This window comes from Bacillus sp. FSL H8-0547, assembly GCA_038002745.1.
GTDB lineage: Bacteria > Bacillota > Bacilli > Bacillales > Bacillaceae > Bacillus_P.
Genome location: JBBODD010000001.1, coordinates 403,700 through 461,370, shown reverse-complemented (window position 1 = coordinate 461,370; position 57,671 = coordinate 403,700). Strand labels below are relative to the sequence as shown.

41 protein-coding genes and 2 pseudogenes (2 of these 43 running past the window's edge) are annotated in these 57,671 nt (G+C 46.2%); 22 read left to right on the top strand and 21 right to left on the bottom strand.

All coding sequences use genetic code 11. The annotated features are described in order from the left end of the window. Both MHB63_02245 and MHB63_02240 read right to left on the bottom strand, forming a co-directional pair. A protein-coding gene (locus MHB63_02245) for a sugar diacid recognition domain-containing protein (protein ID MEK3805408.1) crosses the window boundary here: on the bottom strand, positions 1–652 show its 5' portion. The gene continues 464 nt to the left of window position 1, outside the view; the window shows 652 of its 1,116 coding nt (coding positions 1–652); it begins with the start codon at positions 650–652; its stop codon lies beyond the left edge, outside the window. Positions 653–769: 117 nt separating this feature from the next. Next, entirely contained in the window at positions 770–21,067 is a 20,298-nt protein-coding gene (locus MHB63_02240; GenBank protein ID MEK3805407.1) for a carboxypeptidase regulatory-like domain-containing protein, read from the bottom strand. 347 nt (positions 21,068–21,414) lie between these two features. Here MHB63_02240 and MHB63_02235 point away from each other — a divergent pair, with 347 nt between their 5' ends. After that, complete coding sequence (locus MHB63_02235) at positions 21,415–24,477, top strand: pullulanase (GenBank protein MEK3805406.1); 3,063 nt, start codon at positions 21,415–21,417, stop codon at positions 24,475–24,477. Positions 24,478–24,507: 30 nt separating this feature from the next. Here the strand turns inward: MHB63_02235 and MHB63_02230 are convergent. Then, a pseudogene (locus tag MHB63_02230) lies at positions 24,508–24,651 on the bottom strand (YozQ family protein). A gap of 165 nt (positions 24,652–24,816) precedes the next feature. Here MHB63_02230 and MHB63_02225 point away from each other — a divergent pair. Next, on the top strand, positions 24,817–26,049 hold the full coding sequence (locus MHB63_02225) for an MFS transporter (GenBank protein ID MEK3805405.1): 1,233 nt from the start codon (positions 24,817–24,819) through the stop codon (positions 26,047–26,049). A 252-nt stretch (positions 26,050–26,301) separates the two neighbouring features. Here the strand turns inward: MHB63_02225 and MHB63_02220 are convergent, their stop codons facing one another. Further along, positions 26,302–26,715 (bottom strand): hypothetical protein, encoded by a 414-nt coding sequence (locus MHB63_02220; GenBank protein ID MEK3805404.1) that lies wholly within the window; start codon positions 26,713–26,715, stop codon positions 26,302–26,304. 14 nt (positions 26,716–26,729) lie between these two features. Then, positions 26,730–28,091, bottom strand: a complete 1,362-nt coding sequence (locus MHB63_02215) for an amino acid permease (protein MEK3805403.1) — start codon at positions 28,089–28,091, stop codon at positions 26,730–26,732. 137 nt (positions 28,092–28,228) lie between these two features. Between MHB63_02215 and MHB63_02210 the strand changes: the two genes are divergently transcribed. After that, entirely contained in the window at positions 28,229–28,966 is a 738-nt protein-coding gene (locus MHB63_02210; protein MEK3805402.1) for a ZIP family metal transporter, read from the top strand. A gap of 29 nt (positions 28,967–28,995) precedes the next feature. On the opposite strand, the gene MHB63_02205 is transcribed toward MHB63_02210, so the two are convergent. The 5 genes from MHB63_02205 to MHB63_02185 form a co-directional block, all read right to left on the bottom strand. Then, entirely contained in the window at positions 28,996–29,844 is an 849-nt protein-coding gene (locus tag MHB63_02205; GenBank protein ID MEK3805401.1) for a dimethylarginine dimethylaminohydrolase family protein, read from the bottom strand. A gap of 13 nt (positions 29,845–29,857) precedes the next feature. Continuing rightward, positions 29,858–30,106, bottom strand: coding sequence for a hypothetical protein (locus MHB63_02200; protein ID MEK3805400.1), 249 nt, complete (start codon positions 30,104–30,106; stop codon positions 29,858–29,860). A gap of 65 nt (positions 30,107–30,171) precedes the next feature. After that, positions 30,172–30,801 carry a LysE family transporter gene (locus MHB63_02195; protein MEK3805399.1) on the bottom strand — a complete coding sequence of 210 codons (630 nt, stop codon included), beginning with the start codon at positions 30,799–30,801 and terminating at the stop codon, positions 30,172–30,174. Positions 30,802–30,919: 118 nt separating this feature from the next. Beyond that, entirely contained in the window at positions 30,920–31,066 is a 147-nt protein-coding gene (locus tag MHB63_02190; protein ID MEK3805398.1) for a hypothetical protein, read from the bottom strand. A gap of 83 nt (positions 31,067–31,149) precedes the next feature. Further along, positions 31,150–31,713 carry a DUF2179 domain-containing protein gene (locus MHB63_02185; protein ID MEK3805397.1) on the bottom strand — a complete coding sequence of 188 codons (564 nt, stop codon included), beginning with the start codon at positions 31,711–31,713 and terminating at the stop codon, positions 31,150–31,152. 210 nt (positions 31,714–31,923) lie between these two features. Here MHB63_02185 and MHB63_02180 point away from each other — a divergent pair, with 210 nt between their 5' ends. The 6 genes from MHB63_02180 (at position 31,924) to MHB63_02155 (ending at position 36,786) form a co-directional block, all read left to right on the top strand. Then, the gene (locus MHB63_02180; GenBank protein MEK3805396.1) at positions 31,924–32,607 is read left to right on the top strand and encodes a sigma-70 family RNA polymerase sigma factor; all 684 of its coding nucleotides are present in this window, start codon (positions 31,924–31,926) and stop codon (positions 32,605–32,607) included. 21 nt (positions 32,608–32,628) lie between these two features. Then, positions 32,629–33,210, top strand: a complete 582-nt coding sequence (gene clpP / locus MHB63_02175) for an ATP-dependent Clp endopeptidase proteolytic subunit ClpP (GenBank protein ID MEK3805395.1) — start codon at positions 32,629–32,631, stop codon at positions 33,208–33,210. A gap of 106 nt (positions 33,211–33,316) precedes the next feature. Then, positions 33,317–33,778 carry a GNAT family N-acetyltransferase gene (locus tag MHB63_02170; GenBank protein MEK3805394.1) on the top strand — a complete coding sequence of 154 codons (462 nt, stop codon included), beginning with the start codon at positions 33,317–33,319 and terminating at the stop codon, positions 33,776–33,778. A gap of 1 nt (position 33,779) precedes the next feature. After that, the gene (locus tag MHB63_02165; protein MEK3805393.1) at positions 33,780–34,340 is read left to right on the top strand and encodes an AAA family ATPase; all 561 of its coding nucleotides are present in this window, start codon (positions 33,780–33,782) and stop codon (positions 34,338–34,340) included. Between the two features lie 119 nt (positions 34,341–34,459). After that, positions 34,460–34,969, top strand: a complete 510-nt coding sequence (locus MHB63_02160) for an RNA polymerase sigma factor (GenBank protein ID MEK3805392.1) — start codon at positions 34,460–34,462, stop codon at positions 34,967–34,969. Positions 34,970–35,121: 152 nt separating this feature from the next. Further along, a complete protein-coding gene (locus MHB63_02155; GenBank protein ID MEK3805391.1) occupies positions 35,122–36,786 on the top strand; it encodes a choice-of-anchor I family protein in 1,665 nt (554 codons plus the stop codon). A gap of 62 nt (positions 36,787–36,848) precedes the next feature. On the opposite strand, the gene MHB63_02150 is transcribed toward MHB63_02155, so the two are convergent. After that, positions 36,849–38,384, bottom strand: a complete 1,536-nt coding sequence (locus MHB63_02150) for a BCCT family transporter (protein MEK3805390.1) — start codon at positions 38,382–38,384, stop codon at positions 36,849–36,851. 528 nt (positions 38,385–38,912) lie between these two features. Here MHB63_02150 and MHB63_02145 point away from each other — a divergent pair. The 4 genes from MHB63_02145 to ssuE all read left to right on the top strand — a co-directional run bounded on the left by MHB63_02145 (position 38,913) and on the right by ssuE (position 41,851). Next, positions 38,913–39,191 (top strand): YhdT family protein, encoded by a 279-nt coding sequence (locus tag MHB63_02145; GenBank protein MEK3805389.1) that lies wholly within the window; start codon positions 38,913–38,915, stop codon positions 39,189–39,191. Continuing rightward, a complete protein-coding gene (panF, locus tag MHB63_02140; protein MEK3805388.1) occupies positions 39,188–40,618 on the top strand; it encodes a sodium/pantothenate symporter in 1,431 nt (476 codons plus the stop codon). Before MHB63_02145 ends, panF begins: the two co-directional genes overlap by 4 nt. A 137-nt stretch (positions 40,619–40,755) precedes the next feature. Next, positions 40,756–41,154: a peptidoglycan-binding domain-containing protein gene (locus MHB63_02135; protein ID MEK3805387.1), complete on the top strand. Its 399-nt coding sequence runs from the start codon at positions 40,756–40,758 to the stop codon at positions 41,152–41,154. A gap of 136 nt (positions 41,155–41,290) precedes the next feature. Further along, the gene (ssuE, locus tag MHB63_02130) at positions 41,291–41,851 is read left to right on the top strand and encodes an NADPH-dependent FMN reductase (GenBank protein MEK3805386.1); all 561 of its coding nucleotides are present in this window, start codon (positions 41,291–41,293) and stop codon (positions 41,849–41,851) included. Between the two features lie 32 nt (positions 41,852–41,883). Here the strand turns inward: ssuE and MHB63_02125 are convergent, their stop codons facing one another. Together MHB63_02125 and MHB63_02120 are read right to left on the bottom strand one after the other, a co-directional pair. Continuing rightward, the gene (locus MHB63_02125; protein ID MEK3805385.1) at positions 41,884–42,792 is read right to left on the bottom strand and encodes a hypothetical protein; all 909 of its coding nucleotides are present in this window, start codon (positions 42,790–42,792) and stop codon (positions 41,884–41,886) included. After that, positions 42,793–43,305, bottom strand: coding sequence for an RNA polymerase sigma factor (locus MHB63_02120; GenBank protein ID MEK3805384.1), 513 nt, complete (start codon positions 43,303–43,305; stop codon positions 42,793–42,795). Positions 43,306–43,616: 311 nt separating this feature from the next. Here MHB63_02120 and MHB63_02115 point away from each other — a divergent pair, with 311 nt between their 5' ends. After that, the gene (locus MHB63_02115; protein MEK3805383.1) at positions 43,617–44,453 is read left to right on the top strand and encodes an STAS domain-containing protein; all 837 of its coding nucleotides are present in this window, start codon (positions 43,617–43,619) and stop codon (positions 44,451–44,453) included. A 26-nt stretch (positions 44,454–44,479) separates the two neighbouring features. On the opposite strand, the gene MHB63_02110 is transcribed toward MHB63_02115, so the two are convergent. Then, positions 44,480–44,878 carry a hypothetical protein gene (locus MHB63_02110; GenBank protein ID MEK3805382.1) on the bottom strand — a complete coding sequence of 133 codons (399 nt, stop codon included), beginning with the start codon at positions 44,876–44,878 and terminating at the stop codon, positions 44,480–44,482. Positions 44,879–45,016: 138 nt separating this feature from the next. Here MHB63_02110 and MHB63_02105 point away from each other — a divergent pair, with 138 nt between their 5' ends. Both MHB63_02105 and MHB63_02100 read left to right on the top strand, forming a co-directional pair. Beyond that, the gene (locus tag MHB63_02105) at positions 45,017–46,021 is read left to right on the top strand and encodes an LLM class flavin-dependent oxidoreductase (GenBank protein ID MEK3805381.1); all 1,005 of its coding nucleotides are present in this window, start codon (positions 45,017–45,019) and stop codon (positions 46,019–46,021) included. Beyond that, positions 46,018–46,641, top strand: coding sequence for a peptidylprolyl isomerase (locus MHB63_02100; protein MEK3805380.1), 624 nt, complete (start codon positions 46,018–46,020; stop codon positions 46,639–46,641). Before MHB63_02105 ends, MHB63_02100 begins: the two co-directional genes overlap by 4 nt. 33 nt (positions 46,642–46,674) lie before the next feature. Here the strand turns inward: MHB63_02100 and MHB63_02095 are convergent, their stop codons facing one another. The 3 genes from MHB63_02095 to MHB63_02085 form a co-directional block, all read right to left on the bottom strand. Then, the gene (locus MHB63_02095; GenBank protein ID MEK3805379.1) at positions 46,675–46,965 is read right to left on the bottom strand and encodes an AbrB family transcriptional regulator; all 291 of its coding nucleotides are present in this window, start codon (positions 46,963–46,965) and stop codon (positions 46,675–46,677) included. 253 nt (positions 46,966–47,218) lie between these two features. Beyond that, complete coding sequence (locus MHB63_02090) at positions 47,219–47,665, bottom strand: hypothetical protein (protein MEK3805378.1); 447 nt, start codon at positions 47,663–47,665, stop codon at positions 47,219–47,221. Positions 47,666–47,701: 36 nt separating this feature from the next. Next, positions 47,702–47,908, bottom strand: coding sequence for a hypothetical protein (locus tag MHB63_02085; protein MEK3805377.1), 207 nt, complete (start codon positions 47,906–47,908; stop codon positions 47,702–47,704). A 145-nt stretch (positions 47,909–48,053) separates the two neighbouring features. On the opposite strand from MHB63_02085, the gene MHB63_02080 reads away from it, so the two are divergent. The 3 genes and pseudogenes from MHB63_02080 (at position 48,054) to MHB63_02070 (ending at position 49,205) form a co-directional block, all read left to right on the top strand. Beyond that, the gene (locus MHB63_02080) at positions 48,054–48,374 is read left to right on the top strand and encodes a winged helix-turn-helix domain-containing protein (GenBank protein ID MEK3805376.1); all 321 of its coding nucleotides are present in this window, start codon (positions 48,054–48,056) and stop codon (positions 48,372–48,374) included. 26 nt (positions 48,375–48,400) lie between these two features. Next, positions 48,401–48,628 (top strand): hypothetical protein, encoded by a 228-nt coding sequence (locus MHB63_02075; GenBank protein ID MEK3805375.1) that lies wholly within the window; start codon positions 48,401–48,403, stop codon positions 48,626–48,628. Positions 48,629–48,968: 340 nt separating this feature from the next. Beyond that, positions 48,969–49,205: pseudogene (locus MHB63_02070) on the top strand (GNAT family protein). 7 nt (positions 49,206–49,212) lie between these two features. On the opposite strand, the gene MHB63_02065 reads toward MHB63_02070, so the two are convergent. Beyond that, a complete protein-coding gene (locus tag MHB63_02065) occupies positions 49,213–50,259 on the bottom strand; it encodes a lactonase family protein (GenBank protein ID MEK3805374.1) in 1,047 nt (348 codons plus the stop codon). A gap of 209 nt (positions 50,260–50,468) precedes the next feature. Here MHB63_02065 and MHB63_02060 point away from each other — a divergent pair, with 209 nt between their 5' ends. Next, on the top strand, positions 50,469–51,236 hold the full coding sequence (locus MHB63_02060; protein ID MEK3805373.1) for an SDR family oxidoreductase: 768 nt from the start codon (positions 50,469–50,471) through the stop codon (positions 51,234–51,236). 1,063 nt (positions 51,237–52,299) lie between these two features. Here the strand turns inward: MHB63_02060 and MHB63_02055 are convergent. Further along, the gene (locus MHB63_02055) at positions 52,300–53,130 is read right to left on the bottom strand and encodes an STAS domain-containing protein (protein MEK3805372.1); all 831 of its coding nucleotides are present in this window, start codon (positions 53,128–53,130) and stop codon (positions 52,300–52,302) included. Between the two features lie 103 nt (positions 53,131–53,233). Then, on the bottom strand, positions 53,234–54,301 hold the full coding sequence (locus tag MHB63_02050; protein ID MEK3805371.1) for a DUF3900 domain-containing protein: 1,068 nt from the start codon (positions 54,299–54,301) through the stop codon (positions 53,234–53,236). A gap of 343 nt (positions 54,302–54,644) precedes the next feature. Here MHB63_02050 and MHB63_02045 point away from each other — a divergent pair, with 343 nt between their 5' ends. Beyond that, a complete protein-coding gene (locus MHB63_02045) occupies positions 54,645–55,859 on the top strand; it encodes an acyl-CoA dehydrogenase family protein (GenBank protein ID MEK3805370.1) in 1,215 nt (404 codons plus the stop codon). Positions 55,860–55,920: 61 nt separating this feature from the next. Here MHB63_02045 and MHB63_02040 read toward each other — a convergent pair whose 3' ends face one another. Then, positions 55,921–56,805 (bottom strand): MerR family transcriptional regulator, encoded by an 885-nt coding sequence (locus MHB63_02040; GenBank protein ID MEK3805369.1) that lies wholly within the window; start codon positions 56,803–56,805, stop codon positions 55,921–55,923. Positions 56,806–56,938: 133 nt separating this feature from the next. Here MHB63_02040 and MHB63_02035 point away from each other — a divergent pair, with 133 nt between their 5' ends. Continuing rightward, positions 56,939–57,671, top strand: partial view of a serine hydrolase gene (locus tag MHB63_02035; protein MEK3805368.1) — the 5' portion only. 350 nt of this gene lie beyond the right edge of the window; only the first 733 of its 1,083 coding nucleotides appear in the window; its start codon is at positions 56,939–56,941; its stop codon lies off the right edge, out of view.

The following is a 57,671-nucleotide window of genomic DNA, read 5'->3' as shown; positions in this document are numbered from 1 at the left end:
GGTGTATCCGCTCTTTTTTCTTAATTCCCGAAAGGAGAATGACGAACCGGTCGTTTCCCCATCGGACAAAGACATCAGCTGTTTCACGTGTGAAAGTCTGCATAAGATCATTCAAAGTTTGTTGGCTGATCAGTCCTTCTATTTCGCTTGAGCAGTGACCGATAAGAACCTGTCTTTCCAGCGTCAGATCGACCCCGAGCAATTCCGCCTGGCTGATAAATTCCTCTGTCCAGTCTGACTTTTGAACCCAGTCAAAGACGAAAGCTTCAAGTGCACGCGCACGCCACTCAACCTGCTCGGAATAGTAGCGTTCATTCATCAAAAGCTCCGTCATTCTTCTCAGGATTTCCCCGTATGATGATACTCGTTCGGGATTACCTGTAATGCCGATGACACCGGCAATCTGATGCTGGAAAAAGACAGGAAGATTGATGCCTGCTTTCACACCTTTGAGTGTTTTTTGATCTTCTTCCGTTATCACCCGCATGATTTTTTCCTGTATACAGATGAGCGCACCCTCATGAAAAGTACCGACTCTGCTTTTATCCGTGCTGGCAATGATTGTACCGGTCGTATCGGCAACGATTAATTCCTCATGAATAAGATGATTCATTTCTGAAATGATGCTTTCTGCGAGTGCGGGTTTGATCATATTGAATCCTCCGGATCTGTTTGTATCATTAGTTTAGCATGTGTGCAGAACGTTTTTAAATAAGACATGCTTTTTCATAAAAAAACAGCCCTCACAAGAGAGCTGTTCCAATAATTATTAGAAGTGGCTGAACGGACTTGGCTGCAGTCTGATGGAAGCTGTTGAAATTTCTCCTGCTGTCACGGTGATGACGGTAGTGTCTGTAACGAAGCCTGCTGCAATGGTGACAAGTGAGTACGTGCCAGGGAGAAGATCCGGGATGATAAAGTTGCCGTTTGCATCTGTAAAGCCTGTTGCGACGACTTCTCCCTGTTCATTTCTTACTTCTATCAGGGCTCCTGCTACCGGTGCCTGTGTGAAAGCATTTCGCACCTGGCCGCTGATTGATCCAAAAGCAGTCCGTCTGATAAGAGCAAAGTCAGCGTCAAGGATGGATTCACTTTCTCCAAGTGTCAGAAGTCGCTGAGCCTGCTGGTATCCTTCGGCTGCAGCAAAGACTGTGTACTCATCAGGTGAGAGTCCTTCAAAGAAGTACTGGCCGTTTACATCTGTAAAGACGAACGTTACTAGCTCACCCTGGCTGTTGGTGATGTCGACTCTTGTGCCCCCAATTGGCGCACCGGTATCAAAGTCTGTAATTCTTCCTGCGATGACTCCGCTCCGTGTCTGCGCAAGGCCGAGCTGGAAGTCCTGTACGGTTGTTTCTCCGGCAGTGAGCAGGACAGAAGCAGATTCTGAAACATAGCCGGGTGCTGAAGCTGTTGCTGTGAATGTTCCCTGCGGCAATCCCTGGATCACATATTGACCTTTCTCATCTGTGAGGCCAAAGGCGATGGAAAGTCCATTTGAATTAAACACTTCGACTAATGCTCCGATGATCGGAAGGGCAGTCAATTCGTTTGTTACCGTACCTGTCAAAGCGGATGGATTTGCGGCAAGCGCAAAATTGACAATGGCTGCATCTCCCGGGTTTAAGACGGCGGTTTGTGACTGCGCCTGGAAGTTTACATTCAGTGCAATAACCTGATACGTTCCAGGTGAAAGATTTGGAACAAGATAGGCTCCGCTGTCATCTGTCTGGGTTGTCGCTACTGTTGCGCCTGTTGAGTCGATGACCCTGATTCTCGTATCAGGCAGCGGCGCGCCGGTTCCTTGATTCGTAACCGCTCCCTGGATGGATGCCGTCTGCTGCAGGAGACGGAAGCCCACTGTGACCGTTTGACCTGTAAAGACGGTAGCAGTGAGCGTTTGCGCACCGTAGCCTGAAGCTGTGGCCACGATGGAAATCTGTCCTTCTGTCACCCCTGGAATTTCAAAGAATCCGTTTTGGTCGGTTAAAACAGTTGCAAAGATTGGTCCCGATGGACTTTGATAGCGAATCGTTACGGCAGCTCCCTGGATCGGTGATCTCGTTTGAGCATTTAAAACTGTGCCGTTTACCGTTCCGAATGCCCCGTTCAGCTGAACGTTCAGCTGTGTCGTCTGACCGGCTGCAATAACAGCACCTGCAGCCAATCGTTCAAAGCCTGCTGCGGTGAAGACTGCCCTGTACGTTCCAGGTGTCAGACCATCAATCCGGTAAGAACCAGTGTTATCTGTCAAAACACTTGCGACAAGACCATTCGTAATGTCGAAAATTTGAACGGCAGCGCCTGGTAATGGCAGGGAATTACGGTCGCTTACTACTCCTGTCAAAAAGCCCGGGTTCGCACTGAGAGACAGAGTTGTTTGAGCAGTGGTACTGGCCACAAGGATGACAGATTTAGAATCAGTGCCAAAATTAGAAGCGGTCGCTGTTAAGATAACGGTGCCCGGCTGCAGATTAGAGATGGTGAATGAACCGTCAGCAGCACTTGTTGAAATGGCCAGGACCTGGCCGTCAACGGTTGTTGCTGTTACAATAGCGCCTTGAATCGGATCACCTGTTGCTGCATTATTGACAATTCCTGCAATTGAAGCCGGTCCGGTCTGCAGCAGCAGCGTAACATTTGACGTTTCATCCGGGATGACAACTGCCCCAATAATTCCCGTCACGAATCCGCTGGCAGATGCCGTAATGACATAGTTGCCTGGCGCCACCTGCGGGAAGGCGAAACTCCCATTTGAATGCGTATTCGTTGTAAAGACGAGGATGCCATTTTCATCAAACAGAGACACTGCAACAGACGCAGTCGTAATCGGCTGAGCAAGGTTATTCAGGACAACTCCTGTTATCGAACCAAAAATGCCCGAGAGTGCAACGTTTGTTGTAGTAGTAGGATCTGACTGGACAATCGCTCCAACCGTTCGCGTTTCAAACCCTTGAGCTGTAACCGTTACAGTATAGGAGCCCGGAGGAAGGCTTCCGGCTGTGTAATTTCCGTCAGTATCGGTAACTACTGTGGCAACAACCACACCGCCGGCTCCGATGATTCGGACGGTCACAACTGCTCCTGTAATTGGATTGCCAAATACATCTGTAACGCTTCCGGAAATGCTGCCGGGATTAGCGGAAAGAGAAAAGTTAACATTTGTCCGCTGCTCTCCCGCTGAGAGACTGATTCCGGAAAGCGCAGTCTGATAGCCTTCGGCTGAAACGACGAGTTTAAAGCTGCCTGTCGGGATGTTTCCAATGGCATACGTCCCGTCAGCTCCGGTTACGGCAAATCCAACAAGTGTCTCATTCTGGTCAAGAATTCGCACAGATGCATTATTAATCGGTGATCCAAAGGCATCTGTCACCTGACCGGAAATGGAAGCAGGGTTAGGCTGAAGCAGAATATTTGCCTGCACCTGCTGATTTGCAGCGACTGTGGCCCCAATTGATGAGCTCGCGTAATTAAATTCCGAAGCTGTAACCAGATAGCTGCCTGGCTGGATTCCGCTAAAGGTGTATGAGCCCTGCTGATCAGTGACAGTAAACGCGATCGGAGTCAGACTTTGACTTTGGAACAGCTGCACAATGGCTCCGGGAACCGGCTGAGTAGTAACAGCATCCCTTACAATACCCGTAATTGACCCGGGACTTGCCTGCAGGGTGAAGTTCACTGTCGCGGTCTGACCAGGCAGAACCTCAAATCCAGCTGATGATGACTGGAAGTTTTGCTGAAGAACAGACAGTGTGTAGCTTCCCGCTGTAAAGCCGGTAATAGAGTAATTGCCGTCTGTATCTGTTTGAACTCTTCGGATCAATCCTCCCTGAAGGCTGAATAGCTGAACAAGAGCACCTGAAATCCCAAAGCCTGCCTCATAGGTTACTTGACCTTGTACTGTACCTGGCTGAGGGGACAGAACGGCACTGACGAATTCCGTTTCACCAGGGTCAATCGTTTCGCTGGCAATTTGAGAACCAAAAGACGGAGCACCGCTGAAAATAACACTGTAAGCACCCGGTGCAAGGCCTGTGACCTGATAAAACCCATTGCTGTCGGTCAGTGTTGTCGCAATGATTGGACCGGCAGGACTGAGAGCGCGAACGATAACACTTACACTCGGGATTGCAGCGCCGCCCACAGCATTTGTGGCAAATCCCTGAATGATGCCGGGGTTCGGTGTCAGGTCAATGGCAAGAACTGTATCTGAGCCTGCGGTAATGGTAAAGCCTCTAAACTCACTGCCAAAATCCTGCGCGTTAATAACGGCTGTATACTGGCCCGGGGAAAGGGCAGGGACCGTGAAATTCCCCCGTGCATCGGACACGACTGTCAAGATGAGTGTACGATTTTCATCAAATAACTGGATGACAGCTCCTGCAATCGGTGCCAGGTCTTGTGCACTTGTTACTTGCCCTAAAAGGCGCCCAGTGAGCTGAGACAAGGCAAGCGAAGTAGTTGTCGTTTCTCCCGCCGTCAGGATGATGGACGTTGTGGCGTTTCCATACCCCGGTGCCTGTGCTGTCAGGAGGAAAGTACCTGAAGGCAGGTTCGGGAACGTGAATGCCCCCTGATCTCCGCTGAATCCTGTCGCAATAATGACACCATTTGTTCTTGTGATGAGTATTGAAGCACCTGAAATTCCAAGTCCTGTGCTGCTGTCAGAAACGGTTCCTGTTAATGCGGCAGGCAGATTTGTCAGAGTAACGGACGTTGCTGTCACTTGATTGGCAAAAACAATCGAGCTGACTGTATTTGACCCAAATCCCGGGGCTGAAGCATTGACCAGGTATGTTCCCGGAATCAGGTTAAAGACAGAGAATGTTCCATCAGCTTGAGCAGTCAGTGCCTCAATCAATACGAGATTTTCATTGAAGATTTTCACAAGGATATCCTGCCCTGTGACCGGATCTCCCTGTTGATCAACTATTGCACCGGTTATGCTGCCGGTGAGTGCAGCGAGTGATGCGTTAAGCTGAACGGCTGTACCGGAAATAATTTGTGCGCCAATGACAGCTGATCCATATCCTTCTGCCGTAAACACAGCGCTGTAAGTTCCCGGTGCAAGGTTCTGAATCGTGTACCTGCCGTCTGTATTTGTAAAGGCGGATGCGATGATAACACCTGAACTGTTGCGGATGATAATGCTTGCTCCGGCTAATCCGGCTGCTGTCGCTTCATCTGTCACAATGCCTGTAAGGGACCCGGGATTTGCTGCAAGAGAAAAATCAATGCCGGATTGGAACTCCCCGGGAGTCAGTGTGATTGCTGCAGCAGAAGAACTGAAACCTTCAGCTGAAACAATGATATTGAATGTTCCAGGCGGCAGACCGGAAATGGTATACGTTCCGTCTCCTCCGGTAATGCCGGTGCCGATAACGGTTTCGTTTCCATTCAAGATTCTTACGGTTGCATTTCCAATCGGATTTCCGGACAAATCACTGACTGTTCCGGAGACCGCTGCCGGATTTGGAGACAACGCAAGATTTGCCGTTGATTCCGTGTTTGAAACAACCGATATTCCGACAATGGCTCTTGCAAAGTTTGCGGCATCCGCCGCTATTGAATAGGTCCCTGGCTTAATGCCTGCAAATGAGTATCTGCCAAGTGAATCAGTGACCGCACTGACAAGAGGCTGCAATCCCTGAGAAGGAAAGAGCTGCACAAAAGCTCCTGAGAGCGGCGTTCCTGAAGCAGCATTTGTGACTGTTCCTGTAATGGAACCTGGATCAGGATCCAGCTCAATATCAAGCGTTGCTGTCTGTCCGGATACGATCGTTGTGCCAATTGTCTGCTGCTGATAATTCGTGTTGATGGCTGTAACGGTATATGAGCCCTGAGGCAGATTTTGAATGCTGTATCTTCCATTTGAATCTGTTTGGCCAACAGCCGTGAGCACACCGTTCACATCTACAATTCGAATCAGCGTATTGACTAAAGGCACTCCGGTACCTGCCTCTGTCACCAATCCTTGAACGGTTCCGGGGTTTGGCGGGAGAGAGAGCTGTACAATCGATATCTGTCCGGATTCAACAACCGTTGAACCAGCCTGTGTTCCGAAGCCTGCAAGAGTTCCAAGAACGGTATAGGAACCGGGTGCAAGATTCGGAGCGGTAAAGAAACCATTTGCATCTGTTGCAGAGCTTGCGACGACAGGGCCTGTTGGAGAAAACTGCCTTACAACGATGCTTACTCCGCTCAGAGGCAGTCCTGTCAGCTGATTGATCACCGTTCCCTGAATCGTGCCCGGATCTGCAGGTAAATTAAAATCAAGAACCGTCTGAGCATTTGCAGTAATCGCCGTTTCCTGAACCACTGTGCCGAAATTGGCTGCAGATGCTGTCACTCTGACACTGCCTGCAATCAGGTTATTTACTAAATACTGACCGCTTTGGTCCGTGACAACTGTTGCCACAAGGGCTCTTGTAGAATCAAAGACCTGAACGGAAGCACCCGGCACCGGGTTTTGAGTCTCTGCATCCCTGACTGTGCCTGTAAGAGATCCGGCAACTGGCGGCAGGGAGAGGGTGACGCTGTTTACAGCACCAGGTCCAAGCTGAACCGATACAGAAGCAGAGCCGAATCCCGGCTGTGTTGAAGAAGCAGAAACGTTCAGTGTATTCGGGGGCAGATTCTGAATTGTAAATTGTCCGTTTTGATCACTGACCGCATTTCCGACAATCAATCCGTTTAAGTCTGTCACCGTTACAATAACACCGGATAAAGGATCAAATGTTACGGCATTGATGACCTGCCCTGATACGGCTGCAGGATTCGGTGAAAGAATGACAGGCAAAGCCGTTGTTTCATTGGCAAGGACGACGGCACTGGCAACAGCAGCGGCATAGTTGGGTGCTGTGATTTGAATCAGGTATGTGCCGGGTGCCAGATCCATAATTGTAAACGTTCCATCTGATGCAGCAAGCAGGGTTTTGACAAGAATGCCGTTGATATCAAAAACCTGAACAGCAATGTTTGACCCGGTGATGGCTGTTCCAGACGCGTCTGTCAGTGAGCCTGAAATCATGCCGGTATCCGGCGGAAGGGCAATATTTGCTGCAGTCACAGCATTAGCCTGAACGATTGCGCCTGCAGTAATAGAGCCGAAGCCTGCTGCCGTTCCCACTACTGAGTAAGAACCTGGTGACAGTCCTTCTAATAAATAATTTCCGTTTCCGTCTGTTGAGCCTGCTGCAATGATAACGCTTGTTCCTCCGACAGTCCTTACGACTGCAATCGCCCCGACAATCGGATCCCCTGTTGCTGCATTTGTAATCTGTCCGCTGATGCTTCCAAACAGTGAATTGAGAGCAATATTCACATTAGTCAAAAGCTGTCCTGGTGTCACGGTAACAGCTGTAAGACTTGCGGCAAAATCAGGTGCAGATGCAAGGACCGTCAAGGTTCCCTGAGGCAGGTTGCTCACAGAGTAATTCCCAAATTCATCTGTGATTGCCGTACCAAGAACTGTTTCATTCCCATCAAGAATTCTGACTGATGCATTTGTTACAGGTGTTCCTCCGGTATCGGTGACAGTCCCGGAAATCGTCGCCGGATTTGGAGAAAGCTGAATGGAGATATCTGTTGTCTGTCCTGCAAAAATGACGGCTCCTGTTCCTCTTCTAGCATAATTTGATGCTGAAGCGACGACATTGTACTCACCTGGTGCGAGACCCGGAACCGTAAACTGTCCGTTTTGATCCGTGAGTTCTTGTGCAATTGCTGTAACTCCCTGTGAAGGGAAGACAAGGACAACGGCACCTGCTATTGGACCGCCAGAGAAGAGGTCGGTTACAGTTCCGGTCAGAACTCCTGGATTTGCTGCAAGGAATACATTGACCGTTGTCGTCTGTCCCGGCAGAATCGTAAAGCCGACAGACTGATTCTGATAATCCGGACTTGAGACGACAAGCGTATAGAAATCAGACGTGAGCCCTTCAACCGCGTAGAATCCAGCTCCATCTGAAGTGACTTCATCTACAAGAGTGCCGTCACGGCGTATGACTTGGACTGCTGCTCCTGAAATCGGATCGTTCGTATCTAAGCGGCGGACGGTTCCCTGAACCGTTCCCGGAGCTTGTGTGAGGCCGATTGTCACATTGGCAACTTCATTTGCAAAAACGGCGGCTGATGCCGACTGTGTGCCAAACCCGGCCGATTGAGCAATGACCGTGTAGGATCCTGGTTCAAGATTCGCTGTAAGAAATGTTCCTTGAGCATCTGTAACAGCAGTCGCAATGACAGGTCCAGCCGGTGAAAATTGACGGATGGTAATGATAGCACCGGCAATCGGATCAGATGTCAACTGATTGATAACCGTCCCTGAAATGGACCCGAGCAGCGGACTTAAAGATACGGTTACTTGCTCCGTTTCACCCGGATCAAGTATGACTGCTTGAACGTTGTCAGCAAATCCTGTCTGAGAAACTGTAAGCGTAATTGTGCCGGCAGGAAGATTAGTGAGCTGGAAGTTTCCTGAATCATCCGTAAAAGCGGAAGCCAGCACCTGACCGGCAACACTGGCTGTGACAGCAGCCCCTTGGAGCGGCGTATTTGTGCCTTGGCTTAAAACCTGCCCGGTGATTGATGCAGGCAGCGGCGCCAGCTGAAGATCAAGGGCTGTTGTCTGATTGGCAACTACTGCTGCAGCGGCAGCTGATGCCGCAAAGCCAGGCGCTTGTGCAACAACCGTATAAGTCCCGGGCGCAAGATCAATAACGGTGTAAGACCCGTCTGGTTCTGCAGTAATGGATTTGATGAGAAGCCCATTTCCATCAAAGACTCTGACAAAAATATTGCCGCCTGTAATCGGATCTCCATTTCCGTCTCGGATTGTACCTGAAATCGTTCCGGTTTCTGCAGCAAGGGCAAAATTTGCCGTCGCCGTTTGATTGCTTGATACAGTCACTGTTTGCGTCTGTGAGGCAAAACCGAAGACGGCTGCCGTGACCGAATAAGAACCTGGTGCAAGACCTTGAGCAAGATAATTTCCGGATTCATCTGTATTGACCGTTTGCACAACTGCATTGCTGTCACCTTGAAGCGTTCGAATTGTCACAATTGCTCCAGCCAATGGTTCAGCTGTGGCAATGTTTGTCACCGTTCCTGAAATGGATCCGGGATTTGCCGTGAGCGCAAGGTTCACACCTGTCAGCGTCTGGTCTGCTAAGACGGAAACGCCCTGAAGGCCCGTTCCGTAGTTAGGGGCAGAAGCACTGACCGTATACGTTCCCGGTGCAAGATTTCCAATGGAATAATTGCCGTTCAGGTCAGCTGCGCCGGAACCGACAACGTTTTGATTTTGGTCAAGAATTCTAATGACTGCATCCGGCAAAGGATTCCCGGATTGATCTGTGATTTGACCAGATATCGCTGCCGGAAGAGGAGAAAGAGAAATCTCGACAGCGGTTGCGGCTCCTGAAGAAACCAGGGCACCGACAGATATGGTTCCGAAATTGGATGCGGCTGCCGTGACGCTGTATGCACCAGGCTGAAGGCTGCCGGCTGTAAAGCTGCCATTTTGATCAGCAGCTGTCTCAAAGACAGGAATAAAGCTTCCTGACGGGAAAATCAGAATGGATGCTCCTGCAATTGGCGCTGAAGTTTGAGCGTTTAAAACCGTTCCGGTAATGCTTCCCGGATTTGGATTTAATGCCGAATTTAACGTGACTGTCTGGTCAGATATGGCCGTAAACCCAAGCGTCTGGTTCTGGAACTCGGCATTTACAGCAACGAGTGTATAGCTGCCGGGTGCGAGGCCGTCAACCCGGTAAACCCCGTTTACATCTGTCTGAGAAACGGCGACCAGCACGCCTCCTGAATCGATGATTCTAATGAGTGTATCCGGCAGTGGTGTTCCTGTCTGCGCATTGATAATCGTACCCTGAACGGAACCAGGATTTGGCGGAAGATTCAGCTGCACTTCAGTGGTCTCGTTAGATGCGACAGACGCTGAAGCTGCCTGAGTGCCGAAACTCTGCTGAGAAGCGATAATGGTATAGGTTCCAGGCACCAGGTTAAATACGGCAAATTCTCCTTGGGCGTTCGTTGCTGTTGTTGCTACTGCAGGCCCGGCGGCGGAAAATTGCCTGATGACCACACTTGCATTCTGGATGGGCGCACCGGTCTGCTCGTTATAAACCGTTCCCGTAATCGTTCCGGGATTTGGCTGAAGCTGGAACAACAGTGTCGTCACAGCGTTTGATGCAATTGCTGCATCCTGGGCAGCAGAGCCGAAATTTGCTGCTGAGGCTATTACCCGGTACGTTCCCGGAGCCAAATTCTGAACCTGGTAAAAACCGTTATCATTTGACAGTACTGTAGCAGCGAGAGCACCTGTAGAATCGAACACTTGCAGGACTGCACCTGGAATTGGCTGGTTATTCAGGACATTTACGACAGAACCTGTCAAAGTACCGGGATTTGGCGTGAGAGACAGAGTGGTTGTTCCAATTTGACCAGGTGAAAGCAGGACGGCTTTAGAGTCACCGCCAAAGCCCTGGAAAACGGCTGACACAAGTAAAGTGGCAGGCGGAAGGTTCTGAATCGTAAAGCTTCCATCTATTCCGCTCGTTGCCGATGCCAGTACAAGGCCGTTTAAGTCTGTTACAGTGACCAGCGCTCCATTAATGGCATCCCCTGTGCCTGCATTCAATACTTGCCCTGTAATTGACGCGGGATTTGGCGTCAGGGCGACATTTGCCTGTGTAGTCTGATCAGAAACAACGATGGCTCCGATTGTTGCAGCAGCAAAGTCCGGTGCAGTGATGACAAGGGTGTAGCTGCCCGGCAGTAAATCAAGAACAGTATAGGAACCGTCTGTCTGCGCCAGTAGTGTTTTAACAAGTGACCCGCTTTGGTCATAAACTTGAATTTGTACGCCCATTCCAAGAATCGGACTTCCCTGAAGATCAGCGATGATCCCGGAAATGGCTCCTGTGTTCGGGCTCAGCTGCAGGTTTGCTGATGTCGTCGTATTGCTGAACACAACCGCACCTACAGAAGCTGTTCCAAAACCTGTCTTTGAGGCTGTTACCGTATACGTACCTGGAGCAAGGCCGGTCACGGAATAGAACCCGTCTGAATCCGTTACGTCATTTGCCACAATTACACCCGTTCCTCCTGTCAGGCGGACAATGGAAATGGCGCCTGCAATCGGATCACCTGTCTGGGCATTGCTTATAGTTCCTTCAATGGCTCCAGGGTTCGGAGTCAGGATAAAGTTGATATTCTGGAGGAAATCTCCCGGTGCAAGTGTCACTCCGCTGATTTGCCCTGCGAACGTCTCTGACGTCACAATCACGGTTTGAGAACCTGGCGGGAGGCCGCTGATCACATAGCTTCCGTTCTGGTCGGTCAGTGCGCTTCCAAGCACTGTCTCATTTTGATCAAGAACTCTGACGCTTGCATTTTGAACGGGCTGCCCTCCTGTACTAGTGACAGTGCCGCTGATTGCGGCAGGATTTGGCATGAGAGCAAGGTTGGCTATTGTTGTTTGATCTGCGGTTACAATGGCACCGATAGCTCCGCGTGCATAATTGGAAGTATCCGCAGCGGAAATATACTCTCCAGGAGCAAGACCGATGACCGAGTAGTTTCCATTTTGGTCAGTAAGAGCATTCGCAACCGGAAAGAGACCTTGAACCGGGAAGATCTGAACCGAGGCTCCCTCAAGTGCTCTCCCTGTCTGCTGATCTGTCACTCTTCCGGTAATAGAACCGGGATTAGGATCGAGTGCTAAATTGACTATCGTTGTTGCATTTGAAGCAACATTGAAACCAACTGATGCGCGCTGGAATGTCTGGGCAATACCGATGAGCGAGTAGTTTCCCGGTGCAAGCCCGTCAATTGTGTAGACTCCTTCACTGTCTGTCTGAACCTCCTGGACAATGGCGCCATTGCTGTTTTGAATTCTGACCAGTGCCCCTGCAATCGCCGTACCCGTCTGTGAATCTGTCAGTGTTCCCTGAACGGACCCTGGGTTTGGAATGAGTGCAAGATTAATAGCTGACACAGCATTTGACGAGACGAATACGGAACCTGCCTGTGTGCCGAAGTTTTCAGCAGAAGAAATGACCGTGTAAGCTCCAGGAGCCAAATTATTAACTGTAAACTCGCCGTTTTGGTTAGTAAAGACAGAATCTACAGCAGGCCCTGTAGGTGAAAACTGTCTGATGACAACAGCAGCGCCTGAAATCGGATCGCCTGTCTGCTGATTGACAACGGTGCCTTGAATTGTTCCAGGGTTTGGCGGCAGCGAAAAATTGAGAACGGTTTGCTGATTGGCAAAAACAGTTGCTTCCTGAACGGTTGAGCCAAAATTTTCTGCTGAAGCAATGACACGGTTGACACCTGCAGAGAGATTTTGAACCAGGTAGTTTCCGAACGCATCTGTGGCGACAGTTGCGATTAATCCTCTAGTAAAATCAAAAACTTCAATCGTTGCACCGGTAATAGGTGAAGATGTGCCGGCATTAAACACGCTTCCTGACAGCGTTCCGATCTGGGCTGCCAAAGAAACGGCAGTATTCAAAGTCTGGCCTGGTGACAGATTAACAGCCTGCGAGAAGCTTGAGAAATTCTCGGCTGTTATGGACAAGTTAAGAGACTGCGGAGGCAAGTTCCCAATTGCAGCAAACCCGTTAGCATCCGTGACCCCAATGCCGACAACTGTCCCGCTTGGAAGAGAAATTGATATGATGGCTCCTGATATCGGCGTGCCGGTATCAGCGCTTGTAACCGTAACATTCACAGCTGCGGGATTTGGCTGCAGAACAGGGTTTAAAGCGGTAGTCTGTTCTGAAATAACGGTGCTGCTGAATGTTCCTGTCGCATAGTTTGGTGCAGTCACAACAACCTGATACGTCCCAGGCGCAAGGCCATTAACGGCGAAAGAACCGTCAGAACCTGCGAGAACCGTTTTAACGAGCTGGCCATTCTGATTAAACAGTTGAACTTGAAGGTTGTTTCCAGTAATCGGATTGCCCTGAGGGTCTGTAATTGTGCCGGCAATGCTCCCGGACAGCGGCGTCAAGCTGACTGGAGCGGACGTGTTCACGTCGCTTACGACTGTTGCACCTGTCGCAGCTGCACCATATCCGTTTCGTACGGCTGTGATTGTATACGTTCCGGGTGCGAGATCTGAGACGAAATACGTTCCGTTTGTATCTGTTGTTACATTAGCAACAATGATCGATGCAGCTCCTGATCTTCTGACAACGATATCAGCACCGGCAATTGGCAGTCCTGTCAGCTGATCGGTAACGGTTCCGCTGATGGATCCTGCATTTGGCACAAGCTGTGCGTTCAAAGTCGTCGTCTGACCAGGACTTAAGGTAACACCGGTCAGCAAAGTGCCGAATCCTGAAGCGGAAATGACGGCCGCTAGATTGCCCTGAGGCAGATTTCCAATCGTATAGTTTCCGTTTTGATCTGTTATACCTGTTCCAAGAACGGTTTCATTCTGATCCAGAATACGGACTGTTGCACCGCCAACAGGAGTGCCGCCGTTTTGGGTGATGGTTCCGGCAACGGCTGCCGGATTCGGAGTGAGCCCAATGTTCAAGACTGCCTGAGCATTCGGAAACACAGTTGCCCCAGCCGTTCCGCGGGCGTAATTTTCTGCACTTGCAGCTGCTATATACTCACCAGGTTCAATACCGGAAAATGTATATTGCCCGTTTTGGTCAGAAGCTGCATTTGCAATCGGTATCAGGCTTTGAGCAGGGAATAGCTGAACAATGGCACCTTGCAGCGGTGTACCGGATACAGCATCTGAAATCACTCCTGTAATACTTCCCGGATTCGGAGCGAGAGCAGCATTTACGGTAACAGTCTCTCCTGCACCGATAATTGCACCTATCGTTCTGCTTTGGAAATCTTCATTAATCAGGACGATGGTGTAGGTGCCCGGCGTCAATCCCTGCACCAGGTATACACCATTTATATCCGTCTGTACGACTGCAGCTAAAATGCCGTTGTCATTCAAAACGCGAACTTGCGTATTGACCAGGGGATCCCCTGTCTGAGCAGATGTTACCGTACCGGTAACTGCGCCGGGATTTGGAGGAAGGGCAAGCGCTGCAGTTGTAACAGCGTTTGATTGAACCAGTACCGTTGCTGTCTGAGTGCCGAAGTTTACGTTTGATGCTGTGATGGCATACGTCCCCGGCTGAAGATTCAGCACGGTGAATTGTCCGCTGCTGTCTGTTGCCGTTGACTGGATAATAGGTCCTGTTGGTGAAAATTGACGGATGACAATTGCTGCCCCTGTTATAAATTCCCCGGTTTGCTGATTGACGACCGTTCCAAAGATGGATCCCGGATTCGGTGCCAATGCAAAATTTGCGCTTGTCGTCTGGTTTGACAAAACCGTTACATCCTGAACATCTGAGCCGAAATTCGCAGCTGTCGCAATAATTCTGTACTGGCCAGGTGAAAGGTTAGCAAATTGATAGAAGCCGGCAGCATCAGTCGTCAGCGTTCCAACGAGCGCCCGTGTGCTGTCAAACACCTGAAGAACAGCACCTTGGAGGGGATCTCCCGATTGGCCGTTTGTTACAAAACCGCTGATGATTCCCGGGTTCGGCGTTAAGCTCAATATGGTTGCAGCCGTGCCTCCCGGCGTTAAGATGACGGAACGAGAGTCAGACCCGAAATCAGGTGCAACAGCTGAAATCACAAGTGTTCCAGTCGGCAAATTAGGAATAATAAAATTTCCGCCGCTGTCTGTAACGGTGCTGCCGATCGGCAAACCATTGGTGTCTGTAACCGTCACGATGGCTCCTGGTATCGGATCACCAGTTTGAGCGCTCAGAACCTGGCCTGCGGCTGTCCCCGGATTTGGCGAAAGGGAAACGGAAAGAGTTGTCGTTTCATTGGCTGTAACAGATGCTCCAACCATCATCGCAGCATAGTTCTCTGCCAGAATTGTCAGCTGATAGGAACCAGGCGGCAAGTTTGTGATGAGAAATGTTCCGTCTGATTGGGCAGCAAGTGTCTGCAAAAGAATACCGCTTTGATCAAAGACCCTAATTTGAATAGGAATGTTTAGCAGGGCATTTCCCTGAATATCTGTAACCGTTCCTGAAATCGAACCGACAAGACGGGGCAGACTGATATCCGCCTGAGTTGTCTGATCACTGACGACAATGGCTCCGACTACAGAAATGCCAAAACCTGATGCAGATCCTGTAACCGTATAGGAACCCGGCTGAAGATCCGGAATAAAGTAGTTTCCAGTTTCATCGGTGGAAGTAGATGCAACCACAACAGGTACGCCTGCAATCGTCCTTACAACGGCTATGGCTCCTGTTATTGGCTGGCCGGTATCAGAAGCCGTAATGAGACCGGCAATGCTTCCTGCATTCGCAGTTAATACAAAGTTAACATTCTCCGTCAGTTGACCGGGAGAAAGAATGACCCCTCCGAGCTGCGTGGCAAAGCCTGGTGCGGAAACAATGATCTGCTGGTTGCCTTCAGGTAAATTGGTAATGGCGTACTGACCAAATTCGTTTGTTACGGCTGTTCCAAGAACCGTTTCATTTTGGTCAAGGATCCGGACAGTTGCGTTAAAAATCGGCTGGCCGAACTCGGATGTGACCGTACCTGACAGGGAAGATGGATCTGGTGTTAAAACAATATCCGAGCTGGAAACAGCATTTGACTGGACTGTAATCCCTGTGGAAGATGTTGCATAGTTCGTGTATGAGCCAACAAGAAGATAAGATCCCGGCGGAAGGCTGTCAAGTGTATAACGGCCTGTTCCATCTGTTACAAGGGATGCAATCGGATTGATTCCAAGTGCAGGATAAACGAGAACAGAAGCACCGGCAAGCGGAGTAAACGTCTGTCCGTCAAATACTTGCCCAGTAATGCCTCCCGGGTCTGCAAGCAGTGCAGCGTTAATAACAGACGTCTGATTCGGCTCGGCTGTGAAACTGAACGACTGGGACTGGAAATTAGGGTTTGTAAACGTATTTGTATAATTTCCGGCGGAAAATCCGTTGATTTGGTAGAAGCCATTAATATCCGTCTGCGTTTGAGTAACTAAAATGCCGGTATCATCAAACAAGCTCACTAGCGTATTTATTAACGGCTGGCCTGTATCTGCGTCTGTGATGGTACCTTGGACAGCTGAAGGAAGCTGTTCCAGGGCAAAATTGACATCTTCAATTTCCCCTGGCTCAAGTGCAACTGTTGAAGCCTGGGAACTGAACAATGGGTCCAGAACAATGACGGTAAACGTTCCCTGAGGCAAATTGGCTGCTGAATAAAAACCAAATGAATCCGTTGCCGTTGTCGTGATAATCGGGCCGGTTGAAGTAAACTGTCGGACAATGATACTTGCTCCCGCGACAGGATCTCCGGTTCCGGCATTCGTCACTGTTCCACGGATTTGGGAAGGATTAGGATCCAGCGCAAAGCTTGCAGTTGACTGCGTATCTGAAAAAACGATAAAGCTGATGGTCTGGCTTGTAAAACCCTGGACAGAAGCAATCGCCGTATAATTTCCAGGTGCAAGGCTTGCCGCTGTAAATTGCCCCTGAGCATTGCTGACGACTGAAACAACGGATGCCCCCGTCTGGTCAAAAATCTGAATACTTGCTCCAGGGAGCGTATTCCCATTTTCTCTGTTAACAACAAATCCTGCCGCACTGCCCGGATTCGGCGTGAGGGAAAGGAGCGTATTTGCAGTCTGCCCCGCTGTTAAGATAACGGCGACAGATGCAGTGCCAAAATTTTGCGCATCTGCACTTGCAAGAAACGACCCGGCAGGAAGGTTACTGATTGTAAACGTGCCGTCTTGATTGGAAGTCCCGCTGCCAATAAGAATACCCGTATTCGGATTTGTAACTGTAACTAGGGCTCCTGCAATCCCTGTTGCAGTCTGCTGGTTAAGGACCTGACCTGTTAAAACAGCTGGAGACGGAAGCAGGGTGACAATGGCTTGTGTAACTTGATTTGCTTCCACTTGAACACCGATTGAAGCTGCCTGAAATCCAGCGGCAGAAGCATTCAGAATATAGCTGCCAGGCAGGATATCAAGAAAGACAAATGTTCCATCCGGCTGTGCCACAAGCGTTTGAATGAGCACGCCATTTAGGTCAATAAGCCTGACCTGAAGATTTTCTCCTGTAACCGGGTTTCCGTCAGGATCCCTAAGCTGCCCGCTGATTGTGCCTGTTAACTGAACAAGAGAGATATTTGCCGTAGTCACCGTGTCGCTTACTACAGTAGCACCAGTCGTTCCCGTTCCAAAGTCTGAAAGAGAGGCAGTGACTGTATAGCTTCCTGGTGAGAGTCCCTGTACAAGGAAGTTTCCGTCAGGACCTGATGTGACTGTGGCAGCAATAATTCCAGAACCTGTAGCCTGACGGACTACAACCGTTGCTCCCGGAAGCGGAGCGCCATTTGACTGGTTGAATACAAGGCCGCTCAAGGTACCGGGGTCTGGTGTTAAAGTGAAATTGACATTCTGAACATTTCCTCCCGGCTGAAGCGTTACACCGGTCAGGTCGGATCCGAAAGAAGACGCAGAAGCAATTACCGTGAACGAACCTGGGGGAAGGTTTCCGATTGCATAGGCACCGTCTGCATCAGTTCCCGCCAGGCCGAGAAGGGTCTCATTTGCGTCCACTACACGCACAATTGCATTCGGAACGGGTGCGCCATTTGGGTCAAGCACGGTCCCGCTGATTGATGCAGGATTTGGATTTATTGTGAGATTGACAGTTGAAGCTGCGTTTGAAACCACCACAGCGCCTGCTGATTCTGTCGTATAATCCGGAGCGGATGCCGTCACAATGTAGTTGCCAGGCGCAAGATTTAAAAACTGATAGTTTCCGCTGCTATCGGCAAGGGTGCTTTGAATAAAAACACCTTGACCTGTATACAACTGGACAATCGTGTTTTGCAGGACAGGAGAGATTGTTCCGGTAATAGATCCGGGATTTGGCGTCAGACTTACATTAACCACTGTTGTTGCATCTGCTGCAACGATTGCTCCTGCAATAGCAGACTGAAAATCCTGAGCATTGACGACAACATTGTAGTTTCCGGGAGGCAGACCGGAGGCTGTATAAGTTCCCTGACTGTCTGTAAGGACGGACTGAATTTGAACGTTGTTTTGATCGACCACACTGACAGAAGCTCCGGAAACAGGATTACCGCCGCTTGAAACCGTCCCTGTGATAAAACCGGGGTTAGGCGCAAGAGTGATGGTCAAATTTGCCTGACCGCCCGGAGGAATGGTCACAGACGCAATGTTTGTCTGAAACCCTGAAGCTCCTGCTGCGACTGTGTAGGTCCCGGGTGCAAGCTGCTGTGCCTGGAACGTGCCTTGCAGATCAGTGAACAGAGTGGTCACGACCGCACCATTGGCATCGAGAATTCTCACTTCTATTTGAGCACCGGCAATCGGCTGCCCCGTCTGCTGACTGATAACTGTACCGGTTATAGAGACCGGATTAGGTACAAGAGTGAAACTGACGGCAGCCGTCTGATTCGGCTGGATAGAAACACCTTGAGTCTGAGTTTGGAAATCCTGTGCAGAAGCAGAGACAAAGTAAGTCCCGGGCGCAAGATTTGAAACAAGATACGTTCCATTCTGATCAGTAATAACAGTAGCAATGACAGCTCCGCCGGCTGCTGTACGCACATTGATGACACTTCCCGGAACAGGAGTCCCGCCATTTGCGGTAACAGTGCCAGTTAGAGATCCGGGATCAGGAGAAAGTGAAAAGTTGGCAGTGGATGTCTGGAAACCAACAACTTGCACTCCCTGCACCTGTGTTTGGAAATTTTGAGCTGTAGCGGAAACCGTGTAATTTCCAGGTGCGAGGTTAGGGATGGTATAGGTTCCATTTTGGTTTGTATTAACAGATGCAACCAAACTATTATTTAAAAAGACATTAACGGTCGCATTGGCAATCGCTCCGCCCTGGCTGTCTGTCACGGTTCCGCTGATGACTCCGACAATCCGGTCTAAAGATACATTCAAAGTGACCGTGGCATTCGGCTGAACAACAGCACCGGTGGTAAGACTTGCGTAGCCCGCATGGCCGAACGTGACCGAGTACGTTCCAGGAGCCAAATTTGAAATGGTAAACTGACCCTGTGCATTTGTCTGGACAGAAGCGACCGTTGCTCCGCTTTGATTCACAACTGCTACAGATGTTCCGGAGAGAACGGCTCCAGTGGCTGCATCTGTGACCGTGCCGCTCAGCGTTCCTGGTGAGGGCTGAAGCACCACATTCTGAGTAGTTATCTGGCCGGCTGCAACTGTAAAACCAAGAAGGCTGGTCTGGAAATTCGCAGCTGTAACGCGCAACTGGTAAGTGCCAGGCGAAAGCTGGCTGACTGTGTACTGTCCGCTTGCATTTGTCACGGTCTGAGCGATGATATTGTTTGCTCCATCGAGTATTTCCACGAGCGCACCTTGAACAGGCGTGCCGCCATTTGCCGTTACAGTCCCAGTGACGGTACCCGGTGATGGGGCAAGCGTAAAGTTTTCTGTCGTTGTCTGTCCGGAAACAATGGTCGTTCCGCGCGTTTGTGACTGGAAATTTGAAGCGCTGGCTGAGAGTGTATATTGACCGGGCGGTATGCCTGTAATGGTATACTGACCGCTTGCATTTGTCGTGACGGTCGCAATCACGGTGTTAAACTGGTCAGTCAATCTCAGCACTGAACCCGCAATTGGTGTCCCTCCCTGAGCCGAAACCGTTCCTGTAAGAGTTCCCGGGACCGGCTGGAGAATGACATTGACTACCTGTGTCTGTCCGGCGGCAACTGCCGCAGATTGCGTCAGTGTCGTAAAACCGGCTTGTATAAAGGTTAGTGTATAAGTGCCCGGAGAAAGCTGGGTGAAGCTGTAATTTCCCTGTGCATTAGTTGCTGCTGTTCCGACAAGCACATTGTTTGAATTGCGCAGCTGAACGGTCACGTTTGAGAGAGGCAGACCTGTCTGCCCTGAAGTCACCTGGCCTGTAAATGAGGCTGCAGCTGTCACCGTGATATCGTTAAAAGCAACCGCATTGGCAAGCTGGGCACCGGTTAGATCATCAATTCCCGAGGCTGTTACGGTATTAAGCCTTCTAGTGCCAGCTGAAGTAAACGTACCTGTAACGGTATAAGTCAATGTAACGGATTGCCCTGCAGCTAAATTTCCAATATTCCAGGACAAGGTCCGCGTGGAAGCATTAAAAACGGCTGTACCTGCTGAAGCCGCAATGTTTGTGACAGACGCAAGCTGATCAATCCCAAAAACATCCGCCGCTGTAACAGACCTTGCAAGAGAGCGGCCTGTGTTCGTAACAGTTACCGTCTGATTCCAAGTGGCGATGCTTCCTGTTACAACAGACGCAGGACCAAATGTAATGATTTTAGATGCAGCAAGCTTTGCACGAATGTCTACATCATTTGGAGTAACAGGATCTGTCAAAGCATCAATAAACTGAAATCCTTCTGACGTTCTTAAGGAGTCTTTATTATAATTATTTGCATTAGCTGAAGAGAAAATAATGAACTGCAGCGGCGAATTCGCCGTAATGCCAAGCGTCTGAAAAAATTGTGCGGCAGAAAACTGAAAATCAATAAAGTAATCAGGATTACCGCCAAAATTAGATCCGTCATTTGTAAGCGTGACTCTCGCCACATCGAAGTTTACAATCGGAATTCTGACGTTGGGCGCACCGCGGCCATTCGTTCCTTCCGCCGGATCGTTCCATGAGTTAAAAACCTGCTGTGTGTTTTGGACCAGGTTAATGGAATTATCGAGGCCGTTTACGTTTGACAGCCAATTATAAACCCCGGGAGTGCCCGATGTATTAATCAAAATCCCCCACCCGAAGTTTGCAAATCCCGTATTTTGAGAATTTCTCGGATCCCCGTTGACACGAATCCTGAAATAAATTGCCGTACCGTCATATGCAACATACGCGGCTGGAAAAGTCGTGTTGCCTACTATATCAGTTGATACAGGCGACTCATCTCCCACCACGTCGAAAATCGGCTGCCCGTCAAGAATGATCGGCTGAAACTGTGTATTCGATGGAAATGCCATTCCATTGCTCCCCTCAAAAATGTAATCACCTATACTACCTTATCGGGCAGACAAAATGTCTATACCCTGATTCCTTCCGAAAAATGATAACGATTTATTCTATTCGCTTATTAGAACAAGGGTGACAGGCTGTTTGCTTAAGATGAGGAGAATGGACAACGGAGGAAAAGGAGCAGTTTAACTGAAAATAAAAGAGCGGCAAAATAACTTGAAAATTCAAAAAAACATTGACACAAGATGACAATTTCCTTTTAATTAAATATGTAAACGCTTTATGGAAACGTTTGCGCACCTGCGCAGATTCATCGTTTTATAGAGGTCAAGCTATTCATAATGGGGGTTGAGACATGCCGAAATGGGTAAAAAGTGCATTGGTTTTTGTTTTATTGCTTGGAATGATATTCCCTTCATTGCAGCTGCCGGCTGCAAAAGCTGCTGAAAAAGATCCGGATGTTCCTGAGAACACCGTGAGAATTCATTATGTAAAGGATGATAAGAACTACAAGGATCTGGGATTATGGTTATGGGAAGACGTTGCGGAAGCACCGAAGGAATGGCCGAAGGATGCTGTCCCGTTTACAGATGAGCAAACAGATGAACACGGCCGCTATATTGATGTAAAAGTCAAAGAAGGCGCCAAAAAATTAGGATTTCTTGTTGTAAACCGGATCACGGGCGAGAAAACCGGCGGCGATAAAGTGTTTACGATGCTTGAAGAGTATAATCATCTTTGGATTAAAAATGCAGATGATACAGTGTACACATCCTCCCAGTGGGAAAATCCAGTGGCGATTATAAGCGCTGAAATCACGTCAAGCCAAAAACTGCTTCTTGGTTTAACAAGAACGGAAGGATTAACGGAGGAAGAGCTGCTCTCTTCTATAAAAGTAAAAGATGAAACCGGGGCTGAAGTGACGGTTCAAAGCGCTAAAATCACGTCTCCTTCAACGGTTGAAGTAACCGTTGGCAGTGAGCTGAGCGGCGATGCCTATACGGTTGCATACGGAACAAAGACTGTGACGGCCACAAGAGGCTGGAGAATGATTGATGAGCTTTATTCCTATGAAGGCGATGACCTTGGAGCAGCTTACAGCGGCGGGAATGCTGTTTTGAAGCTCTGGGCTCCTAAAGCAAGCAAAGTGACAGCTGTATTTTACGATAAAAACGATGCATCTAAAGAAATCGGCAAACTTGATTTAACGATGGGGGACAAAGGAGTCTGGTCTGTTGAAGCTAAACCGGGCGAACTTGGAATCAGTGACCTAAAAGGATATTACTATCAGTACGAGGTGACTAACGGAGGGGAAACAAAGAAAGTTCTTGATCCGTATGCAAAATCAATGGCGCCTTTTACGGTCAACACGAAAGGTGAAGCAGGACCTGACGGGGATCTTGTTGGTAAAGCGGCCATCGTAGACCTTGCAGGCACAGATCCTGCGGGACTTGATTTTGCAAAAATTGACGGCTATGAAAAGAAAGAAGATGCTGTCATATGGGAGATTCACGTCAGAGATTTCACATCTGATCCTTCCATTGAAGGCGATTTGACGTCAGAGTGGGGAACGTACGATGCGTTTAAAGACAAGCTTGAGTACATTAAATCACTTGGTGTAACGCACGTTCAGCTTCTCCCTGTGATGGCCTGGTACTACGGCGATGAAACGAACATGAGACAGAGAGAAATGGAATATTCTGCAGCAAATAACGAGTACAACTGGGGCTATGACCCTCACAGCTATTTTTCACCGGACGGAGCTTATTCAAAAAATGCGGCAGATCCGGAGCTTAGAATTAAAGAGCTGAAAGGCTTAATTGATGCTGTTCATGATGCAGGCATGGGTGTTGTCCTCGATGTTGTTTACACGCACATGGCCAAGGCAAGCATGCTGAATGACATTGTTCCGAATTACTACGCGTTTCAGGATGCAAACGGCAATTTCATCGGCGGGTTTGGCAATAACCTTGCGACAAACCATTACATGGCTGAAAAATTGATGATTGATTCGGTTAAATACTGGTTTGAAGAGTATAAGATTGACGGCATGCGTTTTGACATGATGGGAGATGCCACTTATGATTCCATCCAAAATGCGTACAATGCAGCTGCCGATATCAATAAGGATGCCCTTTTCATCGGAGAAGGCTGGAGAACATTCGGAGGACAGCTTTCAGATCCTGCGCTTGCCGGTAAAGGTGCCGATCAGGACTGGATGAACAAAACGAATGATGTCGGCGTTTTCTCTGATGAGATCCGAAACGAGCTGAAGTCCGGATTCGGTTCTGAAGGTGAACCGCGATTCCTTACAGGCGGCGCGAGAAGCATTGACCTTATATTGAAAAACATCAAAGGCCAGCCAACGAATACACCGGCTGACGATCCCGGCGACATGGTGCAATATATTGAAGCGCATGACAATCTTCCATTGTATGATGTTATCGCTCAATCCATCAAAAAAGATCCTGCGGTTCCTGAGAACAACCAGGAAATCCATGACAGAATCCGTCTTGGAAACGCGATGATCCTCACTTCACAGGGAACAGCCTTCCTTCATGCAGGACAGGAATATGGACGGACAAAACAGTGGCTTGGCGAGGGAATGCCTGAACAGAAGTTCCATGAACTCAAGGATGAGACAGGAAAATCTTTCGGCTACTTCATTCATGATTCCTATGACTCGTCTGATGCCATTAACAAATTTGACTGGACTAAAGCAACAGATGCGGGTGCGTATCCGATTAACAGTACAACTCGCGAATACACAGCAGGTCTTATTGAACTTAGAAAATCAACTGACGCCTTCAGACTCGGCAGCAAAGACCTCGTTGATTCTAACGTAACGATGATTGAAGCTCCCGAGATACAGGCATCTGATTTGATGATCGGATACAAAGCTGTCTCTTCGGACAAAAAAGAAGAGTACTCTGTGTTTGTCAATGCAGACTCAAAAGAAAGAACCCTGACGCTTTCTGAAGATCTTCGGAAAGGAACCGTTGTCGCGGATAACGACGAGGCAGGAGCAGAAAAGGTTAAGAAAGAATCAGGCTTTAAGCTGAAAAAAGATTCAATCACAATCAAACCTCTGACTGCGGTTGTTATTAAAGTAAGCGATGAAAAGACAAATGGCCCTAAAGATCCGGCACCGCCTGCTCCAAAGCCAAACAAGCCGGAAAAGCCTGAAGTGAAACCGGCTGAACCAAAAAAGAACGAACAAAAAAAGCCTTCCGCTTCAGAGAAATCGGAAGATGAGCAGGAAGCAGCAGTTCCAGCCAAGTCAGATAATCAATCAGGCGGAAGCTCACTGCCGGCGACTGCGACCAATCATTATCTGCTGATACTGATCGGAGCTGCAGCGGTTGCTGCGGGAGCAGGATCCTATTTCCTTATTCGCAGAAAAGCAACCATAGCGTGATAAAAGACCAGACGGAAGTTCCGTCTGGTTTTATTTTTTGCTGTTTTCCTGATCAATTGTACCTTCGTAGTAATCATCACTGACCTGTTCGTGCGTCTCTGCAAGGCCTTTTTCAAGCTGGGATTTTCCTTCATAGTCAGAAACCTCAAACTGTCTTCCTGCAAGCTCTTCTGATGGCTGCTTTTTCATATTTGACACCTCCGCATCGTTCGTTCGATATTAGATTGCTCCAGGATGGGGCAAACCATTCACAGCACATAATTCATCATCAAAAGGAAACACTAATACAGTCATTTTAAAAAGCATTTTGCAGCGTATATTCTGATATGAGGTGCGGCTATGGCTGAACAATGTAAGAAGGTAAGTATTTGGTGCTTAATCAGCATGGCTTCCATCCCTTTGGTCATGACCCTTGGAAATTCCATGCTGATCCCCGTTTTGCCGGTTTTTGAAAAAGAGGTGGGCATTACCTCTTTTCAGTCCAGTATGGTTATCACAAGCTATTCCATCGCTTCCATCATCCTCATTCCGATTGCAGGGTATCTTTCAGACCGGGCAGGAAGAAAAGCAGTAATCATACCAAGCTTGATCATTGCCATGATTGGAGGGCTTATTGCCGGGTTTGCCTCCTGGAAACTGCCGGATCCCTATCTGCTGATCATTGTCGGCAGGGTTCTGCAAGGCATAGGGGCAGCGGGTGCGTCGCCAATCATCTTGCCGCTTGTCGGTGACTTGTATAAAAATGATGACGAAAAGACAAGCTCATGTCTTGGAATTATTGAAACATCAAATACATTCGGCAAAGTGCTGAGTCCAATCATCGGTTCATTTTTTGCATCAATTCTGTGGTTTGTTCCATTCTTTTCAATCTCTTTTTTCAGCCTGATTTCTATTGTTTTGGTCTTTTTTTTCGTGAAGGTGCCGAAAAAGACAGAAACACCGCCTGCTTTCAGCGAGTTCCTGTCAAAAACGAGAAAAACGTTTAAAAAAGAAGGGAAATGGCTGTATCTGGTTTTTATGCTCGGTGCTTTTATCATGCTTATTCTGTTTTCCATCTTGTACTTTTTGTCCGATTATCTGGAAAAGGAGTACGGTGTGACTGGCATTAAAAAAGGATTTATGCTGGCTATCCCGCTGCTTGTCCTTTGCATCTCAGCGTATGTTACAGGGAAAACGATTAAAGGAAATGTGAAAGTGATGAGAACGATCACGATGCTCTGCCTCGTCATTTTATCGATTAGTACGGCATTTGTTGGCTTTGTGAAGGATGAATGGTTTTTGCTGTTTCTCGTGACCAGCATCGCCGGCCTCGCGATTGGCGCCATGCTGCCAACCCTGGATGCGATGGTTACAGAAAACATCGAAAAAGAAGAGAGAGGAACGATTTCTTCTTTTTACAGCTCAGCAAGGTTTATAGGAGTAGCAGCCGGCCCGCCGATCATGACGGCTGTTATGAAAAATTACTTAACGATTTCCTTTATCGCAGCAGGCTGTGCAGGCATTCTGCTTTTGATCTTTGTTTTTAAAAACTTTAAAGCAAAACCCAAACCGCTGAAACCGAAATTTTTCTAAAAAGCATTCTGAAAAGGATGCTTTTTTTTCGTGAAAAAAAAGGCAGGCCAAAACATATTATAACGGGTTCAGATATGGCGCCACTACATCGAATACCGCCACGACGAGCATCCATTTCTGAAAAAAGTGGTGCCACTAAGGCGATTGATACCTGCAAATGGGAATCTATTTTAGTCCTTTAACATAACAAAACCGAACTAGCTGCTATACCCTAGTCCGGTTTTTTATGGCTAAAACAGTGATGTCCCAGCCTCATATTAACGAATCAAAAGAAAAAGCATCAACTGATGAAACTTTCCCCCGCCACCATGCCGGATTGGCCGGCTGCGTATGCTGATATTTTGCATTTCTCAGGTGGATATAAGCAGGAGGTTCTTGTTCGTCTGCTTTTTTATCACCCTGCTCTTGTTTTTGTTTCACATATTCGTCTTTTAAATCTTCAAACCGCTTTCCGATAATGCGTGACATTGTGTCATCGCGGAGATGATGAGCGGATTCTGTAATTCCGTCGTAATAAGCCCTGGAACCGATTAATACCCCCGAAACCAGTGTGCCCTGTACATTCAGTGTGACATTCATTTCAATCCCGTCATTCTCTGCAAGCGAGAGGAACATCAGCAGGACTGCATCCTCGGTTGTTGCCTGCTCTTTTTTGGCATTTGCCATGTTTCGCACCTTCCTTAAAAATATTTAGGCGTTGTCTTTTTCACTTTCCATTTTTTCTTCATAAACAGACAGACAATTGCTATGATCATCACAAAAAGCAGGCTTACATAAAATCCCGGTCTTACTTCATGATCAAGCAGGGTTCCGCTGACAGCAAACACAATCAGCACAAGGCCGGTCCAGGAGGCAATCTTCATGAGAACGGATTGCTTCAGCAGCTTAAGCGACGAGATCACAATGAAGAACCAGTTGTATAAAAGCAGAATGCCAGCTGCCGTTGTAATATACTCATAAATTTTCCCGGGCAATAGCAGTGCTGTAATAATAGAAGCAATCAGACCGATGACGGCAAGTCCAAGAGAAGGCAGCGGCAGGTCTTTTAATTTCCTGCTCTTTTTGGAAAAAAAGGCCGGTGCGTCGCCATCGTCTGCCAAAATGACAAGAAGGTTGGTTACGCCGAACAAAGATGCCGTCATCGCAGAAAAGCCTGCAATAATAATGGCCCCGTTAAAAACATGAGGGAAAAAGGGCAGATTGTAAGCTGAAAGGGCAGTGACAAAAGGACTTTCATTTTCGTGAAACACATCTGCAGAAACGATGAGAACGGCAAGCGCAAGAGATGCAACATAAACAGCCGCAAGACAAATCAGCATCACTGTTCCGGATTTAGGTGCATCTTCTTTCTTTTTCAGCTGCATGGCCATAAGTCCAATGACTTCAATTCCTCCATATGCATAAAATGCGTAGGTGAGGGAGGCCCAAAAACCTGAAAGTCCTCCAGTGAAAAGCGAGGGAAGTCCACTTCGGACCACTGGTTCCTTTGAACTTGACAGCATTCCAGCGAGCGCCGCAACGGCAAGCACAATGAACATGAGGATGGCCGCAAATTTAATCACGGCAAACAGATTTTCCGTCTTATCAAACCCTTTTGTTCCGGTCAGCACGACAAGGATGGACAATATGGCATAACCGGTGGCAAAGAGCCACAGCGGGACATGCGGAAACCAGAACTGCGAAAGAATCGAGAGGGCCGTGAGCTGACTGCCCATAATCAGAATGTTTGAAGCCCAGTAATTCCAGCCGCAGCTGAAGGCCGCCCACTTGCCGAACGCTTTTCCTGCATAGTAGCAGAAACTGCCTGTCTGTGGATCGGCTGCTGTCATTTTTGCCAGTACGTTAAAGACGATATATGTACCGAGTGCTGCCAAAAGAAACGAAAGGACAATCGATGGCCCGGTGATTTTAACTCCGATGCCGGATCCAAGGAAATACCCTGTGCCGATCGTGCAGCCGATGCCGATAAGGGATAATTGCCACCATGCAAGATCACCTTTAGCCGGGCTTTTGTTTTTGCCTGCTGGTGTACAGCTGCTCATACAATCCCTCCTATACAGTGGTATTGTTCGAATATGGGGGGGCAATTATGTATGAGGTGAAAAAACAGAAGGGGGCAATTTTAAACAATCATACATACCATAGTGTCGTGAATACATTTAAGCAGGAAGGTGATCTCTTGCTGGATATGATAATCGGCAGTTCCATCTCTGCGTTTGCCACTGCTCTCGGTGCTCTGCCCATATTGCTTTTTAACCGTCTGTCGCATAAGTTCAGGGATATGCTGCTTGCCTTTACAGCAGGCATTATGGTGACCGCGTGCAGCTTCAGTCTAATACCGGAAGCGCTTGTCAAATCAAATGTATGGGTTGTCTTAACAGGCCTTTTAATTGGTACATTTGTGCTTGACCGCATGGAAAAATACATCCCGCACAGCCATCCCGAACGTGAAAATCTCAGTTATATGCCCAACCTTGACAAAAAGACGTTTTTAATTGTTTCCGCCCTTACGCTTCACAATATTCCTGAAGGACTTTCTGTTGGAGTCAGCTATGCCGGTGATTCCGGAGGGCTTGGAGGAATCATTGCCCTTGCGATTGGCCTGCAGAATGCCCCGGAAGGTCTGCTTGTTGCTCTTTATCTTGTGAACCAGAACATGTCTAAACTAAAAGCCTTTTTATTTGCTGCTTTAACAGGCAGCATCGAAATTGCAGCAGCTCTCCTTGGCTACTCACTGACGAACTATATTGATGATTTGATTCCCTACGGTTTATCGTTTGCGGCAGGTGCCATGCTCTTTATTGTCTATAAAGAACTGATTCCTGAAAGCCACGGGGACGGAAATGAACGGTATTCGACCTATGCGTTTATAGGCGGACTTGGGATGATGCTTGCAATCATCAGCATTTTCACATGAAAAAGCCAGGGATATTCCCTGGCTTTTCCTCATGCTTCAGTTCTCCGGCTTAAAGGCATGGTGCAGCACCTGAACGACCCGCCTGATTTAATAATCTCACTGAAATCAACTTCAATCACGTCATATCCCCGTTTTTTCAGTTCGCCATTGACGCCTTTATTCTGAGGAAGACTGATGACTTTTTTATGGCCGATCGATAGAACATTTGCGCCCATGGCAAATTGTTCTTCCTCTGATACTTCAATCAGGTCAAAATGTGATTTGAGCAGCTCGTATTCAGCTTCTTCCATTCCTTCTTTGTGGATAAGGGCTTCAGTAGGGGACAGGATATTGAAAATACAGTCCAAATGCAGAATTTCCTGCTTAATTGGGATTGGGATGATCGTATAATCAGGAATCCCGGCCTGAATATGTTCAATCGCATGCTCAGTTGTCCGTTCGCTGATGCCTATGTAAACGGTCTTTTGATGGATGATGACATCTCCGCCTTCAGTCTGGTCTTCTGTAAGATCAATGAAGGGAAGATCATGATTTTTCAGCCAGTCCTTTAAAATCTGTTCTTCTCCCTGCCTGACCGGCATGCTCATGGCTGAGATGAAAATGGTATCCCCGATTGTAAAACCAATGTCTCTTGTGAAAACCTGTTCCGGAAATTCTTTTTTTGGGGGCAGATGGTGCACTTCAATGCCATTTTCCTTCAGTACATTCATAAACGCCGTATGCTGGGCAATCGCCGTTTCTACATTAATATTTTCCTTATGGTAGCGCCGCTGTGTTTCATTGATGACATGATGGATTCTCATAAATTCAGGTTTGCACAACACGACACTTTCCATTACATCGTATTCAGTATGGCAGCTTATTTTAGACGGATTCATAGTTCAGCGCTCCTTAGAAAGAATTCGTGCTTTGAAGGGCAGTCAGCGTTTCGTTTAAATGCATCAAATGCTCACTTGCATGCAGAATGTCCGGTGAGTCTTCCTCGTGTGCCCTGGCGGCGTTCACATGCTCTTTTGCCAGAGTCAGTGCTTTAAAGGCTTTTTGATATTCTTCCGGATTAAAATTCATTTGTGCCCCAATAACTGCTTCACGCGCCTGCTTGACCAATTCCTGCATCTGATTCATTTCAGATTGTTCCATTACCATTCCTCCTGCTGATTTGCTCTTTCTAGTCTGTACAGGCAAAAGATGCCTCATACAAAAACTCAGAAAAACAGCACAATCATCGCATGCCAGCCAAAATAGATGCCAAAGCCGATCATTGACACAGAAGACAGGATGGAAATCAGAATAAGCAGCTTAGAATGCAGAAAGCGCCTCGCAAAGCTTGAAGCAAGGGCCATGGCAAAATCCCAAAGCAAAATGCCGAGGATGATGGCCGCACTATAGCCGATTAAATCCTGCACGCTCGATGCCGAAGCCGTTTTCGCAAGAACAGACCCGAAAATGCCCAGCCAGAACATCACCGTAAGCGGATTTGAAATGGACATGATAAAACCGGAAGAAAAAGAGCTGAAAAGGGAGTCTCCTGCATCTTTCCGGTTATCAATATGTAATTCCCCGGCACCTTTTAAACCCTCCACCCCTGTATACATAAGGACAAAAAAACCAAATAACCAAAGAAACACCTGCACGAAAGAATTTTCAATCAGCTGAGACACACCTAAAAAAACAAGGAGCATGTACAAAATATCAGCTGACAAAGCTCCTATTCCAAACACCCACGCATGAAAAAATCCTTTTTTAATTCCACGGTTCAGCTGAGCAGCATTCACAGGGCCAACAGGTGCCGCTAGCGAAATTCCAAGAAGGATGTACGTCAGAAAAACGGTCATTTAACAGCCTCCTATACACTCTCTATATGTCATCCTATTCCTGAAAAAGGGCCTGTACGACATATTTTTAGGACAACGAAAAAAGGCCGCAAGCGGCCCCCCTGAGATCTTCCTTTTTCTATAAGAAGCAAGGATCATTAAAATAAACAATCTCGGATAAAAACTTGCACCCTTTCAAACGCTTAAATGCATCCCTCGCTTCTTCTTCTGTACTGAATTCATACATTTTGACCGATTCTTTCAGAAAAAGGGTGATCACCCACATGAAAGATCCCTCCTGTTTGATGTCCTTATTACAAGCTATTGCATGTTCCGTTAAATATGCATGAATAGAAAAAAGGCCGCTCCTTATATAGAGTGGCCTTCCTGTTTTACCTGTTTATTTTTTTTCATATTCTGTCTTTTTTTCATCGACTTTGTTAAGTAACCGCCCTTAAATGAACGGATTTCATAAGACATCATAAAGGCTGAAGGCTCCCTCAAGTGGATGATTTCCTGAAGCTCTTCTTCACGTGATCTCTTGGATACAATGTCAAGACGGTAGCGGACAGAATTCATTCCCTGTCCTTCGAAAACCGTCACGCCAAAACCGGCATTTCTTAAGTCAGTAACTAGCTCAGTGTTTTTTTCCGGTATGTTTACTTGGTACGTGATGTAGCCGATCGCAAGCTTCTTCTCAAGCATGCCGCCGAGCAGCAGCCCAATGCTGAACCCGAGTACATAGGCACTGATGTTATAGAAGTTTGATAGATCCTGAAAAACAATTCCTAAACTGATGATGTAAATGATTGCTTCAAGCAATCCTACACCAGCGGCTGATTTTGTTTGATTTTTCACCAAAAGGATGGTCCGCATCGTCAAAACCGGTACGAAAATCAGTTGCAGAATAAAGATTAACAGCGCCTGCAGCAGCATGCAAAAACTCCCTCTCCTAAAAGATACGGCAAGCTTACCATAATTCACTGCCTATTTCATGCCATATCATACATTCTTGAAATTACCAATTTTTCTGTCTCTGGTCATATCCAGGCGCAATTGTATAAAATAAAAAGTATCATACCCCGTATCTTTTTATCCGTTTTCATCCGTTTATAAAGCAGAGAGGCAAAAAGGAGTGAGAGCATGCAAGGCAACAGGCTGTCAACTAATCAGGAAAAGAAGCAGGAACATCCCAATATGAAAGAGCTGTACAGGAAGCTGCAGCAATACTGCCGGTTCTTGACCCAGGATAAATATGACGGTGAGGATGCAGCCCAGGAAGTGATGCTGAAGGCGTACTTGACCTATGATCAGAGTGCCTTGAGCTCTGCATTGTTAAACAAAATGGCTTATCATCACTGGATAGATGTGGTCAGAAAGCGCAAGAAAGAGACTCCGTGCGAGCTTCCTGAAATGAGCGGTGCGGATCATGCGAATCAGATGATTGAACGGCGGAGCTTGCTTGAGCATCTTCTCTCAAAATGCACGCCAAAGCAGGCGGTTCTCTTTTTGCTGAAGGAAGTCTTTCACTATCAGGCGAATGAACTGGCGGAGATCCTTGGAACATCAGAAACGTCCGTCAAATCAGCTGTATTCAGAGCGAAAAAGCGGTTATCCAAAGAAAAGGGCGAAGCAGATTCGTATTGGGATGAGGTGGAGAGGGAATGGCTGTCGGATTTGATGTATACGTCACTGCAGTTTCAGGATCCTGCGCCGCTGCTGAAGGCATTGCCTGATATCCTCACATTTAAAAACACTGACAGCCCTGCACTTGTGTACATTCCGTTCAGACGGTCTTCGTCTGCTTCTCTGAAAATGGCTGCATAGCCTTATGAAGGAGGAAAAAGGATGAGTACGATCCCTTACGTCATTGAAAGTTCAGGCCGCGGTGAGCGTTCCTATGATATTTATTCCCGCCTGCTGAAAGACAGGATTATTATGATTGGCGATGAAATTAATGATCACACGGCAAACGTGACAGTGGCTCAGCTGTTATTCCTGGCTGCAGAAGATCCTGATAAGGATATATCTATTTACATTAACAGTCCAGGCGGCTCAATCACTGCAGGCTTCTCCATTTTTGATACGATGCAATATATCAAACCTGACGTCAGAACGATCTGTACAGGTATGGCCGCATCTTTCGGGGCCTTGCTGCTTTTGGCCGGAACAAAAGGAAAACGTTTTGCACTTCCAAACAGTGAAGTCATGATCCACCAGCCGCTCGGCGGGGCAAGAGGCCAGGCTGCAGAGATTGAAATTTCAGCGCGCCGCATTCTAAAGCTCCGCGAGCACATCAATAAAATCATTGCTGAACGGACAGGACAGCCAATCGAAAAAGTCGCCCGAGATTCTGACCGTGATTACTATTTGAGTGCAGCGGAAGCAAAGGAATACGGCATTATTGATGAGATTATTGGAGAGAAGTAGATCTAAGACATGTCAGCTTTTAGGCTGACATGTTTTTTTTTCTTGTAATTGTCCTTCTGTTGCCTGAAAATAGAAAGTATTCTAATTTCCGGGGTGGAACATGACAATGAAACTAGTTAAAACAAATGGCCGCAATGATGATTTTCTGAGCCTCGTTAAGCTGCTTGATCAGGATCTGCATGAACGGTACGGGGATCTGCAAAAAGAATACACTCCCCATAATCAGCTGGATGATATTCACGATGTGGTTTTGATTTATAAAGATGGCGTGGCAGCAGCCTGCGGAGCCTTCAAAGAATTCGACAGCAGCACGATTGAATTGAAACGGATTTTCGTTGAAAAAACGTTCCGCGGACAGGGGCTGTCAAAGGAGATTGTGCGTCAGCTCGAACAGACGGGAGCAGAAAAAGGGTATACTGATGCGGTTCTGGAAACAGGTACAAAGCAACACGAAGCTATTAATCTATATAAAAGGGTCGGATACAGCTCCATTCCAAACTATGGTCCCTATATCGGCAAATCCGCCAGTCTGTGCATGAAAAAGTCCCTGATAAATAAGGAGAGTTAAGATGAAATTTGTATTGATTTTCGGCCCACAGGCTGTCGGGAAAATGACGGTTGGACAGCAGCTTGAAAAAATGACGGATTTGAAGCTTTTTCATAATCACATGACCATTGACCTTGTAGCTCCTTTTTTCAATTATGGGACTGTGCAAGGGAAAAAGCTGGTTGGTGAGTTCAGGAAGAGAATCTTCGAGGAAGTGGCGGGGAGTGATTTGCCCGGTTTGATTTTTACATATGTATGGGCGTTTGATCAACAGACGGATTGGGACTATGTAGAAGAGATCTGCGCTGTTTTTGAGTCAAAAGGAGCGGACGTATACTTTGCAGAGCTCGAAGCGGATACAGATGTAAGACTCCTCCGCAACAAGAGTGAACACCGCCTTGCACATAAACCAACTAAGCGCAATCTTGATTGGTCTGAAAATGATTTGCTGTCTAGCATGGAGATCTACAGACTGAACTCGGACGAGGGAGAAATAAAAAGAACAAATTATACAAGGATTAATAATACGAATCTCCCGGCCGAGGAAACAGCTCTCCGAATTAAACATACGTTCAATCTATAATTTCTTAAATCTTCTTTAAAAAATCTTAAGAAAAAGTTTCCTTTAACGCCACGTGCTGCTGGCTTATAATCATACAGGAAGAGAGAAAACAGAATATGAGAAGGATGGGTGAGTGTCAGATGCCCCCAGCAGCACTGGCGTATGAAAAGCCGTCATTTAATGAAATCTATCAAACTTACTATACCGTTATTTATCGAATTGCTTTGAGAATGACAAGAGATCCCCACATGGCGGAGGATATTGTCCAGGAAACCTTTATTAAGGCATTCTTGAAGCTTGATACCATTTTTGAAAAAGACAAACTGAAAAACTGGCTTTCCTCGATTGCAAGAAGAACGGCGATTGATCTGTTTATCAGGAAAAAGAGAAATGAGACGTCCCTCGAAGACCTTGTACTTGCGGATGGAAGAGAGTGCGTGGAGGAAACCGCTGATTATGCGTTTTTGAAAGAAAAAGCAAAAGGAGTGCTGAATGAGCTGAAAGCGGAAGAACGCGAGATTATGATGATGAAGCTGTTTCTTGGCATGAAGGATCAGGAAATAGCCGAACAGCTTTCCTTAAAGCTTCCGACTGTTAAAACGAAAATACATAGAGCGAGAAAGCAGATGAAGGCTGCTCTTGCGTCATGACAAACAAGGCTTCCTATCGGAAAAGCCTTTTTTTGTATGCTCTTATTTACTTTTACAAAGCCTCAATATTTCTTTACAGAAACTTAACCGTAATCGACCCGTTTTTTCCGATACTCTTAAGGTAGTTTTTTAAAAGGACAGGAGGAATGAAGTTGAAACGTTCAAGTCTGTACAGTAAATTAGGTGCCTTTTCTTTAGCAGGTGTGATGCTGTCATCGGGTTTTTTGGGGAATTATCCTGCAGAAGCCAAATTAAAAGGAGATTCTTCAGCTGATCCGCGTTTTACGGACAGCCTTCAGCTTGAGAAGATCGGAAACTTCAGCACTGGAATGACAGATGAAGATGGCGGAGTCGCTGAGATTGTCAAATACAACTCAGACAACAAGAAATTTTATGTCATCAACGGTAAGCAGCAGACGATTGATATCGTCAGTCTTTCAAAACTCGCTTCGGGGAAAAAGCAGGAGCTTAAAAAAGAGAAATCTTTAAATATCGCGGATGCTGTAAACTCAGCTTCCTTTCAGTATGGAGATGTAACAAGCATTGACATTCACACGAAAAAGAACATCATTGCCGTTGCCATTCAGGAAGCAGACTATGCAAAATCCGGAAAAATTGCAGTTATGGATTATGAAGGCAACCTGCTTAAAACCTTTGATGCCGGCGTTCAGCCTGATATGGTCAAAATCTCTGAAAACGGGCGATATATCGTATCGGCTGATGAAGGCGAACCGCGCGAAGGACTTGAAAAGGGCATTGATCCTGAGGGTTCTGTTACGATTGCAGATCTGAGGACCGGAAGCGTAAAGCGTGCAGGGTTTAATGATTCTGAAGTTATTAACAGCGATGTTCATATCCGCAACAACGGAACAAAAGCAGATGCAGCAAGGGATTTTGAACCTGAATACATCGCCCTAGATAAAGGTGGAAGCACTGCTTATGTGACTCTTCAGGAAAACAACGCCATTGCCGCAGTCGATCTAAAGACGGGGAAGGTCAAATCTGTTAAATCACTTGGCTATAAAGACCATTCCCTGCCTGGTAACGAGCTTGATGCAGCGCGGAATGACCAAATTGAGCTTGAACGGCTTCCGGTTCTTGGAGCATACATGCCTGACAGCGTCGCTTATATTAAGATTAAGGGTAAGGAGTATCTTGTTACGGCAAACGAAGGAGATGCTACCGAATGGGAAGAATTTGAAAACATTGCTGATTTCAAGGATGTGAAAAACAGCATTTCACTCGACTCATCGCTTTTTAAAGGGATGTCAGAAGCAGAATCCAAGGAAGCGCTCGCTCAGATGAAGCAATCAGGCAAATTTGATAAGCTTGAGGTTTTGACAGACCGCGGTACGGATGCCGTGTATACTCTTGGTGGAAGATCTTTTTCCATCTGGAATGCAAATACGATGGAGCTTGTCTATGACAGCGGCAGCGACTTTGAGAACGTGACCTCAAAGCGCTTTCCGGACGTCTTCAACTGGTCAAATGACGATACAGCTTTTGAAAAGCGCAGTGCGAAAAAAGGGCCTGAACCTGAGGATGTAAAAATCGGAAAAATCGGCAGAGACGTCTATGCGTTTATCGGTCTTGAGCGCATCGGTGGCGTTATGACATATAACGTGTCAAATCCCGCCTCTCCGGAGTTTGCCAATTACTTTAACACACGGGATTTTTCAGCAGCCATCGCAGGGGATGTTTCTCCAGAAGGACTTGAGTTCATTCCGGCAAAGATCAGCCCAACCGGCAAACCGCTGGTCCTAATTGGGAATGAAGTCAGCGGAACTGTTTCGGTTAATCAAATAGGTAATAATTAAAAAGAAACTCATAAAGACAAAAGGCTCAGAGCGAATGCTCTGAGCCTTTTGTTAGTTTAATGTTATGCAGGAGTCTCTACTTTCTTCTTCTGCTTTTTCACAGGAACTTGTGTCATTCCGAGTTCTTTTGCTTCTTTTGATAACGACTTCATTAAGCTTATGGTCATTAGCGCCATAATGACTGAGAACGGCAGAGCAGCAATAATCATCGTGTTCTGCAGGGCCTGCAGTCCGCCCGAGTTTAGGAGGACAAGTGCGATGGCAGCAAGGAAAATGCCCCAGATCACTTTGACGCTGTTGCTCGGGTTCTGTGAGCCGTTGGTTGTCATCATACCGAGTACGAATGTTCCGGAGTCCGCAGATGTGATGAAGAATGTTCCTACAAGCAGCATGGCAATGATGGAAAGAACGGTTCCCATCGGATAGTTTTCAAACACACCGAACAGTGATTCTTCTGTGGCAAGTGCTGAAATTTTTGCAATTCCTTCATGCTCGAGTAAAACAGCCGATCCCCCGAACGTCGAAAACCAAATGAATCCAATAAGTGACGGGATTAGCAGGACGAATACAATAAATTCACGAATGGTTCTTCCTTTTGATACACGGGCAATAAAGATGCCGACAAAAGGTGACCATGCGATCCACCAGGCCCAGTAGAAGATGGTCCAGCCGTTGATCCAGCTCCGGTTTTCTTCGTCAAGAGGCGAAATGCGGAAGCTCATATTCAGCAGGTTCTGAAGGTAAGTTCCGATTGTATCTGTAAATAAATTAAGCGTAAAGAGTGTTGGACCAAAGATAAACATCAGCATGAACAGGGCGAATGCCAAAATCATGTTCGCATTGCTCAGGATTTTGATTCCTTTTCCAAGTCCGCTGAGCGCAGAGGCTATAAAAAGGATGGTAAACACAGCCACAATGACAAACTGTACCCAAAGATTTGAAGGAATCCCGTACAGGAACGTCAGACCCCCATTAATTTGAACAGCTCCAAAGCCAAGAGTAGTTGCTACTCCAATAACAGTAGCGATAACAGCGATGACATCAATCGCCTTGCCGACAGGCCCATCTGCATGGCGGCCTATTAGAGGTCTCAATGTAGCGCTTATGAGTGCCCGCTCACCTTTACGGAAGGTGAAATATGCGAGAACGAGTGCAACAATCCCGTAAATAGCCCATGCATGAATTCCCCAGTGAAAAAACGTAAAACGCATAGAGTTTCGGATTGCCTGATCTGTGCCTGTCTCTCCGGTAGGCGAGCTGATTGCATAATGGCTGATTGGCTCAGCTGCTCCCCAGAAGACAAGGCCTATTCCCATTCCTGCACTGAACAGCATGGCAAGCCAGGTTGGACGTGAAAACTCAGGCTTATCCTCCTGTTTCCCAAGTTTAATCCGGCCAATCGGACTTACGAGTAAATATAAACAAACAAACACAAACGCGGTCACGACAATCAAATAATACCATCCAAATTTATCTGTAATCATTCCTTGCAGACTTCCAGTCACACTCTCAAGTGTTTTAGGTGCAGCGACACCCGCAAGCACAAGAAGAGAGAGAATGGCAGCCGATACGTAAAATACTGCTGAAACTTTTTTCATATTCAATTAAAAACTCCCATCTTTGATAGATTCGCAGAGGGTTTACTTCAATTGGAAAACACAAAAACATGCAAAACCAACAAATCTCTTTTTTCATTTCTATGAAGCAATAGTAACTAACCCTTAAAGATTGCGTTAAAAAAATGCATTAACCAAATCATTCTCACTTAGCTATTATTTGCTCATGAACACTAAGCTGCCTGCTCTCGCAGGCAAAAATACCGGATGGATGATTGCGCCGTGCGCGCCAGTAAACATGATGTCCGCTGCAGGAAGGGGCAAAAAAGGCACTTGAACAGTATAACGCATCTTTCCGGACTTGTCTCATCGTGACTTGAATCGTGATAGAAAGTGAGAAAAAGATTTTGCATGTTTTTGTGTTTTTGAAGCAGACCTCTGAGTACAATTCCCTATGCCGGAGGGCTCTAAACCTGTTTTTTTCGAAAGAACGCTCGAAAAACCCTGATGATTCTTCCAGTGAAGATAGCTATAATGAATACTAGAATTTCTTTTGAAAGGAGAGCGGGTATGAAAAAAAGCAGTGACTGGCGATTTAAGATTGCCCACAGGGAAGCGAAAATCGGACTTGTTCTTGTTATTTTTAATTTTATCTGGTGGTTTGGCTTCGCGTACGGCCTCGGTTCGGGCGATCCTGAATCCTACAAATACGTGCTCGGTTTGCCGGAATGGTTTTTCTACAGCTGCGTGCTCGGGTTTATTGTGATGCTTGTCCTTGTTGCGCTGATTGTTGGATTCTTTTTTAAAGAAGTGCCCTTTGATGATGCAGAAGAGGGGGATTCAAATTGAACTGGCAAGTTATTTTTCCTCTTTTGCTGTTTTTAGTTCTGATTTTTTTAGTTGGATTCTTGGCAAACCGTCACGTGAAGTCCGCTGATTCGTTCCTGCAGGAGTATTTTCTGGGAGGAAGACAGCTGGGGGGCTTTGTTCTTGCGATGACAATGATTGCTACATACGGAAGTGCAAGCTCCTTCATTGGCGGTCCGGGTGTTGCTTACACTAAAGGCCTTGGATGGGTGCTTTTGTCAATGGCCCAGCTTGCGACAGGGTATTTTGTCCTGATGGTGCTCGGCAAAAAATTTGCCATTATGGCAAGGCAGTATAAAGCGATCACGCTTATAGACTTTCTGAAAGAACGGTATCAGAGTCATGCCGTTGTTATTCTTTCTGCGGTAAGCATCATTGTCTTTTTATTTTCAGCCATGGCGGCACAATGGGTTGGAGGGGCAAGGTTAATTGAGTCTCTCACCGGAGTGTCATATACAACCGCATTGTTTATTTTCGCAGTATCTGTCCTTGTTTACGTCATTATCGGCGGTTTCAGGGCAGTTGCGCTCACAGATGCTGTCCAGGGTGTCATCATGTTTATTGGAACGCTTGTGCTTTTGGTTGCCGTAATCATAGCCGGTGGAGGTATACCTGCGATTATGGCAGATCTCGCAGCTGAAAATCCTGATTTTGTGTCTCCGTTTGGTGCTGAGCGGGACTTGACGCCGCTTTATGTTTCCTCCTTCTGGATTCTTGTCGGGGTTGGAGTAGTGGGCCTTCCGCAAATTACTGTCCGTGCGATGTCTTACAAGGATTCAAGGTCGATGCACAAGGCCATCATTATTGGGACGGGCGTCATCGGCTTTATTATGCTCGGCATGCATCTTATTGGTGTTTTTGCACGTTCTGTTCTTCCGGGAATCGAAGTCGGAGATCAGGTGATGCCGACGCTGACGCTTGAAGTGCTTCCGCCGCTGCTTGCAGGACTTGTCCTGGCAGCACCGATGGCAGCAATCATGTCAACGGTTGACTCTCTGCTGATTCTTGTCAGCTCGGCTGTTGTAAAAGATATTTACCTGAATTATATCAAGCCTGATGCGAGTGAAAAACAAGTGAAAACAGCAAGTTTCTGGGTGACAAGTATTATAGGAGTGTCTGTTGTGCTGTTTGCCCTGAGTCCGCCGGATTTGTTGATCTGGCTGAATCTTTTTTCATTCGGAGGCCTGCAGTCTGTTTTTATCTGGCCTGTTATTTTTGGTTTGTACTGGACCCTTGGAAACAAATACGGAGCGCTTGCATCAATGATTTTCGGAATGGGATCCTACATTTTGTTTGACAGGCTTTATCCAAATGCGCTCGGCATGCACACAGTCGTTCTCCCTATTCTGATTTCACTCTGTGCTTATGTCCTTGCGAGTTTGTTTACACAGCGGGCATCTGAGAATTAACTCATATGGAAATTTGAAACCAATCAGCCCCATCATTCGTACCTATATGGAGGTTCAAGTACTTTCTGGGAATACATAAAGAATGGAACGGCAGTCAGAGTACATGAACGGAATGATTTTTTTAGGGGGAAGTACATATGTCATTAGATGCAAAAGCGTATTCGTGCAACGGGAGAAGTGCATGGGAAGAAAATGCCCGTACAGAAAATGAAGGTTATCAGTGGATTATCAGCAAGTCGGATAAAGGCTTTGTCCGGTCCGGCGGAATCATATGCGGAGTTGTCCTCAGCAATATCGTGATTGATTTCAGCCATGCGTATCTTGCTAAGGATGGTTATTCGGGAAACAAGTCCGCCTATGTCGCCGCCATTCAGCGGACACTCTCCTGCCTCGGCTATTCGCCGGGTTCTGCTGACGGGATTTTCGGAAGTATGACGGAACGTGCCGTAAAGGCATTTCAAGCTGATAAAGGCTTGTCTTCTGACGGCATTGTCGGGAAAGATACGTATTACTGTCTTTCAACTGCAAGGTATTAAGTTTGACCGCATCCGTTTCATTCGTGTAAAATACAGACAATTGAAAATTTATGCTAATTTGTAAAATAAAGGCCTCACTTACTGCATTGTCATGCTGTATTGAGGCTTTTCTTTTACTGGGAAGGGATGAGAAAAGTTGGGATATATTGTGTCAATATCAGGAAGTCCTTCAGCAGAATCAAGATCTGCCGTATTATCAAGTTTCCTTCGGAGGGAAGCTGAACAAAAAGGAACAGAGGTAAGAGAGTTCTCTGTTCTTGATTTTGATCCTGCCGTATTAATTCACGGAAAATATGATGATCCATCTATCGTGAATATTGGAGAAGTATTGCGCGGGGCGAGCGGGGTTATTATTGTGTCTCCTGTCTACAAGGCAGCCTACACAGGTGCTCTGAAGGCGCTGCTCGATCTTCTTCCTCAGGATGCCTTTAAAGATAAACCTGTCTTTCCGTTAATGGTAGGTGGAAGCTTTGCTCACCTGCTTGCGATTGATTATTCTCTAAAGCCTCTTTTGGCTGCTCTAAGTGCACAGACGATTCTTAAAGGCGTTTATGTACTTGATAAATTTGTTGATAAAGCGGATTTAAACAGTCCTGTTAAAGATGAAGAAGTGCAATCTAAAATTGAAGTTCAATTGGGACAATTCCTTGAAATTTCTCTGAAAATGAGCAGTGAAGCAAAATTAGAGCAGAAATAAAGGGAAAACAGGGTGCCCGGGCACCCTGTTTTTTAATCTTCCAGCTCCAAAATCCTCATCGGATCAAACTCAATTTCCTTTGCTCCTTCAGGTGGACCGGCATCGAAAAGCGAATGGTTTTTCTCTGCTTCAATCACTTTGAATTCAACAAGCTGTGGCAGGTCGTCGTTCGATATCTTCACTCCGTCTTCAAAACTGAACTCATTGATCACCCAATTCGTTTCCTGGTCAAACCAGTATTCAACCTTCGACCCGTCATCAAACGTAATTTCGTACATGTCTGCCTTTCTTCCGACATACGTGGTTTCTCCCAGTTTTTTTATTTGGTCGGAATCGAGTCCATTAAAAATATCCTGTGTCATCTGGGAGATGGTGTTATCAAGTTTTTCAGATGTGTAGACATGGTCATCTTTATAATAAGTAAGGCGTGTGGTTCCATCTGAGACTTCGTAATTCCCGTTTTCATACTCCTGCCTGTTTTTTCGGCCTGACATATAGGAAATTGTCTTTTTTCCTTGGGGTGATACTTTGACTGTATAGATGACAGGCACAGTTTCTTTTTCTTTTTCTTTATCATCCTCTTTATGCTCAAGAGGTTTGTCCATCTCAAGGAATTTGTCCCCAATCAGCTCGTTCAGCGCTTTTTCGATGGCTGCTTTTACCGGAGGGGTATTCCAGGCTGCAAGGCAAAGGATGAAAAGGGATGCGCATATGAGAGCTGCACGTTTGAGATATTTATATGGATGCTGTTTCTTTCTGGCAGGAATCAAGACAGCTTCCTCTTCCAAAATGAGGTCTAGCGCTTCTTCAAGCTGCAAATATTCCTCAAAAGTCTGAGAGCATCCGTCACACTCCCCAATATGTTCAAGCAAGGTATCCTGTTCTGCTTCAGAAAGCTGGTCAAAAATGAGAATCCGGTCCCGGCACGTTTCGCAGTTCATTTAGAGCACCCCCTTACTTTTAAGTGCTTCCAATAGTTTCTTGCGTCCCCTGAATACTCTAGTTTTGACCTTTGCAAGGGTAATATTGAGCACAGAGGCGATTTCATCATACGAATGGCCCTGGTTTCGCAGAATCAGAATGTTTTTCGTTTCTTGATCAAGTGATTGAAAAACTTCTTTTACTTCTAGCATCATTTCTTTTGAGAGAAAAGCACGTTCAGGAGTTTCGCTGTCCATGGAGCCATGGCGTTTCAATTCTTCGCTTGCGTGCGAAACAGCATCCTGGGTGCGTTTAAGTTTCCGCAAGTGATCGTAGGCTGTATTTTTCGAGAGGATGGTGATCCATGCTTCCATGTTTTCAGGTAGTGCTTTTGTTGAATCCGAGAAATACCGGAATATCTTGATGGAAGCATCCTGGAAAATATCATCGGCCAGAGAGGGATTTTTTATGATTTTTCTGATTGTTCTCTCCATTCTGGGCCGGTGCGTTTCAATCAGTTTTTCAACATTCACGTTCTTCTTCCCACCCTTTTGCCTTACTGACTTGACGTATTTCATTTCAAATTGTTTCGGTAATATGTAAAGAATGTAAGAAATTTATCAAACATCTGTCATTATAGCAGAGGAAAACGCCTTTATTGGTCATTTTTTCTATAAAAAATTCATTTATTAGGTTTAAGTTGATATAAAACAGGGAAATTAAACAACTACCCAATTTTTGGGGGTTCTTTGGCATGCCTTACAAAATCATTCATTTGGCGCTTTTTTAAAGATTGAAGTAAAATAAGAGAAGGAAATGAGCTAGAAGCAGGAGGAGAAACATCGTGCACAGAAACCAGAAATTCTACACCTATTTGCAGCAGCGTGCTCCGCAGTTAACAGAGGAATGGTACGAATCAATTGACCGGTCAGATACTGGAGGCGTTTACGTATCAAATGATCCGGGGGTCATAAAAGCTCTTAAAGCGCAAAATCAGGAATTTCACCAGCGGTTTATTCAAGTCTTCTCTGAAGAAGATGTAGACTTTATGGAATTGTTCGAGGAGTGGATTGTACGCATTGCAAAGGACGGCGAGCATTTAAGCACACCGATTCAATTTGTGATAAAAGAGTTTATGCGTACACGAAGCCAGTATTTAAAAGAGGTCGAAGCATTTATTCAAATGCATCCGAATGAGTACACAAGCGAGAAAATAGAGGCAATAAAAGATCTGATTGTACGAGCTCATGACAGAGTGATCTATCATTTTGTCGTTGAAACGCAAAGAACGTCAGAGCTGCAGCTGAAAGCCCAGCAGGAAATGATTTATGAACTGAGTTCACCCGTGATTAAATTGAAAGGTGAATCGGCCCTGCTTCCTCTAGTAGGAGATATAGATACAGCACGTGCAAAAATGATACTCGAAAATACACTGAAGCAGTGCACGGAAAAAGGTGTTGCTCATTTGTTTATTGATCTCTCAGGCGTAGTGATGATCGATACAATGGTTGCACATCAGATCTTCCAGCTGATTGATGCTCTGAATTTAATCGGCATTAAATCGACTCTCTCAGGTATCCGCCCTGAAATCGCGCTTACGTCCATGCAGCTTGGGCTGACGTTTGAAAATGTTTCGATTAAATCAACCTTGTCAAAAGCGCTTGAAGAAGAAAATAAATAAAATGAGAGCGGACATGTCGTCCGCTCTCATTTTATTTTCTCAAGAACTGCAGCTTCAATTTTATGCAAAACCGTCGTCATTTTCCCGTCTATATCCTTTTTCGTTACACCGACTACTTTCCAGCCCTGTTTCCGGATATATTTCCTTTTGCCGAGGTCTTCTATTTTTTCTGCATCCATCATACAGCGGAGTGCAACTCTGTAATAGGGAAGGACCAAATCAAGCGTGTAAGGTCCGCACTTTTCTTTGACCCTGACATAATAGCCATTGTTCCGGAGAGTTGTGTAGAGGCGCTGCTGCACCCTGTTTTCAAAGGAGATCGCCTCTTTGTTTAAATGAGGATCCGGGTTCATATGAAAACAGAACAGGACAATAAATAGCGGCATCCATATTAAAATCAGAAAGATAAGGGTAATCTGTGTCAAACCTGTCACCTCCTTTTAACAGGATGTGCCCTGTATTCCGCTGTTATTCGTGGTAAAATAATGAAGATCATGCAGTTCATCATTCAGTCTGTCAGCCAGTATAATGAACCCATCTCACATTAGAAAGAAGTGGAAGGATTGAAACTCAGTATACTCGATCAGTCCCCGATTTCATCCGGATCCTCAGCGGGAACAGCTCTGAGGGAATCAGCACGTCTTGCCAGGGCGGCTGAAAAAATGGGGTATCACCGCTACTGGATAGCGGAGCATCATGACATGCCCGGTCTTGCCTGTCCTGCGCCTGAAATTATGCTGAGTTATATCGGGGCAGACACCGAAAAAATCCGCATCGGTGCCGGTGCTGTTTTGCTCCCGCATTATAAGCCCTATAAAATCGCAGAAACCTTTCATATGCTCTCTGTGCTTTTTCCGGGAAGGATAGATCTTGGCATCGGCAGGGCACCAGGGGGATCGGCAGAAGCAACAATGGCATTATCAGACAATTTCCTGGAAAATGTCCGTACAATGCCGCACAAATTTAAAGAGCTGCTTCATTTTATTCATGGTGATTTTCCTGCAGAAAATTTCTATTCCACTCTGAAAGCAGCGCCGGTGCCTGGAATCCCGCCTGAAGTGTGGCTTCTTGGGACGAGCATAAAGAGCGGAAGGCTTGCTGCGCAGACGGGAACGGCCTATGCCTTTGGAGAGTTTATGAGCGACAAAGACGGGGTGGACATGCTAAAAGAATACAAAACCCGCTTTCAGCCTAAATATGAGCTGAAACAGCCGAAATCCCTTCTTACCGTGAGTGCTATTTGCGCCGATTCCACTGAAAAAGCAAAAGAGTTAGCCGGAAGTCTCAGACTTTGGCGAATTCAGCAGCTAAAGGGGATCACCGGAGGCATTCCGTCGGTTGAAGAAGCAAAATCCTATACATACAGCCGGGAAGAACGTGAGATGCTGCAGAGCTCAGAAGGCAAATTAATCGCAGGCAATCCCGCAGAAGTAAAAAGGAAACTGATCGGCATAGCGGGAAAATACGGCGTGAACGAAATCATGATTGTTACAATTACACACAGCTATGAGGACAGGCTGAGGTCGTATGAACTGATTGCAAATGAAATGGGAGAGATGATGACATGAAAAAGACGGCAGTACTGATCATGGCCATGCTTTTGCTCATCCTGACAGCATGCGGAAACAAAGATCAGGAGCAAAGCGCTGAGGAGCCTGTAAAAAAAGTAGATAAAAATCCAATTGTCACCATTACAATGGAAAATGACAAGCAAATCAAAGTAGAGCTGTATCCTGAAGTCGCGCCAAATACGGTTGCTAACTTTATTTCGCTGATTAACGATAAGTTTTATGACGGACTGATTTTTCACCGTGTGATTCCTGAGTTTATGATTCAGGGGGGAGACCCTGACGGAAATGGAACAGGCGGTCCAGGCTATTCGGTTAAAGGAGAGTTCAGTTCAAATGGTTTTGAAAACAGCCTGAAACACGAACGCGGCGTGATCTCAATGGCCCGCTCACAGGAGCCTGACAGCGGAGGTTCGCAGTTTTTTATTATGGTTGCTGACTATCCAAGCCTTGACGGCGAGTACGCATCCTTTGGAAAAGTAACGGAGGGTATGGAAGTGGTCGATGAAATCGTTTCTGTCCAAACGGAGAACGATAAGCCGCTGGAAGACCAGAAAATGAAATCTGTTACTGTTGAAACATTTGGCGAGGAATACAGCGAGCCGGAAAAAGCAGAATAAAAAGCTTACCCCCTGCCATGGCGGCAGGGGGTTTTATGGCCGGATCATAAAGCTCGTGCTGCCTGCCAGTCTGTTTTTTAAGATGTCAACTCCCTCAGGACTGAGGACAACTTTTCCATCGCAGCAAACAAAATTGTCCGGATCAATTTTTCCTGTAATGAAGCATTTTTTCTGGGGCTCAAATTTTCTGATCGTGATGGAATGATGGTCTGCGAATATTTCAACATGATCATAGCGTTTAATGCCTAAGTACTTTCTCCATTTTTGAGGCAATGTGACTCTGCCTTCTGAATCCATTTTTCTTAGCACGGTCTGTGTTCTCATTGTTTTCCATCCTAGTTATGTATTTGTACAGTTTTAAAGCGCTTTCTTTCTGCGTGTACGGCTCCACTGAAAATTTTATTTCATGGTCATTAAACCATGCTGAATGAAACCTTAAATTCAGCTTAAATATGCGACATTATGCCCGGATTTTAATGAATCCTATTCACACGCCCTGTTTCTTTAAAGTGAAAAACATTTAATTGAGGCTTTTGGAGCTTGTAGGACAGGATAAAAATGCATAAAAAAACTGATTTTACCACCAGGTGAAATCAGTTTCAGATGGAACTGTGTTCGTGATAAATGAAAGGTCTTCTTCTGAAAGACCGTAAACGGCAAGTTCAGTGCCCCAGTGTCCGGAATGAAGAACAGTCTCACCCCTGAGGATCAAGTTCACCGTAAACCATTTCATCCGGCCGTTTTTTAAATGGCTCTTAACCAGGAACTCAGACAGAGCGGGTGTTTTCTTTACGGTAAATATAATGAGATCCCCGTCATCAGCAGCAGCTTTCTCTTCAAAATGACTGAGTTCATTCATTGATGCTTTCTCATCTTTCCAGCAATGAATCTCAACCGTATCTGCCTTAGTCAGGAAATAAGAAATGATTTTCTCCCAATAGTCATAGGTTTCTCCAATGGGAGACTGAAAGCCTGAATCATCGGGTGAATAAGAAGGGATTGCAAGCAGTACATTTCGGTTCAAATCACGATTGCTCCTTTTCATAGTTTTAGGCATTCCTTATTTTCTCTCCTCGTATTCTTCATATCTTGCTTCATGTTTGCTTTCACTTAGGGGAATTTCATTCTGATAGTTTCGGACGAGGCCGTTGTCAATATCATTCATGGGTGTGTACTCATTGTTAGGCAGCCTGCGGTTTTGTCTAAGCAGATTGAAAATGAAAAACCCGACGGCAGCAACGACGCAAATCAGATAAACAGTTTCCAAGCACAGCACCTCCTGGTCATTATAGGTTTATAGTTCTTTTTTAATGTATGAGAATCCTGCATGATAGATAACGAACTTCAATTATTAAGCATATATTCCAATATTTTCTTGCTTGTTACTTACACCTGTAATATAATTATTACATATGAAAAAACAAATGAATGGTGACGATTTGATTAAGCTTCTTGATGCGCTCTCCAATCCGTATCGGATGAAGATTATTGCTATTCTGCACAGGGAGCGTCAGTATGTCAGCCAGCTTGCAAGGGAGCTTGGCATCAGCCGTCCGCTTGTGTATTTGCATCTGAAAAAGCTTGAAGAAGCCGGACTCATAAAGGGGGAGCATGAAATTTCAGACGATGGGAAAGCAATGAAATATTTTGAGCTTGTTCCATTCAGTGTTCCGCTCGATGCCGGAATCATTGCGGAAGCATCAGAAAGCATATCTGAAAAAAAGAAAGAATAAATGTGCAGAACGAAAAGGAGATTTTTATGGGGGATATTATTACTACGCTAGGGCCATTATTATTTTGGATCATCCTCATCATTCTTCCCTTAATCTTTATCATCCGCTATTTTAAACGGATGGAAGCGAGAGCCGAAGAGAGACTGAAACTGGAGAGAGATCACGCGGCTTTTCAGCAGAAACAAGTAAAAGTAAACGAAGAATTAAATCAAAGACTGACTTCAATTGAAAAAATGCTGAAGGAAGTGGAATGAAAAGGAGAGGCTCTAAATGGCTGAAAGCAACAGCATCTGGAAGGGGGAGCTTGTCAGACTCAGGCCTGTTCAGCCGTGATGTTTCACAAAGACGGCATGGATTCAGAGATAGCTAGACTCAAAGGATGCCATTTATGGTCCAAGATCTGAAGAGGGCACAAGAAGATGGACTGAGGCCGAGGCGGAAAAAGGCTGGAACGAGGATGCTGTCAGACTTTCTATAGAGAATGCAGCGGGGGAATTTGCTGGCAGCATCAGCACGGATAAGTGTGATACCCGAAACGGCACATTCAGCTATGGCATCAGTATATTCAGAGAGCACTGGTGAAAGGGATATGCAGGAGATGCCATCAGAATTGTGCTTCGCTATTTATTTGAAGAACTGCGCTATCAAAAAGCAAATGCTCATGTGTACAGTTTTAATGAGGCTTCGATCAGCCTGCACAGAAATCTGGGCTTTCAAGAAGAAGGCAGAATGCGGAACATGATTTATACGCAAGGCAGCTATCATGACCTGCTCCTGTTTGGAATTACGAGGGAAGAATATAAAAAGATCTCAGAGCCGCTCAGGCTCTGAGATCTTTTTATTGATTTAAGAATTTTACGCAAACCGGATAAGGCACATGAACATCTGACTGCAGAAGAGACAGTTTTCCTGTTTCGCGGTTTCTTTCAAACAGGATCAGGCTACTGCTTTCCTGGTTGGATGCAATCAGGAAGTTTTCAGTTGGATCGAGTGCAAAGTCACGCGGCCAGTTTCCTTCAGTGGACGTGCGTTCTACGAATGTCAGTTTACCTGTGTCGCTGTCAGTTTTGAAAACGGCGATGCTGTCGTGCCCGCGGTTGCCGGCATACACGAATTGTCCATCAGATGAGATGTGAATCGCAGAACCCTGGCTGTTTTCTGTAAAATCCTCCGGAAGAGTGGAGATATACTGAAGCTCTGTGAAGCTGCCGTCTTCCTTATAATCAAGAACAACTACTTCGTTGCTGAGCTCTGTGAGCAGATATGCAATCTTCCCGTTCGGGTGGAACGTCAGATGTCTTGGTCCGCTTCCTCTCTTCAGGTGAAGGCTGTGAACTTCATAAAGTTCACCGTCATTGAGCTCATATGTGTACAGTTTGTCAGTGCCAAGATCAATAGCAGCGACATACTTTTCCTCAGGCGTGAAGCCTGCATAGTGGGCGTGCGGAGCGTCCTGTCTTTCTTCATTAGGCCCTGAACCTTCATGCTTGCGGATGGAAAGGGCGGATGAGAGAGTTCCGCTGATCACATCCATCTCATGGGATTCAATTGTCCCGTTATGGTAATTTGCAGATACAACAAACCGGTTGGTTGAATCAACACTTACGTGGCAGGGTGATGCTCCTTCGCGAAGCTGTCTGTTAAGCTCCGTCAATTCCCCTGTATTCGCATTTCTTGAGTAGGCAACCAACCCTCCTGCGTCCCCGTCTTTTCCAATCGCATATACGAAACGGTTATCTTTGCTTAAATTCAAGTATGTAGGACTGCCGATTTCAGCAGCAACGCTTGGTTCACTCAGTTTTTTTGCATCTGTATCAAGTGTAAAGGAGTAAATGCCTTTGCTGTCTCCCTTTGTATATGTACCGATATACCCGCTGTATTTCATCTTTTATCCTCCTCTAATTGGTATGACCTTATTTTAGCATAAATCCCGCCAAATCAAGTTATTATCCGTATACCCATATCCTTGTCTACCGAAAACGTCTATTTTTGTCGAAAAGGGCGGGGGCTAACGCATCAAATAGTGTAACCTCTTAGACAAACTCTTACTAAGATATTAAAGGATCACACTGATTTTAGAAAGGAGCAAGGAATTTGAATCTATTCAGCTTGAAAAATAAAACGGCTATTGTTACCGGCGGAGGAAAGGGGCTTGGCGCACAAATGGCAAGAGTGCTTGCACTTGCAGGCGCTAATGTTGTCGTGTGTTCAAGGGATCTTGAAGCATGCGAGAAGGTCAGGGGAGAACTTGTTGCTCTCGGTGTTAAGTCCCTTGCGATTGCCTGTGATGTAACGAGCCAGAAGGATATCCAGAATGTCATCGACCAGACGTTGGCTCACTTTGGAACAATTGATATTTTAATCAACAACAGCGGTACCTCATGGATGGCGCCTGCGCTTGAACTGCCTGCCGATAAATGGGACAAAGTCATGAATGTCAATGTCAGGGGAGTCTTCCTTTTCAGCCAGGCTGCTGCAAAAGTAATGAAAAGCCAGGGCTCGGGCAAGATCATCAATATCGCCTCAGTTACGGGAATGGGAGGAACTCCGGCAGAGCTTATGGATACGATTGCCTACAGCACAAGCAAAGGCGCTGTCATCAGTTTCACGAAGGATCTTGCAGTAAAACTTGCCCCGGACAATATTCAGGTTAATGCAATCGCACCGGGATATTTCCCGACGAAATTGACAAAAATGATTCTAGAAAAAGATAATGCTGGGATTTTAAAAGGGGTGCCTGCCGGCCGTTTCGGTACAGAAGGCGACCTAGACGGTGTTATTCTGCTGCTCTCCGGGAAAGCATCGGATTATATTGTCGGCCAGGTTTTTGTTGTGGATGGCGGCATAACCGCTCTAGTTTAAAAAAGGAGAACAATACTTGCACTTTTAAGAACAGGAAATCGCATAATGGGGAATAGACTTCTTTCGTGACATGCATTCAGACGAATATTCTATTCAAATCTGAGTTCGATTAGCTAGTTTATAAAATCAGAGATTCATAAAACGCATGGTACACTCTCTAATCTGCTTTAAACCGGATGCACGCAGCCGGCCGTTCGGTCAAACTCAATAATGAAGGGAGGCAATTTATGCTTTTTGATTTTGAATCTATCCTGAAAAGAACCGCTCCAGTAATAGAGTATTTGGGTTATGGGGGAGTTGTTTTTCATTCCGCTTTTATTGACTAAGGATACGGCACAGTATGTTATTAACAGGAAAGCCGGTGTTCAATTAAAAATTGGGAAAGCGGCAGCTCTCCGGTGAGTGGCGCCACAAAAGAGGATTCTTGACCGGAAAAAGTGGCAGCACTCTGGTGAATGACGCCACAAGTGAGGAATCATGACCTGAAAAAGTGGCAGCACTCTGGTGAGTGGCGCCACAAAAGAGGATTCGTGACCTGAAAAAGTGGCAGCACTCCGGTGAGTGGCACCACAAAAGAGGATTCGTGATCGGAAAAAGTGGCAGCTCTCCGATGAGTGGCGCCACAAAAGAGGATTCGTGACCTGAAAAAGTGGGAGTACTCTGGTGAATGACGCCACAAGTGAGGAATCATGACCTGAAAAAGTGGGAGCACTCTGGTGAGTGGCGCCACAAAAGAGGATTCGTGACCTGAAAAAGTGGCAGCACTCCGGTGAGTGGCACCACAAAAGAGGATTCGTGATCGGAAAAAGTGGCAGCACTCTGGTGAGTGGCGCCACAAAAGAGGATTCGTGACCTGAAAAAGTGGCAGCACTCTGCTGAATGGCGCCACAAGTGAGGAATCATGACTTGTAAAAGTGGCAGCATTCCGGTGAGTGGCGCCACAAGTGAGGAATCATGACCTGGAAAAGTGGCAGCACTCCGGCTAATACTCCACAGGTAGAAACAGAAAAAATCCGAACTAATTGATTCATAGTTCGGATTTTACGATACATATCAGCTTCATTTATTGTCGTCTGAATCCAAGGTCATACAAAGCTTTTCTCATGTTGAATTTGGTTTCGATATGATTAAAATCAAGGCCGAGACTCATGATGGTCTGGGCGATTTCAGGACGGAGGCCGGTGAGAACGGTGTGGATGCCGCTGATCTTGAGTGCGCTGACGATTTTGAAAATCTGGTCTGCCACCATAGTATCAATAATGGGAACTCCGGATACATCCAGGATGACTTCTTCGAGATTCAGGCGGGCGCCCTCTCTAAGGGAAACTTCCATGATCAGTGCGGCCCTTCTTGTGTCAACCGCTCCAACAAGAGGAATAACGGCAATTCCTTCTGCCACCGGCACAACCGGAACAGAAAGCTCTTCCAATGCTGAATAAGCCACTTCCATTAATTCATTGCTGTGGTTTTCATAGACGCTGCCTGTCACACTGCAGGCTCTGTCAATCAGCGGATCAATCATTTTGGAAACATCCAGCATCGTAACGGCGTAGAAGTTGTTTTTGTGAAGCTCTTCGGTCAGAGTGTCCCACAGAGCCGTCCTGTATGCCCCGATCGCACGGAGACACTGGGCCAGCGGGACGTCAAAATGGATGGCTCTTTTTGCTATTTTTATGCTCCACTGGTCTACTTTTTCCTCAACCTTCACATCACACAGAGCCTGTCCCAAATAACCGACCAGTTCTTCCCGGTAGGCAATTCGCTCTTCTAATGGGAATCCCGAATGCTCCAGCTGCTGAGTATGCTTGGCATCTTGGGCGCTCGGGATATTCAAAGTAATTTCACGTGCGTTTTCCTGAATCTTATTGCCTATATAATGCAGCTCATCTTTCATGAAAGTTCCCCTTTTAACCGATTGAATAGGTTAAGTATATAGGATTGAAAGGGAAATAGACAGATGAGGGGAGAGAAAATTTAATCGTGCGATCTAATGGGAGTTATGACTCCCCTTTCTTTGATATCCTTTCAATTATCGCTCCCAGCTCGTCAGGACGGTGAAATTCAATCGGAGATACCCCTTTTTCAAATTGGATGCTGTCCGCTTCTACGAGAAGAACATATCTTCCGTTGATCTTTCCTAAATGAATGTTTTCCCCGTAGTCTGCAAGGAGTCCTTTTACAGAAGTTTCCCCGAGCTTCATCTTCAGCTCGGCTTCGGGTGTATGCTCCACAATTTGGGCAGCCGCTTCAATGACCTGATGGGTATCCAGACGCTCCTGGATTTCCCGCTTCTCGCTTGCTTCCCAGATTTCCATGTCCTGTTCGAACTGCTGGCGTTCCTGGCTGTTCTCTTCATACGTCTCAAGGACATGCTCCTGGACCATGCTCATGACTTGAGTTTTCATGATCTCAGGCATGGATTCGCCGTATTCGACAAACTTCAGAAAGTCTTCAAAGTAGCGGGCATGTGACGCCTGATGAATTTTAAGCTCACCGGGCTCTGTCATGCCTTCTTCAGGCATGTGGGGGTATTGGATGGATTTCATATTTTTCGTCGTGATCGCCATCTGCACATTGCGGATCAGGGTTGATTCATCTGAAATGGAAGCCACTTTAGGTTCAAAATCACATTTTAAAATAAATACAAATGTATCCTCGAAATACTTCTCAGGAGTTGCCGACAAAACAAGGAATGCACCGCCCCGGACGGCACTTGCATCGAGATAGGCAGAGACGAACCGTTCGCCTGCTTCTTTAAAAGCTTCCTTTGTTTCTGCTGTAAGTGCTCTGTGAAAGAGGTTGTAATTTGGATTAGAATCCAGTTCATATCCCGGTTCCACAACAAAGTGGCCAAGTTTTGTGGGAACCTGCTCGCTCTTAGGATGCTTCTCCACTTTCCGTTTCACAATTTTTTTCAGCTCGCCGTCCAGAAAATCCTTCAGCGCGTTCTGCTCGTACTCCTCCGCCGTTAATGTTTGAAAGTGTTTGTACTGCTTATTGGCATTCTCGTCTTTTCCGTCCACCTGGATCAAATAGAAAGAGAGATAGTTAATCTTAAATTCCACTGGATTCACCTGCTTCTTTTTCAGTTCTTCAAGTGTAAAAGATTGGCCTTGGGGAGTCAATCCGAATGGAGGAGCGGCAGTCTGATAGACTATAAATATATAGAATTTTCAAAAAAAGGTTGCCTGTTTTCGGATTACTGGATATACTTCTAGTAACTAATCGCATTTCACGCCTATGGAATTAGCCTTCCTGTGATCCGTGATGACGGTTAGCACCAGTGAACATATGTTTAAACCTGATTGCTGTTTTGTCTATGGAAGAGATTTCTTAACGTTGACAAAAGCCGGCTGCCTTTTTGCGCAGCCGGCTTTTTTATATCTACTAAAAGGGGATGAAGCAATGATGAATTTTAACTTGTCTGAAGAACAGAACGCTGTAAGAAAAATGGTCCGCGATTTCGTTGATAAAGAGATTAACCCGTACATTGCCGAGTGGGATGCAGAAGGTCATTTCGAACCGTCCATTTTGAAAAAACTTGCAGATCTCGGCCTGATGGGAATCTGCGTGCCGGAACAATACGGCGGCAGTGCCATGGATTATAACACTCTCGCGATTGTGTGTGAGGAGCTTGAACGCGGGGATACAGCCTACCGTACAGCCGTTTCCGTCCACACCGGCTTAAACAGCCTGACGCTGATGCAGTGGGGAAATAAGGAGCAGAAGCAGAAATATCTTACTCCGCAGGCTAAAGGGGAGAAAGTTGGAGCGTTCGGCTTAACAGAACCGAATGCAGGATCGGACGTTGCGGCTTTGCAGACTTCAGCCGTTTTGGAAGGCGATCATTACATACTGAATGGTCAGAAGACATGGATTTCTCTTTGCGACTATGCTGACCACTTTCTTGTATTCGCTTACACGGATAAAAGCAAAAAGCACCACGGCATTTCGGCGTTTATTGTAGAGCGCACGATGCCTGGCTTTTCCTCCAAAGCTATTAAAGGGAAGCTTGGCATTCGCGCAGGGAACACAGGTGAAATCTTCTTTGACAACATCCGGGTGCCGAAAGAAAACCTTCTTGGACAGGAAGGGGACGGCTTTAAAATTGCCATGTCCGCTCTTGATAATGGACGGTTTACCGTTGCGGCCGGTGCCTGCGGACTCATTCAGGCATGTATTGAACAGAGCGTCAACTACTGCCATGAGCGGAAAACATTTGGAAAAGAGATTGGCAAACACCAGCTTGTTCAGCAGATGATCGCCAAAATGGAAGCAGGCTATCACATGTCCCGCCTGCTTGTCTTCAGAGCAGGGTGTCTTAAAAACGAAGGAAAACGAAACACAAGGGAAACGTCCCTCGCCAAGTGGCAATCCTGTGATTTCGCAAACGAAGCGGCGAACGATGCAGTACAGATCCACGGTGCGTACGGTTACTCCAATGAATATCCGGTTGAACGATTCCTTAGAAACTCTAAAGCACCTGTTATTTACGAGGGAACAAGAGAAATTCATACCGTGATGCAGGCGGAGTATGTGTTAGGTTACAGAGAAGATAAAACGCTGAGCCATATGCTGCCGAGCTGGCCGTTTGAGGAGGAGAGGGAGAAGGTTAAGAACTGAAGAATATAATTTAAGCAAAAAGAAGCAGGCTGAATCTCTCAGTCTGCTTCTTTTTCTAGAATTAATCTAATTTTTCTATATGAATTTGAATCTCTGTTAAAATGTTCTCCACAATTTGATCGGGCTGCAGGCTCGTCAAATCGGTGTGCAGTAAATCAATCAGCGGACCGGCAGCTCTGTAGTTGTTTTCTATAAGCCATTTCTGGATTCTTGAATAAATGTCAATGAACGTATCTTTGCCTGCCATGCCTTTTCTAATCATCGATAAGTACAATCCTTCAGGTATTTCACTTAAAAAGGGAGAATCCTGGAGCTGTCCTGCCGGCAAGCCGACCTCAAGATCTTTCATCATGCTTTGAAATTCCCTCTCATTGAATGCGTGATTCACATTTATATGATGATGAATTAACACAAGGTTTCCTGATGGAATGATTTTTTCTTTTTTTGCAAGTTCAATCAGTTCATTAAAATAATGGACGTACACATCTAAATTAGCACGTTCAGTTTGCTTTCTTAAAGAAAGGATTTTCCTTGCAGGCTGCCAGGCAGCGGTAATGACGGGTTCAGAGGGAGAATGAGAATAGGACATTTTCAATTCCTTTTCCATATTTTTAATTCGTTGATTAATGGATTCTGCTGTTTTCTTTAGCTCGTTTATTTCATCCACGATTTCATCACGCTTTTTTTTCATGACAGACAGCTGATTTGAAAGGCTGTCTTCCTCAAGTATCTTGCTTATATCCCCAATGGAAAAATGCAGCTCTCGCAAATTTTGGATGATTCTGATTTTGGCAATATCCTTAAAGGTATAGTAGCGGTAGTTTGTGATCTTGTTCAGCCCTGCTGGTTTCAGCAAGCTGATTTGGTCGTAATAGCGTAATGTTGAAGCAGCTGTGCCGCATAGCTTTGCAGCCTCGCCGATTGTGTAGTAGTTTTTTTCCTCCATATTGACACCTCTTGTCTTCTCCTGCGCTGAGAAAAGTATAACAAATAATGCTTTTTTAAAAAAAGAGGTTGACCTTAAAGCTGCTTTAAGGCTGATAATCATGGTTATCAATCAATAAGGAGAAGATTTTGACGTGAAGAAAAAAGCGGTATTACTCACAGCAGTCCTTCTATTTATCGGAGCAGGAGCTACGGGTTATTTATCCATTCCATTTACAAGTTCAGAAAACAATGAGTTTCATAAACAGCTAAATCAGTCTGAGCATGACAGTCAGAAAACAATGAACAGAATAACAGAAATCATGGACAAGAATGAGGCGGACTCGTTGTTTATAATGGAAGGCCAGAACGTGCTTGCGGAATCCGGAGAAAGTGATCAAATTTCAAATGTGGCTTCTGTCAGAAAAAGTCTTATCAGTGCTCTTTTTGGAATTGCCGAGTCAAAAGGAGTAATCAATTTGGATCGAACACTGGGGGACCTGGGGATAGATGACACGAAAAATCCGCTTTCTGAAAAGGAGAAACAGGCGACCGTAGAAGATCTGCTGAAAGCCCGTTCCGGCATTTACATTACTTCCTTGGGCGAATCAAAAGCCATGAAAGAAAAAAGACCTGAGAGAGGCAGCCACAGCCATAACGAGCACTACTACTATAACAACTGGGATTTTAATACGCTCGGCGTCATTTTTGAAAAGGAGACAGGTAAATCCCTAGGGGAAGCTTTCTATGAATGGATTGCCAAACCGACAAAGATGAAAAAGTTTCAGCCCTCAAATGTGGTTTATCAAGAGTCGGAAGAGACTTCCATGCCAATGTACAGATTCTATATGTGTGCAGAAGACCTGGCAAGATTCGGCTCGCTTTATG

Coding starts and splice junctions, on each gene's coding strand:
- MHB63_02165 (MEK3805393.1), top strand. CDS start 33,780: ATGAAATTTGTATTGATTTTCGGCCCACAGGCTGTCGGGAAAATGACG.
- MHB63_02145 (MEK3805389.1), top strand. CDS start 38,913: ATGAAAAAAAGCAGTGACTGGCGATTTAAGATTGCCCACAGGGAAGCG.
- MHB63_02150 (MEK3805390.1), bottom strand. CDS start 38,384: ATGAAAAAAGTTTCAGCAGTATTTTACGTATCGGCTGCCATTCTCTCT.
- clpP (MEK3805395.1), top strand. CDS start 32,629: ATGAGTACGATCCCTTACGTCATTGAAAGTTCAGGCCGCGGTGAGCGT.
- MHB63_02075 (MEK3805375.1), top strand. CDS start 48,401: ATGGGGGATATTATTACTACGCTAGGGCCATTATTATTTTGGATCATC.
- MHB63_02170 (MEK3805394.1), top strand. CDS start 33,317: ATGAAACTAGTTAAAACAAATGGCCGCAATGATGATTTTCTGAGCCTC.
- MHB63_02200 (MEK3805400.1), bottom strand. CDS start 30,106: ATGGAACAATCTGAAATGAATCAGATGCAGGAATTGGTCAAGCAGGCG.
- MHB63_02205 (MEK3805401.1), bottom strand. CDS start 29,844: ATGAATCCGTCTAAAATAAGCTGCCATACTGAATACGATGTAATGGAA.
- MHB63_02080 (MEK3805376.1), top strand. CDS start 48,054: ATGAAAAAACAAATGAATGGTGACGATTTGATTAAGCTTCTTGATGCG.
- MHB63_02045 (MEK3805370.1), top strand. CDS start 54,645: ATGAATTTTAACTTGTCTGAAGAACAGAACGCTGTAAGAAAAATGGTC.
- MHB63_02220 (MEK3805404.1), bottom strand. CDS start 26,715: ATGGCAAATGCCAAAAAAGAGCAGGCAACAACCGAGGATGCAGTCCTG.
- MHB63_02190 (MEK3805398.1), bottom strand. CDS start 31,066: ATGTGGGTGATCACCCTTTTTCTGAAAGAATCGGTCAAAATGTATGAA.
- MHB63_02240 (MEK3805407.1), bottom strand. CDS start 21,067: ATGGCATTTCCATCGAATACACAGTTTCAGCCGATCATTCTTGACGGG.
- MHB63_02055 (MEK3805372.1), bottom strand. CDS start 53,130: ATGAAAGATGAGCTGCATTATATAGGCAATAAGATTCAGGAAAACGCA.
- MHB63_02040 (MEK3805369.1), bottom strand. CDS start 56,805: ATGGAGGAAAAAAACTACTACACAATCGGCGAGGCTGCAAAGCTATGC.
- MHB63_02100 (MEK3805380.1), top strand. CDS start 46,018: ATGAAAAAGACGGCAGTACTGATCATGGCCATGCTTTTGCTCATCCTG.
- MHB63_02225 (MEK3805405.1), top strand. CDS start 24,817: ATGGCTGAACAATGTAAGAAGGTAAGTATTTGGTGCTTAATCAGCATG.
- MHB63_02160 (MEK3805392.1), top strand. CDS start 34,460: ATGCCCCCAGCAGCACTGGCGTATGAAAAGCCGTCATTTAATGAAATC.
- MHB63_02180 (MEK3805396.1), top strand. CDS start 31,924: ATGCAAGGCAACAGGCTGTCAACTAATCAGGAAAAGAAGCAGGAACAT.
- MHB63_02215 (MEK3805403.1), bottom strand. CDS start 28,091: ATGAGCAGCTGTACACCAGCAGGCAAAAACAAAAGCCCGGCTAAAGGT.
- MHB63_02065 (MEK3805374.1), bottom strand. CDS start 50,259: ATGAAATACAGCGGGTATATCGGTACATATACAAAGGGAGACAGCAAA.
- MHB63_02095 (MEK3805379.1), bottom strand. CDS start 46,965: ATGAGAACACAGACCGTGCTAAGAAAAATGGATTCAGAAGGCAGAGTC.
- MHB63_02135 (MEK3805387.1), top strand. CDS start 40,756: ATGTCATTAGATGCAAAAGCGTATTCGTGCAACGGGAGAAGTGCATGG.
- MHB63_02235 (MEK3805406.1), top strand. CDS start 21,415: ATGCCGAAATGGGTAAAAAGTGCATTGGTTTTTGTTTTATTGCTTGGA.
- MHB63_02125 (MEK3805385.1), bottom strand. CDS start 42,792: ATGAACTGCGAAACGTGCCGGGACCGGATTCTCATTTTTGACCAGCTT.
- MHB63_02195 (MEK3805399.1), bottom strand. CDS start 30,801: ATGACCGTTTTTCTGACGTACATCCTTCTTGGAATTTCGCTAGCGGCA.